This window comes from Paenibacillus sp. YAF4_2 (assembly GCF_052113225.1).
Taxonomy (GTDB): domain Bacteria; phylum Bacillota; class Bacilli; order Paenibacillales; family Paenibacillaceae; genus Pristimantibacillus.
Genome location: NZ_JBFRCT010000008.1, coordinates 230,687 through 288,357 on the forward strand (window position 1 = coordinate 230,687; position 57,671 = coordinate 288,357).

General features: G+C 46.6%; 35 protein-coding genes (2 of these 35 running past the window's edge). 33 read left to right on the forward strand and 2 right to left on the reverse strand.

The annotated features are described in order from the left end of the window. From AB4Y93_RS19595 to AB4Y93_RS19650, 12 genes are all read left to right on the forward strand, one after another. On the forward strand, positions 1–380 hold the final stretch of the coding sequence (locus AB4Y93_RS19595; protein ID WP_441894536.1) for an ABC transporter permease. The gene continues 589 nt to the left of window position 1, outside the view; only the last 380 of its 969 coding nucleotides appear in the window; the start codon falls outside the window, past its left edge; it ends in the stop codon at positions 378–380. A 15-nt stretch (positions 381–395) separates the two neighbouring features. Continuing rightward, on the forward strand, positions 396–1,271 hold the full coding sequence (locus AB4Y93_RS19600; RefSeq protein WP_441894537.1) for a carbohydrate ABC transporter permease: 876 nt from the start codon (positions 396–398) through the stop codon (positions 1,269–1,271). Positions 1,272–1,345: 74 nt separating this feature from the next. Beyond that, positions 1,346–2,929 (forward strand): extracellular solute-binding protein, encoded by a 1,584-nt coding sequence (locus AB4Y93_RS19605; protein ID WP_441894538.1) that lies wholly within the window; start codon positions 1,346–1,348, stop codon positions 2,927–2,929. A gap of 92 nt (positions 2,930–3,021) precedes the next feature. Further along, the gene (locus tag AB4Y93_RS19610) at positions 3,022–3,924 is read left to right on the forward strand and encodes a glycoside hydrolase family 43 protein (RefSeq protein ID WP_441894539.1); all 903 of its coding nucleotides are present in this window, start codon (positions 3,022–3,024) and stop codon (positions 3,922–3,924) included. A gap of 102 nt (positions 3,925–4,026) precedes the next feature. Next, positions 4,027–5,535 carry a response regulator gene (locus AB4Y93_RS19615; RefSeq protein ID WP_441894540.1) on the forward strand — a complete coding sequence of 503 codons (1,509 nt, stop codon included), beginning with the start codon at positions 4,027–4,029 and terminating at the stop codon, positions 5,533–5,535. A gap of 5 nt (positions 5,536–5,540) precedes the next feature. Beyond that, positions 5,541–7,277 (forward strand): histidine kinase, encoded by a 1,737-nt coding sequence (locus AB4Y93_RS19620; protein WP_441894541.1) that lies wholly within the window; start codon positions 5,541–5,543, stop codon positions 7,275–7,277. Between the two features lie 33 nt (positions 7,278–7,310). Beyond that, positions 7,311–8,855 carry a DUF3502 domain-containing protein gene (locus tag AB4Y93_RS19625; RefSeq protein ID WP_441894542.1) on the forward strand — a complete coding sequence of 515 codons (1,545 nt, stop codon included), beginning with the start codon at positions 7,311–7,313 and terminating at the stop codon, positions 8,853–8,855. A 267-nt stretch (positions 8,856–9,122) separates the two neighbouring features. Next, positions 9,123–14,693 (forward strand): OmpL47-type beta-barrel domain-containing protein, encoded by a 5,571-nt coding sequence (locus AB4Y93_RS19630; RefSeq protein ID WP_441894543.1) that lies wholly within the window; start codon positions 9,123–9,125, stop codon positions 14,691–14,693. A 269-nt stretch (positions 14,694–14,962) separates the two neighbouring features. After that, positions 14,963–16,345, forward strand: a complete 1,383-nt coding sequence (locus AB4Y93_RS19635) for a glycoside hydrolase family 30 protein (protein WP_441894544.1) — start codon at positions 14,963–14,965, stop codon at positions 16,343–16,345. A gap of 15 nt (positions 16,346–16,360) precedes the next feature. Continuing rightward, a complete protein-coding gene (locus AB4Y93_RS19640) occupies positions 16,361–19,126 on the forward strand; it encodes a beta-galactosidase (RefSeq protein ID WP_441894545.1) in 2,766 nt (921 codons plus the stop codon). Positions 19,127–19,295: 169 nt separating this feature from the next. Further along, positions 19,296–21,137 (forward strand): RICIN domain-containing protein, encoded by a 1,842-nt coding sequence (locus AB4Y93_RS19645; protein ID WP_441894546.1) that lies wholly within the window; start codon positions 19,296–19,298, stop codon positions 21,135–21,137. Between the two features lie 126 nt (positions 21,138–21,263). Further along, entirely contained in the window at positions 21,264–22,304 is a 1,041-nt protein-coding gene (locus tag AB4Y93_RS19650) for a LacI family DNA-binding transcriptional regulator (RefSeq protein WP_441894547.1), read from the forward strand. A 67-nt stretch (positions 22,305–22,371) separates the two neighbouring features. Here the strand turns inward: AB4Y93_RS19650 and AB4Y93_RS19655 are convergent, their stop codons facing one another. Further along, a complete protein-coding gene (locus AB4Y93_RS19655; RefSeq protein WP_441894549.1) occupies positions 22,372–22,965 on the reverse strand; it encodes a TetR/AcrR family transcriptional regulator in 594 nt (197 codons plus the stop codon). 232 nt (positions 22,966–23,197) lie between these two features. Between AB4Y93_RS19655 and AB4Y93_RS19660 the strand changes: the two genes are divergently transcribed. The 6 genes from AB4Y93_RS19660 (at position 23,198) to AB4Y93_RS19685 (ending at position 33,546) form a co-directional block, all read left to right on the forward strand. Beyond that, the gene (locus AB4Y93_RS19660) at positions 23,198–24,706 is read left to right on the forward strand and encodes a DHA2 family efflux MFS transporter permease subunit (protein WP_441894550.1); all 1,509 of its coding nucleotides are present in this window, start codon (positions 23,198–23,200) and stop codon (positions 24,704–24,706) included. Between the two features lie 194 nt (positions 24,707–24,900). Continuing rightward, positions 24,901–27,165, forward strand: coding sequence for a helix-turn-helix domain-containing protein (locus tag AB4Y93_RS19665; protein ID WP_441894551.1), 2,265 nt, complete (start codon positions 24,901–24,903; stop codon positions 27,163–27,165). A 266-nt stretch (positions 27,166–27,431) separates the two neighbouring features. Next, positions 27,432–29,063 (forward strand): ABC transporter substrate-binding protein, encoded by a 1,632-nt coding sequence (locus tag AB4Y93_RS19670; protein ID WP_441894552.1) that lies wholly within the window; start codon positions 27,432–27,434, stop codon positions 29,061–29,063. Between the two features lie 74 nt (positions 29,064–29,137). Then, positions 29,138–30,052 (forward strand): ABC transporter permease, encoded by a 915-nt coding sequence (locus AB4Y93_RS19675; RefSeq protein WP_441894553.1) that lies wholly within the window; start codon positions 29,138–29,140, stop codon positions 30,050–30,052. Between the two features lie 28 nt (positions 30,053–30,080). Beyond that, positions 30,081–30,980, forward strand: coding sequence for a carbohydrate ABC transporter permease (locus AB4Y93_RS19680; RefSeq protein WP_167277132.1), 900 nt, complete (start codon positions 30,081–30,083; stop codon positions 30,978–30,980). Positions 30,981–31,011: 31 nt separating this feature from the next. Then, a complete protein-coding gene (locus AB4Y93_RS19685; RefSeq protein WP_441894554.1) occupies positions 31,012–33,546 on the forward strand; it encodes a LamG-like jellyroll fold domain-containing protein in 2,535 nt (844 codons plus the stop codon). 217 nt (positions 33,547–33,763) lie between these two features. Here AB4Y93_RS19685 and AB4Y93_RS19690 read toward each other — a convergent pair whose 3' ends face one another. Continuing rightward, positions 33,764–35,758: a beta-galactosidase gene (locus AB4Y93_RS19690; protein WP_441894555.1), complete on the reverse strand. Its 1,995-nt coding sequence runs from the start codon at positions 35,756–35,758 to the stop codon at positions 33,764–33,766. A 245-nt stretch (positions 35,759–36,003) separates the two neighbouring features. Here AB4Y93_RS19690 and AB4Y93_RS19695 point away from each other — a divergent pair, with 245 nt between their 5' ends. The 15 genes from AB4Y93_RS19695 to AB4Y93_RS19765 all read left to right on the forward strand — a co-directional run. After that, entirely contained in the window at positions 36,004–36,975 is a 972-nt protein-coding gene (locus AB4Y93_RS19695) for an ABC transporter permease (protein WP_441894556.1), read from the forward strand. Between the two features lie 137 nt (positions 36,976–37,112). Then, on the forward strand, positions 37,113–37,997 hold the full coding sequence (locus AB4Y93_RS19700) for a carbohydrate ABC transporter permease (protein WP_441894557.1): 885 nt from the start codon (positions 37,113–37,115) through the stop codon (positions 37,995–37,997). A 69-nt stretch (positions 37,998–38,066) separates the two neighbouring features. Then, complete coding sequence (locus AB4Y93_RS19705) at positions 38,067–39,659, forward strand: extracellular solute-binding protein (protein ID WP_441894558.1); 1,593 nt, start codon at positions 38,067–38,069, stop codon at positions 39,657–39,659. Between the two features lie 166 nt (positions 39,660–39,825). Beyond that, positions 39,826–42,162: an AraC family transcriptional regulator gene (locus AB4Y93_RS19710; RefSeq protein WP_441894559.1), complete on the forward strand. Its 2,337-nt coding sequence runs from the start codon at positions 39,826–39,828 to the stop codon at positions 42,160–42,162. A 122-nt stretch (positions 42,163–42,284) separates the two neighbouring features. Then, on the forward strand, positions 42,285–44,885 hold the full coding sequence (locus AB4Y93_RS19715) for an exo-rhamnogalacturonan lyase family protein (protein WP_441894560.1): 2,601 nt from the start codon (positions 42,285–42,287) through the stop codon (positions 44,883–44,885). Next, the gene (locus AB4Y93_RS19720) at positions 44,885–45,571 is read left to right on the forward strand and encodes a DUF1961 family protein (RefSeq protein ID WP_441894642.1); all 687 of its coding nucleotides are present in this window, start codon (positions 44,885–44,887) and stop codon (positions 45,569–45,571) included. The genes AB4Y93_RS19715 and AB4Y93_RS19720 overlap by 1 nt, the downstream gene beginning before the upstream one ends. A gap of 30 nt (positions 45,572–45,601) precedes the next feature. Beyond that, positions 45,602–46,399: a polysaccharide deacetylase family protein gene (locus tag AB4Y93_RS19725; RefSeq protein ID WP_441894561.1), complete on the forward strand. Its 798-nt coding sequence runs from the start codon at positions 45,602–45,604 to the stop codon at positions 46,397–46,399. Positions 46,400–46,533: 134 nt separating this feature from the next. After that, the gene (locus tag AB4Y93_RS19730) at positions 46,534–47,799 is read left to right on the forward strand and encodes an FG-GAP-like repeat-containing protein (protein WP_441894562.1); all 1,266 of its coding nucleotides are present in this window, start codon (positions 46,534–46,536) and stop codon (positions 47,797–47,799) included. 19 nt (positions 47,800–47,818) lie between these two features. Then, the gene (locus AB4Y93_RS19735; protein WP_441894563.1) at positions 47,819–48,925 is read left to right on the forward strand and encodes a rhamnogalacturonan acetylesterase; all 1,107 of its coding nucleotides are present in this window, start codon (positions 47,819–47,821) and stop codon (positions 48,923–48,925) included. A gap of 128 nt (positions 48,926–49,053) precedes the next feature. After that, a complete protein-coding gene (locus AB4Y93_RS19740; RefSeq protein WP_441894564.1) occupies positions 49,054–49,203 on the forward strand; it encodes a hypothetical protein in 150 nt (49 codons plus the stop codon). Positions 49,204–49,247: 44 nt separating this feature from the next. Next, positions 49,248–54,353, forward strand: a complete 5,106-nt coding sequence (locus AB4Y93_RS19745) for an S-layer homology domain-containing protein (RefSeq protein ID WP_441894565.1) — start codon at positions 49,248–49,250, stop codon at positions 54,351–54,353. Positions 54,354–54,456: 103 nt separating this feature from the next. Further along, positions 54,457–55,269, forward strand: a complete 813-nt coding sequence (locus AB4Y93_RS19750; RefSeq protein ID WP_441894566.1) for an AraC family transcriptional regulator — start codon at positions 54,457–54,459, stop codon at positions 55,267–55,269. A 76-nt stretch (positions 55,270–55,345) separates the two neighbouring features. Further along, positions 55,346–56,305, forward strand: a complete 960-nt coding sequence (locus AB4Y93_RS19755) for a proline dehydrogenase family protein (RefSeq protein ID WP_441894567.1) — start codon at positions 55,346–55,348, stop codon at positions 56,303–56,305. An 18-nt stretch (positions 56,306–56,323) separates the two neighbouring features. Then, a complete protein-coding gene (locus tag AB4Y93_RS19760; RefSeq protein ID WP_441894568.1) occupies positions 56,324–57,241 on the forward strand; it encodes a sugar phosphate isomerase/epimerase family protein in 918 nt (305 codons plus the stop codon). A 193-nt stretch (positions 57,242–57,434) separates the two neighbouring features. Next, a protein-coding gene (locus AB4Y93_RS19765; RefSeq protein WP_441894569.1) for a DUF2238 domain-containing protein crosses the window boundary here: on the forward strand, positions 57,435–57,671 show its start. It continues 420 nt past the right edge of the window; only the first 237 of its 657 coding nucleotides appear in the window; it begins with the start codon at positions 57,435–57,437; its stop codon lies beyond the right edge, outside the window.

Here is a 57,671-nt window from a genome sequence, read left to right on the forward strand (position 1 = left end):
GGGGAACAATCGTATACCTCGCGGCGTTGTCGAGTATAGATCAGACCTTGTACGAAGCTGCTCGTATGGATGGGGCGAACCGCTGGAAGCAAACGTGGCATGTCACTCTTCCATCGATGCTGCCGATTATATCCATTATGTTTATTCTCTCGCTTGGCGGCATTCTGAACGCTGGCTTTGATCAAATTTACAACCTGTACAGTCCAGCTGTATTTGAGGTTGGGGACGTCATAGACACCTATGTTTACAGGCAAGGGATCGTGAACTTCCAAATGGGATTAACGACAGCAGTTGGCTTATTCAAAAATGTAGTTGGGATAACACTGGTCCTTGGCACGAACTATATTGTGAAAAAAATGGGTCAGGAAGGCGTTCTGTAAGGAGGGGAGTAAGGCATGATGAAAATGACAAGCGGTGAAAAGATTTTCCAAACAATTCTTCTCGTGTTTATATTGATGCTTTGTGCAATAGCGATCTATCCATTCATCCATATTGCATCCATATCCTTCAGTGCTCCTAAAGAAGCTGGCCGCTTTGGGTTCCATTGGTTCCCAAGAGACATTGACCTCTTCTCCTGGAAGCAGCTTCTAACGCAAAAGAAGATTTGGATTGGGATGCGTAACACAACACTTCGTACGGTCATTGGTACTGTGCTCAGCCTCATTGCAATGGCTCTGGCGGCTTATCCGCTGTCACGCAAGCATCTGCCGCATCGCAGCTTTTATACGATGATCATTGTATTTACGATGTTTTTCAGCGGCGGATTAATTCCAACTTACTTGCTGATCAGAGATCTGCACCTGCTTAACAACTTCTGGGTGTACATTCTGCCGGGATTAATTCCAACGTTCTCGATGCTCATTATGCGCAATTTCTTTATGACGATTCCGGTAGAAGTAGAGGAGTCGGCCAAAATCGACGGTGCTAACGATATGCGGATTTTATGGAGCATTATTCTTCCACTCTCGAAGCCGGTTCTAGCGACATTAGGATTATGGGCAGCCGTTGCGAACTGGAATGCTTGGTTTGATGCCATTATCTACGTCACTGACACAGATCTGAAGACCATTCAGTTCTTCCTTAGAGAAGTTGTCGTGACAAGCGCGGATGCCGAAATATTCGGCAGGGTTACGGGGGCGGCGAATCTTCAGTATGAGACATCAATCAAAGCGGCCACCGTCATCTTCGCTGTTGTGCCTATTCTAATCGTGTATCCGTTCCTGCAAAAGTATTTCGTAAAAGGGACGATGGTAGGTTCTCTGAAAGGTTAATAAGGTGTGGTTTATCCGGATCTCTTACTCCGTTTAAATAATAGACTATTACATGATAAAGGGGAGCAATAAAAATGAAGCATGGCAAAAAAGTGGTATTAGCGTCCGTATTGGCACTATCCCTTATGGCAGGCTGCAGCAGCAACTCGAACAATACACCAAGCAACACGGGCACTAATGCATCCCAGACGAATGATGCTAAAGCTACGGATACAGCGAATGAAAAACCTATTGAGATCTCCATCGGTTCGACATGGAATCTGCCATCGGCAGACGGCAATGCAACTCAGAAATATCTTGAAGAGAAATATAATGTGAAATTCATCAACATGAATCTTACGGATGAGAGCTTTAAGCTGAAGCTCGCTTCCAACGAGATTCCGGATATTTTCCCAGGTACGCTTCAAGAAGCAGATATGGCCAACTACGCAAGACAAGGGATTATCGCAACAATCTCTACGGATGAGATCAAGCAATATATGCCAAAATATTCGGCCGATATCGATGCAATTGACACCGCCGCATGGGGAATTGCACTTGTTGACGGTAAAAACTACGGCGTACCAAGAATTTGGCTGAATGGCCGATATGGATTTATACCTACTTTTAATGGAGCTTGGCTGAATAAAATTGGCTATACAGAAGCACCGAAGACATTAGAAGAGTACGAGGATGTGCTGACGAAATTCCGCAATGACGATCCGGACGGCAATGGCAAGAAGGATACGTATGGCATGACAGGCCGCGGTAAAGCGGCAAGAAATCAGCTGTTTAATGAAGTATTCGCTTCGTACGGGGTTAACCCTTATCAATTCATGCTGGCAGCGGACGGCACAGTCACTTGGGGAGGTATTACAGACCAAGCCAAGGAAGCAGCTAAGAAAATTAATCAATGGTATAACGCTGATCTGATCGATCCGGAATTCCTTACAGACGATAATGATCAAATTACTACGAAATGGAACAGCCAGAAAATTGGTATAAAAGATACCTTCATGTACCATCATCTATTTGGCATGCTGGAGCAGGACAAAGCGAACGGCTTCCCGGTAGTATATGGAAAAGGTCTGATGGGTCCGGCAGGCAAAACATATGTCATGTCGAACGGTCCTCTGCAAACCCCGCTTATGTTTGGCAAGCAGCTCGAGAAGGATGACAAGAAACGGATTAAAATTCTGCAAATGCTCGAAGATCTTGCTACAAACGATGAAGTGTATCTCAAAACGACTTATGGTGAAGAAGGCGTCTCGTACGATATGGTAGACGGCGTTCCTGTATGGAAGAAAGAATATTTGGATACTCCGCAGCTTCAGAATGACCTGGGTACAGGTGGTTTTTATAATCCATTCGTAGATCGTTCACTCTCCAATGCGAAGTTCCAAATGCCTGCCGACAAACAAGCATTCTCGGATAAGCTGAATACCGGCAATGAGATCATTTCCGATCTTCTTGGACCAACACCTTTGGAATCGAAAACGCAATATTTGGCTAATTTGAATACACTCGAGGATTCATTCTATTCCAAAGTGATGGTAACGAAAGGCGACGTGGACAAGGAGTTTGAATCCTTTAAAGCGGAATGGCTGAAAGCCGGCGGTCAGCAAATGCTGGATGAGGCAACCAAAGTTTATCAAGAGCGTCAAGCGGCGTTAAAATAATAGGCCAAAGGAAGGCTTCTGGACGATCAGAAGTCTTCCTTTTTGCAGCTTAACAGCCATTCAAATTTCACAAAAGATAGAGGGTAGATGATGTGGCGGATAACTATGCAGGCTATTTGTTTGCCTATTTCAAAGGCAATGAGACAGCAGATGAAGAGCAGGTATACTTTGCCCTGAGTAAAGGGAATGATCCACTGCATTGGCTGGAGCTAAATGGCGGACGTCCTGTTCTGACCTCCAGATTAGGAGAAGGCGGGGTAAGGGATCCGTATCTGGCAAGGTCACCGCAAGGGGATAGATTTTATCTTGTGGCAACAGATCTAAGTATTTATAGAAATCCGGGCTGGAACCGCGCGGTGACCTCAGGCAGCAAATCTATTATGGTGTGGAATTCCTATGATCTTATCCATTGGTCAGATCAGCGAATGGTCGAGGTTGCTCCGAGTGATGCAGGCTGTACTTGGGCACCGGAGATCTTCTATGATGCGAGGCATCAGCACTTTAAAGTATTCTGGGCTTCTATGGCAGACAGCTTCCCTGGCCGTTATCATCGGATGATGTATGTAACAACAAAAGATTTTGTGCAATTCAGTAAGCCGAAGGTATATATGGATTATGGCTACTCCGTTCTTGATGCGACGGTAATTGAACATCATGGGCACATTTATCGGTTTACCAAAGGGAAGAACATTATCCAGGAAGTAGGACAATACTTCGAGCATGAGTCTTATACGATGATTCATCATCAGGTAGAGCTGGATTTTATGGTTCGAGGGGAAGGGCCTATCATTTTCAAATCCAATGTGGAGGAGAAATGGTATCTGTTTATCGATGAATTTGGATTCAGAGGGTATATTCCGCTTGTTACTTCTGATCTGTCATCCGGTACCTGGCAGATGCCCGCTCATTATACCTTACCTGATCGACCGCGTCATGGCTCTGTTATCCCGGTTACGGCACTGGAATATGAGAGACTACTGCAGGTTTATGGATAGATGTGAGAATCTATCCTTTCTATTTAAATTTGCGACAAGATCATATAAACTTTAAGAAGTTGCAAGCGTTATCATCATGGTAGAAAAGGGGTGGGATGACTCATGCGGATGCTAATTGCAGATGACGATGATTACACCCGGGAAGGCTTAAGCGAGTCGATCGACTTCGAGAAATTTGGCATACAGGAAGTGTTCCTCGCATGCGACGGGGCTGAGGCATTAAAGCTGGCTGCACTCAAGAAGCCGGATATTGTCCTGACTGACGTCCGTATGCCGAAGCTAAATGGAATCGAATTTGCTGAGAAGCTTGCCGAGACATCTCCGGGATGCCAATTATTATTTATGAGCGGCTACATGGATGTGGAATATTTGAAGAGCGCCATTAAGCTGTCCGCTGTTGAATATATAGAGAAGCCGCTGAAGCTGGCGGAAGTAGAACAAGCTATTCTCAAATCCGTTCTTAGCATTCAGAGTAAACAGAAGCAAACGGCGGTTCTGAATCAGAAAAATGAGCTGGAGCGGCAGCGGTTGGTCGGCTTATTACGGGACACCGGGGCTCATCAGGACACCATTAAGGAGCTATGCCAGGAAACAGGTTTTCCTCTTGGCAAACATTACGTGGGGATGATTATGTTTAGCAGGAATGAGGATGAAAACAGCCGTGCTGATCTGGACCTCATTAACCGCTACTGGAGCAGTAACGGGGTAATGGCGATCGGAGAGCAGCTTGACCGATACCGCTGCTTTGTTATCGCCGCTTATGACAGACAGGATTATAAGCGGGTTAATTACTTAGCAGACTTGTTTGTCCGGAAAAATGAGACATACAGCATCGGGATGGGAGTGGCTGCTAACCGGCTGGAAGAGCTTCCGGAGAGCTATCGCTTGGCTTGTATTGCAGCGGAGCGATCCTTCTATTATCCGGAGATCCGTTTCTACTCGCAGCAAGAAGAGAGAGAACAGAGCAAAGCCTTCTTCACGAATCTGCTCCCCGAATTTTATAAGCGTAAAGAAGAACATCCCGATCAGCTTCTGTTATGGGTGGAAACCTCATGCAGCATGCTGAAAGATAATGAATATACAGACCGTGCACGAATTATTGCTTTGTTCGAGACCGCTGCATTAGCCTTGGTTGGCGGAAATCAGAAGCTGCTTATTCAACTGGAAAATGATTATGGCATTCGGAATGTGGAGCAAAGTCTGCGTGAATGCAGGACACTTGATAGTTTGGAAATGATGATGCGAATCATCTGTACGACCTATATGGAAGAGGTTCAGGAGACTTCTCCTTATTCCCGTCTCGTGCAGGATGTGATTGGGTATATTGCAGCTCATTACCGGAATCCAGATCTTGATTTGCGGACCATCGCCGACCAAATGCATCTGTCGACGGCTCATCTTGGGATGCTGTTCAAGCAAGAGACAGGTACATCCATCAAACAGTATATTAGCGATTACCGAATAGGTCTGGCAAAGAAGCTTGTCATGAGCGAGCATTATAAAATGAATACGATTGCCGAGCTGTGCGGCTACGCCAGTGCGAGTTATTTCGCCAAGGTGTTTAAGGCTTCTACCGATTTGTCGCCACTTGAATATAGAAAGAAGACCTGATCAGGATGAACCTTATCCATACCGTCAATGATATGCCTTTGCGCAAGAAGATCATTATTTTATTCGCTTTAATCGGTATTGTACCGCTCATTATTACCTTCTTTATTTCCTACGGAGAAATTCGCAAGCTTGTTGTGAACGGACAGAACTATGCGGAGAATCAGAGCTATGAGCAGACGCTGGCCACCTTAAACCGCAAGCTGGAGCATATTGAGGAATTATCCTCGATGCTGACCGTCAACAAAGATATGGAAACGATCCTGTCCAAAGGTGCTGCACGTATGAGTGTGGCCGATCAGATTGAGGTTTACGGCAATATCGTGGATTATACACAGATCATGGTGTCAAGCTCGGACATCGACAACATCGTTTATTTTGTGGATGACAACTATGCCTTTACAGGTGTAGATACCCTCTTCCGGCGTATGAACAGCATTCGGCAGCAGGACTGGGCGCAAAAGGTAATTGATAATAAAGGCAGCCCTACCTGGACGTTAAATAAAGATATTGATACTCGTACAGGCTTGTCCTATCTGTCGTTGAACAAGCTGCTGTGGAACCCGGAAGACTATACCTCTGCGATTGGCATCGTATCTCTAAATGTGGAATTAAAGCAGATTGAGCAAAGTTTGACCAAATCCAACCCGGAACAACTCGTTTATGTGGAGACCGCAGCTGGTGAGCTTGTCGCAGGCAGCGGGAAGAAGGAGCTTGAGACGATGCGGCTCGAGGGGCCTTTTGACAGCAAGGGCTCCTATGTCAACGTATCACTTGCAAGCGGGTCCTATATGGCAAGAGGTCAGGAGATTGGGAATACCAATCTGTATCTGATGTCTGTCATTTCCCACCGTGCTGCTGCAGAGAGCATCAATCAAATTAAATATCAAATGGTCATGGTTTATTTAATTATTTGTCTTGTTCTGCTCTTATTTATTTTTCCAGTTGCCAAGTCCATTACACGCCGGATTTATCTGCTGATGAACAAAATGAGCCAAGTGAGGCAGGGCCGTCTGAATGAACTGGACATTCGTCCAAGCAAGGATGAAGTTGGCCAGCTAATCTTAAGCTATAACTATATGATTAATAGCGTGCAGGAGCTTATGGTCGAGCAATATAAATTAGGTCAGGAGAAGACGCAGGCGGAGCTGAAGGCGCTCCAATCCCAGATCAATCCCCATTTTCTATACAATACGCTTGATATGCTGAACTGGATGGCGCAGAAGGAAGAACGGGACAATATTCAGCAGATTATTTATGCCTTATCTGATTATTACAAGCTTATTCTGAACAAAGGCCAAGATTTTGTAACCGTTAAGGATGAGCTCAAGCTGAGCACAATCTATATGGAAATCCAGAAGAAACGGTTCAAGAACCGGATTCAGCTTGAAGTGGAAGTGGATGAGCAGGTAATGGACTGTATGCTTCCTAAGATCACTCTTCAGCCGATTGTTGAGAATGCCATCCTTCACGGAATTTCTGAGAAACCGGGCGGAAGAGGGACGATTCGGATAACAGGCCGCATAGACAGTGAACGTCTCATTATACAAATATATGACGACGGTGTTGGCATGCCGGAAGAGGGAAGCAGTAACCAGCGCAGGCATCATGGAAGCGGCTATGGCATCAGTAATATTATGAAGCGGCTGGATTTATATTTTGGTCAGACTGCAGAGCTCACGCTGCAAAGCACGCCAGATGAGGGGACTTGTGTCACGATTGATGTTCCGGTCACTCACCGATAGAGAGATGTTTGGTTTCAAGGGGGTTAGTATAGTATGCGATTACTTCGATTAATGCCGGCTTTGCTGGCTATTCCTATATGGATGAGTGGTTGTTCGGGGCAGGAGAATGATACGCCTGATGTTACAGGTGTAAACGAGGTTATTAAGCCGGTTATTCAGCTCAATGCGATTACGATGGGCAGCCCGCCTGCGAGTGGTATGGATTCCTTTTATAAGCAGCTTGATGAGTTGACTATAAGGGATTTTGGGATGACGGTCCGGTTTGACTTTATCCCTTGGGATGAAGAGAAAAGCAACATTGGCATGGCGATCGCCTCAAAGAAATATGATTTCTACGTGGGTGGTTCCTGGTCGGACTTCAAATCCTTTGCCGCCAAAAATGCATTCGTTAACTTGACCCCATTAATGAATCAGGTGCCAAAGCTGGTCGGTCACTACCAAGGTATATTGGAAAGAATGAAGATTGATGGGAAGCTCTACGGCATCCCGCAATTAAATGTACCCGGGGCTGGCCGTGAAGGCATGTTTTATCGGGAAGATTTGAGGAAGAAGTGGGGATTACCTCCAATTAAGAATTTTGAAACCATGGAGCAGTATTTGTATAAAGCAAAAAGGGAATACCCGGACACGCCAATGATTATTGATAAACGATACAGTGATAATTTGTGGTTTTCCTTAACCGGAGATAAATATTATAAGGTGACCGAGTTCGCAGTAGCACCGATTGATGATCCTTATAACGTGATGAGTATGTTTGATACCCCAGAGTATAAGCAGATGGTATCAAAGGCAAAGCAATGGTATGACGACGGAATCGTCGACCATGATATTCTTGGCGCGCAAGAGAACGAAACAACAAAGACATTAGGTTTAATGAAGGAAAATAAAAAACCGCTGGAATTTAACAATCATTTTGGAGCGGTCAGCAATTCTTATGTTTCAACCCTGCAATCTGCTTATCCCGAGCAAGAATATGGCTGGTTTGACTATATGTTTGACATGTTCCCGGGCACTGTTTTTATGCCAAGTACGTCTGTTAACGCCACAACGCAGATTTCGATAGGATCCAATTCTAGGTATCCTGATCTAGCGCTTAAATTTCTTGAAAAAGCCCATACGGAGCAAGACTACTACGATCTGCTCATGTATGGTGTAGAAGGCGAGAACTATCATTTGAAGGACGGTAAGATCTCTTACGAAGGAATTAAGGATGAGAATAAAAAGCAGTCTTGGACAGGCGTATTAGATGGTTATATGAATGTTCCAATTCGCTATCCTGATGAGTGGCAGAAGATCGTAGAAAAGCTTACAGTAACGGAAGGGCCTAAGCTTGCGGAGAAAAATGGCACCGATCCGTACCAGGATTTCCTGTTTGATACGTCATCCCTTTTCGAACAACTGGCGAATCTGGAAACCGTCCAGGAGCAGTACATTCAGCCATTAAATCTTGGAATCAGCACGGACATCGATTATGACCTTGCCGTTCTTGAAGTGAAGCTGAAGGAAGCGGGAATTGATACGTATATGAAGGAGCTTCAAGCGCAGCTGGATAAGGTGAAGCTCAGCAAAGGCAAATAGGGAAGTGTAACGAATGAAGGCTATCCATGGAACAATGTCATTAAGGGCTAAACTTAATGACATTGTTCCATGGGGATAGTCTTTTTTATTTCCTATCATCTAACAGCGAAAAGTTAAAGGAATCTTGCAAAATTGTGATAGGAGCGGTGAGGGCATCGCTCTATAGTTAAGATAGATGGAACGAAGGAGGGAATCTACTGTTTCAAAATTACATGTTATAAGCCTAATTGAAAGCGGTGTCATTTATATTCGAGGAGGAGTTTATTGGTGCGAGATTTACTTTTAAGTAAAGTATGGATGCGTTTGATGTCCGTCATTTTAACCGTAAGTATGGTAACGGCGTTTTATCCGCAAGGTAAAGCCGCTGCGGCAGATGATGCTGATGAGCTGACCAGTTCGGGCTATACGGTAGACATCCAGGAAAGTGTTAGCAGTAATGGATTTGCCCATCCAGGAGTTGGATTAACGAAAGAGACACTTGAGAACATGAGGTCTCAGGTGCTGGCGCAAAAGGAGCCGTGGTATTCCTATTACAAAGGAATGATAGCATCTGCCCAGGCCTCCAAAACGGTCTCGATTAAAAATCAAAGCACAACGGATCCTACAAAGCCGGCTGCCAATTATTTTAACAGCCAGGGCATCCAATCCCGATTTATTAGTGATGCGCTGCTGGCGTATACGCAAAGTATTATGTATTTCATTACTGGTGATGTAACTTACCGAGCTAATGCGATGCAGACGATCCGGATTTGGTCTCAGATGGACCCTGCCCAATATGCGTATTATACAGATGCTCATATTCATACGGGAATACCGCTGAACCGAATGGTTACGGCAGCAGAAATTCTGAGATATACAAGCAGCCCGACAGCTGAACTAGAGTGGACGGAGCAAGATACGGCGAGCTTCACGAACAACTTGATTAATCCGGTTATTGAAACGTTCCAGCACAGCAATAACTATTTCATGAACCAGCATACGTATCCACTGATGGGAGCGATGGCCGGATATATCTTTACCAACAATAAAGAGAGGTACAACGAGGCAGTTGAATGGTTCACCGTGAATAAGACTGCGAATGATCAAGGCTTTAATGGATCAATCCGCCAGATGTTTCGGATGGTGGATACGAATAATTTGACAGGTGAACCAGTTACGCCGCATGTCCAGCATTTGGAGATGGGACGTGATCAGGCGCATGGCGGCGGAGACTTGACGAATGCCGTGACGATTTCCCGAATGCTGCTGGCTCAAGGAACAAAGGTGGATCCGGAAGATGGTACCGTATCTGATAGCGCCAATGCAGTAGGACCTTTTGAGTTTTTAGATGATCGTATTCTCGCAACCGCTGATTATTTCTGGCAGTATATGCTTGGCTATGATACCCCATGGACACCGGTGGCGTATGCGATATCACCGGACGGCACGATTAGAGATACCTATACCCATATTGCGAGCGGCTATAGAGGAAGGTTTAATACCGCAAACTTCTGGGATCTCTACTACTACTATACTTATGTGAAAGGGGAAAATGTGGCCGAGAAAGCACCGTATTATTATGAGGCATTTAAGAAGAGAACCCCTCTTACTTTCTATTACGGCGGCTCCCTTAATAACAACTGGGATAACGTAGATGGCGGCGGTGACTTTTGGCTTTATATCCCGAAGGAAGCCGAGTCCGAAGGAGCAGCGAATCTGCCTAAGCAGCAGACAAGCGCATCCTTGCTTGAAGTGGAAGAGCGCTATACCTCTTTAGATAATCGTACGGAAACGGTGCAGGAAGGAGATACTTCCTTCGTAAGAATGAACGCAGCAGAAGCGGGAACAAAGATTGCCTTCCTAAGCTCAGGTTACGCTGCATCACAATCCTTTGGATTAAAGATCCGGACGAATGGTACAGCGGCATTGGATATGCTTGGATCGTTATGGATATTGCCTGATACGAAAGGGCAGTGGACTTATTTCACCGTAACGGGAACGATGGGTGACATTGCTTATTTGACGTTAAAAGGGGCAGCTGGTTCAACCGTCGATATAGATCATATTAACGCACAGGCAGGGGCACAATTGACGCCGCCGGTATTTAAATCTGGCCGCACTGATTTGAACGTATTTACTTACGCGGGGACGGCACTGAACCTTGATCTATCCGCTGAGGATGCAGGCAGTACGGATGTTATAACTTATGAACTTCAAGCTTCTCCTGAAGGCTCGGTGATTAATGATGAGACAGGTGCGTTTACCTGGAAGCCGGAGCAAGCCGGGACTTCGTCCTTTGTTGTTGCCGCATCAGACGGTATAACCGTGACAACTAAGAAAGTAACCGTAGTGACAGCTGACGACAGGGCGTCTGCAGTAGAAGCAGCTATAACGCCATATGAATCAGATGAAGTGTACGTCTCCACCTCACTTGCTCATTATCAGTCTATTTATGATGAGACGATGAGCTTGATCGGAACAGCATCAGATGAAGACTTTAACCAGCAGCTGGGAGAGCTTAGAAATGCAGCTGAGAGCCTGGACTTAACGACTCCTCTAAGATCGGATGGCAGTATGCATTACTCCGATGTTGTTTACTGGTCCAGCTGGGGGAACGATGTAACCAAGCAAGATGATTTAAACTATGATACAGGCGGCTATTATGGACTTGCTCTTGGAACTCCGCCGCATCTGTACCATATTCTTGATTTTGGCCCGGATTATAAGGTTTCCGCGAACAAATTTGGATTCCAAAGTAATATTTTCGCTGATCGTCTAGCTAATTCAACCGTATATGGCTCAAATAATGGGGAGTACTGGACACGTCTGACACCTGGTGTTACGCGAATGACACAGGAATTCCAAACACTTGATGTAGATGCTGCCTATCAGAATGAAAAATACCGGTTTATCAAGCTGGAAATGATTCAGCCGCTGCCTGATGTTCTGTACGGCGTCGTCAGAAATTTCCTTGAGCTGCCCGAATTCAGAATTTATGGCACACGTTATGAGATTGACAATAAACTCGAATCGGTCTCTATGAGTTCGGATCAGAGCGTAAATGGCAAGATCTCAACAGGGGATACGGTCAAATTAAACATCCAAGCACGTGAAGTTGTTCAGAACGTGAAGGTTACTATCCAAGGTCAAGATGCTGTCGTCAGTAAGCTAGATGATAAGAATTGGACGGCGGAAGCTAAAATGGAACCAGGTGCACCAACTGGTCCTGTCAAATTTACAATCGATTATCAGAAGATTGATGGTACAAACGGAGACACAGCTTTTTCAACAACGGACAGCTCTTCTCTATTCCTTGTGGACGGGACGACTTATCTCGATGTGACCAAGCTCGCCAAAGTAACAGCTTCCGATCCACAGTGGCCAGGAACTGGTTTGGCAGCTGATCAAGTAGGTTATTTGTTGTTTGATGGAGATTCAACTACGTATGGGGACCTTACCAATAGTACAGGAACGTATACCGTTGATTTTGGAGAAGGCGTATCAGTAGAGCTGAATGAAATTGTCCTTATGCCAAGATCAACACATCCTGCCAGAATGAATGGACTTATTATTCAGGGCTCTAATGATAATGTGAATTGGACGAATCTTACGAAGCCGGTAGCCTCATCTCAGGCTAACAAATGGTTAGATATTAGTAAGGATCAGCTATTAGAGCATCAAGCTTACCGTTACTTCAGGCTTTATAATAGCACCGCATGGAGTGGTAACGTAGCAGAAGTTGAGCTTCATGGCACATATACGGCATCTGCTGAAGTTGTGGCATCCACAATCACAAGTCTTGCTGTACCGGCAAAAGGGGCTGCCAGCTTAACGCTGCCTAAAGTCCCTGGAGGTTATTCGATCTCTCTTACATCCACAGCACCTGAAGGAATTATTGCGTCAGATGGTACAATTACACAGCCTGATATGGACACGATCGTCTCGGTCGTTCTGACTGTAACGAGTGATTCGGATGGATCTACTGCCAATACAGTTGAGATTCCTGTCGTAGTGCCAGGTAAATCTGCTCCAATCAAAATCGATGTCACGAGACTGGCAACCGTTACGGCTTCAGATAATCAGTATGTGAAAACGGGTTCCGGTCTGACGAAGGAACAAGTTGGGTATTTATTGTTTGACGGCAATACAACCACCTATGGTGATCTGATCACTGGCCCGGGTTCTTATTACACGATAGATCTCGGTACGAACTCTTCGATTAATCTGACCCAAATCAAGCTTTTCCCAAGAGCGACGATGGGCAGCAGATTAAATGGGCTTGTCGTTCAAGGCTCTAACGATAATACCAGCTGGACCAATCTGACGAATCCTATTTCGGGTGCGTTGTCCAATACCTGGACCGATCTAAGACTAGATAAGATTGTGGACCACAAGGCTTATCGTTTCTTGAGGCTCTATAATGCAGAGAGCTGGTATGGAAACCTTGCAGAAGTGGATATTTTTGGTTATTACGACTATGACATCAATTCGAAGATTGTTGCTCCTGACAGCTATACCCAGGCTAGCTATTATAACTATTTGAAAGAAATCGACAACATCAAGGATGCATATAATCAGCCTGGAGCAGACAAAATGGTCATTCTTGACCAACTGCTGAAAGCAAGAAATCTTCTGGTATCTTTAGCAGACATTTATCCGAAAATCACGGTATCATCATCTATGTCGCTTGCTTCGTCCGTTTCCTGGGATGGAACAGCTGATGCGGTGACGAATGGCTGGCGTGCATTTGATGGCGATACGACCACTTCACCGGATACAAAAACCGCATCAGGCTGGGCTCGAGTGGATTTGGGTGCTGGCAATGAGAAGGTCATTGGCAGCATACGTTTTATACCGCGGAGCGGTAATATTGTTCGGATCAACGGGGCTCAGATTCAAGGGTCTAACGATGGGACGAATTACGAGACCCTGTTTACGATTAACGGAATAACAGATTTGAAATGGTATTCTCAGCTCATTAACAGGAGCAAAGCCTATCGTTATTTGAGATACAACACTTCAAGTGGTTATGCCAATATCGGAGATATTGAATTCCATGAGAAAGTGGCAGATCGTACATTGCTCAAGTTGTTTATTGAAGAAGCCAAAGCTGTAGATATTGACCCGTATACAGATGACAGTGTCGCAGCCTTCCAGACGGAACTAATGGCGGCGGAAGAGATGTTTAACAATCCTTTTGCAACGCAGGAGGAGATTGATACGGAGGCTGCAAAGCTTCGGCAAGCTCAATCGAATTTGGAAAAGCAACCCGTTCTCGCAAAAGGTGCTCCAGGAAAAGCTGTATTGTCCGATAACAACGGATATGATACAGGCATTAAGGACGGCGACTATTTCATCACTATGAATCTATGGTGGGGAGACAACGGTACCGAATTTAAGCTTTACGAGAATGGCGAATTGATCAAGACACAGAAGCTGACGGACAACTCGCCTGAGGCGCAAACCTTCAAGGTCGATGTTACGGGGAAAGCTAACGGAATGTATACGTATACCTGCGAATTAATCAATTCGTTTGGTACGACGGCATGCGATCCGCATATTGTAACGGTCACAGAAGCGAGCCCTGGTAAGCCGATTTTGTCCAATGACAATTGGGATGGTGATGGGGAATATAAGATCACCATGAATATGTGGTGGGGAACCAATGCAAGCGAATACCGTTTATATGAGAACGGTCAGTTGGTGGATACTCAATCTCTTACAACCGGTACGCCGAATGCTCAGTCTGCAATAACGAGTCTTACAGGCAGGGAACCAGGCGAATATGAGTATGAGGCTGTACTTGTTAATGCTGCAGGAGAATCGAAGAGTGAGAAAATGAAGATTATGGTGAAATAGTTTGGCTCAAATACGTTTGTTTACGAGACTGTCCTTAGGGCAGTCTCGTTGCCAAATGGAAGTAATAAACAAGTATTGACAGTTATGTGAACGCGGGAATATAATAAAAACCAGACGGATGAAAGCCCTTTCATAATTGGTGATTGGCTGTTTATTTGTTGTACCCGCATCAGGGTATTTATTTTTCTACTTAATGAAACCCGTTTCATGAAATAGGTTTCAGGTTTAACTCATCATATCTTGGCTGCCAATTCGGAATAGGAGGATATATGAATCATTCATTCGGGTCTAAGGCCATACGTATCGTGCCTGCAGATGGTTACGACGGTTTTGAAGGCTGGGGTACTTCGCTGGCATGGTGGGGACATATTGTTGGCCAGTGGAGCAATATAGACAAGCGGGAAGAAGTTCTGGACCTTGTATTTGACGCGGACAAGGGTCTTGGCCTCAATATTGTCCGGTACAATATTGGCGGTGGTGAGAATCCGGCGATTCAGCCGAATACGCTGCGACCTGGCGGCGATGTTCCGGGATTTCAGCCGGAGAAGGGTGTATGGGATTGGAATGCGGATGAAGGACAACGTTTGGTCCTGCTTGCTGCATTCGATAGAGGAGCAACCATTGCGGAGGCTTTTTCCAATTCACCTCCTTACTGGATGACGATCAGCGGCTCGGTTACTGGTGCAGTTGATGGCGGCAACAATTTGCAGGAAGAGTATTATGAGGAATTTGCAGACTATTTAACGGAAGTAGTCAAACATTATAAAGAAGCTTACGGCATCGAATTCCGGACGCTTAATCCTCTCAATGAACCAATCTCGAATTGGTGGAAGAAAGGCAATATTCAAGAAGGCGCTCATTTCACAATAGATAAACAGATGGAGATTATTAAACGAACGGCTAACTCTCTTCAATTAAAAGGGTTAAGCGGAACAACGGTTAGTGCACCGGATGAGAACAGTGTGGATGAAACACTTGAGATGCTGCATGGTTATGATGAAGAGACGTTTAACAGCCTTGCTCAAATCAATACTCATACGTATACCGGCGTTCAATTGTCGGAGCTTCGCGGGTATGCGGAGGAGAAAGGGAAACGTCTCTGGATGTCAGAGTACGGCACCGGCGGAACCGAGCCTCATAATCATGAAGATCTGAGCAGTGTGCTTGAGCTGGCGGAGCGGGTCATTACAGATTTGCGTCAGCTGCAGCCCGCGGCATGGGTGTACTGGCAGGCGGTTGAGGATGAAAGCGCACAGAACAACTGGGGCTTTATACATACGAATTTTAGGCATGGAGACGGCAGCTATGAGCTGACGAAGCAGTATTACGCGATGGCTCAGTTCAGTAAGTTTATTCGACCGGGCAGCCGGATTTTGTTTACTGGTGATGAGTGTTCGATTGCAGCCTATGATGCAGCAATTAAACAGCTTACAATCGTCACTTGTAATACCGGTGATTCGAAAGAAGTAAGTTACGACCTAAGCGCATTCCAGATAGATGACTGTGCAGCCAAAGTTTATCGCACGTCACAAGGTGATAACTTGGCTGAATCTGAACTGTCCATGTGCAGTAACGGATTTACGTTAGAACTTGACGGACAGTCTGTAACAACTGTTGTTTTGTCGAATATCACATTCACCAACCAGATCTAGGGGAGGAATAGAGAGATGCAGGAAACGTTATCCAGTACGGTTGGAAAAGTATATGCTCATACAAACTTAGCCGTTCAATATGATAAGTTCAGCTACAACATTAACGGAAAGCAGATTTTCCTTAATAGCGCAGCCATTCATTATTTCCGTATGCCAAAGGAAGAATGGCGCGAGGTGCTTGTAAAGGCAAAGCTTGCAGGAATGAACTGCGTAGATACATACTTCGCCTGGAATGTTCATGAACCGGAAGAAGGGCAATGGAACTTTGAAGGAGACAATGATTGCGGCGCTTTTCTTGACCTATGTCATGAATTGGGGCTTTGGGTAATTGCTCGTCCAGGTCCTTTTATTTGCGCAGAATGGGATTTCGGCGGATTCCCTTACTGGCTGAACAACAAGACGGGGATGAAATTCCGGTCCTATGATGAGCAGTATTTGACTTATGTGGACCGTTATATGGACCAGATTATTCCGATTATTCGCAAACGGGAGATTGGAGCAGGCGGTTCGGTTATTCTTGTGCAGGTGGAGAACGAATACGGTTATCTGGCAGACGATGAAACAGCACGAGATTATATGCACCATCTACGAGACGTGATGCTTGAGCGTGGAGTAACTGTACCACTGATTACATGCGTGGGCGGCGCTGAAGGAACGATTGAAGGTGCGAACTTCTGGTCAGGCGCTGATCATCATTACGGAAACCTCGTTAAGAAGCAGCCTCATACACCTAAGATTGTAACGGAGTTTTGGACGGGATGGTTTGAGCATTGGGGAGCTTCTTCCGCTACTCAGAAGACTCCAGCTTTATATGAGAAAAGAATGCTCGAAACGCTGCAAACGGGCTTTAGCGGTATAAGCCATTATATGTTCTACGGCGGTACCAACTTTGGCGGTTACGGCGGCCGTACAGTAGGAGCAAGCGATATCTTTATGGTGACGTCCTACGACTATGATGCACCGCTTAGTGAGTTTAATCGGGTAACGGATAAATATAATACAGCCAAGCGGATTTCCTATTTCGTAACTGCTGTAGAACGTATGCTGCTTAATACCATCGAAGGGGATTCTGCTCTCGCTGCACTGCCGCAGGGTTTTAAAGCACGGGTAAGAGAAAACGGAAATGAACGGATCTGGTTCGTCGAAAGCTCGAAGGATGAGCGCGAGACAACAAGCATGACTTTACAAGGTGGCCGTACGATCCCTGTTACAATTAATGCTGGCGCGATCCTTCCCGTTATCGACAGGCTGCAGCTGGAGCCTGGTGTGCAATTGACATGTAATACGTACTTGCTCGCCAATGAGCAGATCGACGGCATCCATACCTTGATCGTGTCGGCAGACAACGGCCAGCGTTCGTATATTGAGCTCGAGTCGGAGCAGCCCATTCAAGTAGAGTATGATGGGGTTAGAAGACAGCAGCTGTTACATGGAGATAAAAAGGTGATTTTTGATCTCTGCCATTTCCAGGAGGCACAGATAATTACACTCACCATTGGTAATAAGCCTTATCGGATTATTGCTATTAACAAAGAGACGGCCGACCGTTCATGGCGTATCATCGATAAGAGCGGCGTGAAGTGGGCAATTGGTTATGCTGACTTTGATTTGCTTGCGAACGGCACCTTCAAGGCAGCATTACAAGATGGCGTGGAGCAGCCACTTCTCCTTGGAGACTGGAAGATGGAACCAAACCATCAGATTGCTCCTTACGTTTATCTGGAGGCTCCTTCACTAGAGCAGTGGAGCTCGGAGACTTGTGAGTTATCTGCCGCACAAGGTCAGGAAGCTGCGCAGCCTATAGCATTCTCTGAGCTTGGTCAGCCTTATGGACATTTGTTATACGAAAGCGATTTTATGACAGGTGACCAGACGGAAGCCACTCTCATCATCTCGAGGCTTGAGGATACCGCTCGGGTATATGTGAATGGTAAGGAACAAGCGCTGGTAGAGAAAGTAGGTGCTGCAGCAGTTAAGCTTCAAGTGAAGCCAAATAGCAGCAATCGTGTGCAGATTCTTGTGCAAAATATGGGCAGGCTCAATTTCTCACCAAATTTAGGTGAGGTCAAAGGGGTAGCAGGTGCAGTCTTTGCAGACGGCCAATGCTATGACCTACTTCCGAATTGGAAGCATGAGGAGACAACTCTAGAGCTGAATGAAGTGAACGAACTTGCAAGCGGAACGATCATCCGCAGAACGTTTACGATGGATGGCGGTTACGACCGTGCTGTCCTGGTAGGAGCTGTTAGCGGGAAGTTTAGCATTAACGGCAGAGAGATTATAATGGAAGGTTATCAAGACTGGTTCCTGCACCATACGCTCGATATTTCTGACTATATTCAGGATGGTGTAAATGAGATCGCTATGGCCTATGTGAAGTCACCGCTTCAAAGGCTTGAACTGCTCGTCTCTTCCTCGGAGAAGGAAATAAACAACTGGCGAATCGCAGATGTCGAGAAGCTGAAACGCGAAGCGTATGTTGGCGAAACAGGCAGACCGGTATGGCATACGGTACAATTTGCTAAACCGTCGCTGCCAGAAGAAGTAAACGCCAAGTTAAAGCTTCGTTTAACGGGAATGAGTAAAGGTACGGTATGGCTTAATGGCTGCAATCTAGGCCGGTATTGGCAGGTAGGTCCTCAAGAGGATTACRAGATCCCGATGGCATGGCTTAAGGATCGCAATGAACTGGTTCTATTTGATGAAAGTGGAGCAAGTCCAACCAAGGTACGTCTGCTCTACGATAAACAATCCAATAAACGCTGGATCACTTTGAATTAACCAATAAACCGCTGCTTAGATGATGTTCATTATTTTGAATAAATCTGCTAGGCAGCGGTTTTTGTTTGACTAAATTGTAACCGTTTACATAGAAAGGGGTGATGCCAAAACGTCCATCTCAGCGAGAATCGTCATTAGACTGAGGAATCTCAAATAAGGAGAGGAAAACATGAGAAAGATGAAAAGATTATTGGCCGGAGTTGCGGCAGGCGGTATGCTTGTGGGCAGCTTTGGAATGACTGCATCTGCAGCAGGCTCTTACACAGCAGCTGCTGATCCATCTCAGCAGTATCAGACGGTGGAGGGCTGGGGAACATCTCTAGCCTGGTGGGGCAAAGTAGTAGGCGGTTATTCGAACAAGGATGAGTATGCGGACAAAATGTTCAGCACGACAAGCGGAATTGGCCTAAATGTCCTTCGATACAATATTGGAGGCGGCGAAAATCCAAGCTTGAATGACTTGGAATACCGTAAAGCAGTGCCTGGCTTCCAGATGACACAAGGTGTGTATGATTGGACAGCCGATGCCAACCAGAGATATATGCTGCAAGCAGCCAAAACCAGAGGCGCCAATGTATTCGAAGCCTTCTCTAATTCCGCTCCTTACTGGATGACTAACAGCGGTAGTGTTACCGGAGCTTCCGGCGGTGCTAACAATTTAAAAACGGATTATTATGATGATTTTGCCGATTATTTGACCGAGGTCGTCAAGCATTTCCGCGACAGCTGGGGCATTACTTTCAAAACCTTAGCCCCGCTCAACGAGCCGGTATCGACATGGTGGTCACTTGGCAACAATCAGGAAGGCATGCACTTTGATCGGGCGAATCAGAACACCATTCTAAGCCAGGTTAATTCTTCTCTGGTTGCGAAGGGACTTACAGGGACAAAGCTAAGTGCTCCGGAGGAATATAGCGTTGATGATTCTTCGGTTTCCTACAATAGTTATACGAGTGCTGTAAAATCTGCTATTTCGCAAATCAATACCCATACGTATGGTGGGACGAATAGAGCGGCTTTCCGTAATATCGCTGCCTCGGATGGGAAGACTCCTTGGGTTTCGGAATATGGGGACGGGGATGCCAGCGGCCTGACGATGTCCCGAACCATTATGAAGGACATGAAGAACATGGGAGTAACCGCTTGGGTTTATTGGCAAGCCGTTGACAGCGCAGATGGCTGGGGCTTTTTCAAAAATGTTCTCAACAATACTCAAACGACAAGCTATACCGTGAACAAGAAATATTATGTCATGGGTAATTACAGCAAATTTATTCGCCCGGGTTACAAAATTATTGGGATGAGCGATGCTAATACGCTTGCGGCGTATGATGCGGCATCCAGCAAGCTGGTGCTCGTAACGACTAACAGCGCAACAACGGACACGTCAGTTACCTATGATCTGAGCAAGTTTACGGCAACAGGCAGCTCAGCAGCAGTATACCGTACATCCTCCACCGAGGATCTTGCCCAATTGTCGAACGTAAGTGTAACGAACAAGACGTTCACGGCTAACGCTAAGGCAAGCTCGGTCACCACGTATGTCATCTCCAATGTGACGTACACCGGAACAACGGGCTATCCTTCGACTGCCATCTACAAGCTGGTAAACAAGAACAGCGGATTAGTCATGGATGTGAACAACGCATCCACGGCGAATAGTGCATCCATTCTTCAATACACGGATAATGGCGGCAACAATCAACGCTGGCAGCTTATTTCCGCAGGCAACGGCTACTATAAGATCAAAAATGTAAACAGCGGCCTGCTCCTTGATGTTAATCAAAGCTCCACGACAGGGGGGGCTGCACTTATTCAGTACCAGAATAATGGTGGTTACAACCAGCAATGGCTGCCGGTAGACGCTGGGGGTTCACTCATCTTGGTTAACCGGAACAGCGGATTGACGGCAGACGTCAATTCGGCCTCAACGGCAAGCGGAGCGGCGGTAATCCAATGGGCGGATAATGGCGGGAACAACCAGCAGTGGACGCTTGTTAAAGTGAATTAAAACATAGTACGATAGTTTCATAGAAAGCACGAATCAAGGCTGAATCGCTCATGAAATCAATTTCATTAGCATACAAACTTTGGTATAATTTTAGGTATATTAGTTGTACTAGAAGGGAACCAGACGATGAAGCAAGTTACCGTATACGATATAGCCAAAGAAGCCAAAGTATCTGTTGCTACGGTCTCCCGGGTGCTTAATGACACTGCTCCTGTACGCGCTTCCACGCGGGAGAAAGTCGAAGCGATTATGCAGAAATATCAGTTCCAGCCTAACGCGAATGCGAGGAGCTTACTGAAGAAAGAGACGGGGATTATTGGCGTTATATTGCCGGATATTACGAACCCCTTTTTCCCTGAGGTATTTTCCGGTGCAGAGCAGGAGGGGCGAGAGTCCGGACATACCTTTTTCCTTTGTAATACCATTGGCCTACATGCAAAGGAATCTGAATTTCTAACCATGATGCAGGAAAAACGGGTGGACGGCATTATCTTTATGGGCGGGCGTATCAACTTGAAGGATTGTAAGCCAGCTTTAATTCAAGAGGTCGTCGAACATGCGCAGAAAATTCCTTTGGTGCTCGTGAACGGGAATCTTAAGGATTCCGGTTTAACACGAGTACTAACGGATGAATATGCCGGTACCGTTCTTGCTGTCAAACATTTGATCGACATTGGCCACACGAAGATCGGATTTATCGGCGGCGAGAGTCATATGTCTACCACAGCGGTGAAAATTCGGGCATACAAGAAGACGATCAAGGATGCCGGATTGCAGCTGCATGAGGATTGGATCTTGCCAGGCAGCTTTTCGGTCGATTCAGGACGTGAGCTGATGGAGGCTATATTGAAGCTGAAAGATAGGCCAACAGCCGTCTGCTGTGTTAATGATTTTACCGCAATTGGTGCTATTAAGGCAGCCGTTGAACAAGGTCTGCGTGTGCCGGATGATATTTCGATCGTTGGGTTTGATGATATTCCGTTAGCTCATCATGTTATACCAGAATTAACTACGGTCTCGCAGCAAGCGAATAGTCTTGGACGTACAGCGGTTCGAGTGCTGCGGGAGCTCATGAATAAAGAAAAGGTCAAGAAGGTTTACTCGCTGGAGCCGGAGCTTGTCATTAGACAAAGTACGGCACCAGTAATAGATGGCTATAAGATTTAAAAAAGCGGCAGTGAAAAATCGCCTTCACCCGATTAGTATTCTCAGGGTGGAGGCGATTTACTTGTCGTTATTCTGTATTGTCTTCAAGCTTGCGCAGCATAAGAAACTGCTTGGCAAGAAACATTGGGGTATAGGGCATGTCTACCCGAAGCCAAGACACGATTGTCCCAATTAAGGCTGCTGAACTGTACCAGACGGCAATATCTTTCTGAATATTGTTCTTGGTAACAAAAGAGCTTTTTCCCCGTATTTCGATTCCATCCGAGATGAGTTTAGTCAACAGTCTCAATAATCGATCTGTAAAGATTGTCGTGCGATGGGAGGCAAGAATAACCTTGTAAAACTTCGAATGCTCCGCGATATGTTCGAGCAAATTAACAAGTAAAGTAGAATTAATTAATTCAGGTGAATCTGATTTTACAGTTGATTGGTCCAATACGCGATGAATATCGTCAATCATGTCATCTGCCATCTTGTCTAGCATATCGGGGATGTCCTTATAATGAAGGTAAAAAGTGACGCGGTTAATAGTAGCGCGTTCTGCAAGGCGATTGACAGAGATCTTCTCAATCTCCATCTCCTCCAGCAGCTCAATAAAAGCATCTCTAAGCAGCTGACGTGTCCGCAGAATGCGAGGATCTGTCCGAGTTGTTTTGTCCATTGATTAAATTCCTTTCTTTTAGTAGTAATTCCTTTAGTTGTAAACTACAATTTCATTTTTAATGTATTATTTTCGAGGGATAAACTACAGTTATTTGCGTAACTGTCTACTAATTTACACTTTTGAATGGAATCGTCGCTTGTAAAGAAGGCGCCACGAGCTATAATTTAATTTATACAATGTTCACTATACGACACGTTGTAAATTTAGTCTAGAGAGACAAGAGAGAAGGATGGAGCGGTTGAGTAAAAGTTTAAATTCAAACGGCAGTTCTATCAAGAAGGGGCCAATTTTATTCGTCTTGATTATAGGCGCCTTTATTTCGACGCTGAACCAAACGATTATGAGTGTTGCAGGCCCGGAATTGATGAACGATTTCAGCATTTCAGCGGCAACGGTACAATGGCTGACAACGGGTTATATGTTGGTCAACGGTATTTTAATCCCGATTACAGCTTTTCTAATGCAGCGATTTACGACGCGTGAGTTATTCCAGACGTCGATGATTTTATTCCTTATCGGTACCATTGTATCGGCCATCGCAACTGATTTTAATGTACTGCTTATCGGTCGGTTAATTCAGGCGGCTGGTGCTGGTATTATTATGCCTCTTATGATGACGGTTATCTTGACCTTGTTCCCTCCTGAGAAGCGGGGCGGCGCAATGGGCTTGGTTGGTACCGCAATTATTTTCGCCCCGGCGATTGGACCAACTCTTGCTGGCTGGGTTCTGGAGAACTATAAATGGGAAATGATGTTTTACGGTATGATCCCGCTTGCAGTTATTGTTATAGTGTGCGGTTATATCTTCCTTACCAATGTATCTGAACGTTCTTATCCTAAGGTTGATGTCTTTAGTATTATCTTGTCCACTATTGGTTTTGGTGCAGTATTATTTGGTTTCAGTCGGGCAAGCAGTGCCGGATGGGATAGCGTAGAAGTACTATTGTCGATTATCGTGGGCCTTTTATCTCTGGGGCTGTTTACTTGGCGGCAGTTGACCTCAAGCAATCCGCTTCTTGAGCTTCGTGTCTTCAAGTACAATATGTATTCCTTAACAACATTCATCAACATTGCCATCACTATGGTTATGTATGCAGATATGATATTGCTTCCGTTGTATCTGCAAAATGCACGTGGTTATACAGCTATGGAATCGGGTCTGCTCTTGCTTCCTGGCGCGCTTGTCATGGGCTTACTGATGCCTATAACAGGTAGACTGTTTGATAAATTCGGAGCAAAATGGCTGTCGATAGCGGGTATGGTTGTTGTCATCGCTACAACACTTGGTTTCATTAACCTGACAGATTCAACCTCCTATACGTATCTGGTGCTTATGTCTACAGGCCGCCGGATCGGCATGGCGCTTCTGATGATGCCAGTTCAAACGGCAGGACTCAACCAATTGCCTAACCGTCTGAATGCGCATGGTACAGCAATTTCCAATACAATCAGACAGGTAGCTGGTGCGATTGGTACATCGTTGCTCGTTACCATCCTGACGACCCAAACGAAATCGCATTTAACGGATGCGATGGCATCTGGTGCAACAGAAGGTGTGTCGCAGCAGCAAATGATTACGAACGCAACGATCAGCGGGATGAATGATGCTTATCTGGTCATCGTAGGTATTGGTGTTGTAGGTCTCTTGCTTACCTTCTTCCTTAAACGTGTTCCACAAGCAACAGATGAGAAAAGCACAGACACAATAGTAAATAAAGCTGCTGTTCAAAAAGGTTAATAGAAGATTTAGAAGAGCTGTCCTCGTGGGCAGCTCTTTTTTTATACCGTTTTGTCCTCCACTTTTACGACGTTTCCTGCTTTAGGCCGTAGTCCACAATCTTTTCGGGTGGTATAATAAAGCAGTTAAAGAGGCTTTTTTTTCCATCCTTTCCGTATGGTAGCTTGTTATTGGAACGAAAGGTGGCATCCCCCGTGAAAAAAAACCGCATGAACCTGCTGATTCAGCATCTTGTCTCCTATCTGCTGGTTCTCTTGTTTCCTGTACTGATCATATTAGCTTACTACTACCCACATTCTACAGCTGTCGTCAAACAGAAGGAGATGGACTGGAATACTCATCTGACAGAGCAGGTCATGACTTCTATGGATACATTTACGCGTTACGTATACAATTTGCCGTTCGAACTCGTGAAGAACCGGGAGATCAAATTGTACGATACTGATGACAGAGATTATCAGCGGGTGCTGATCGCCAATGAAATGCGCAAATATAATGCCACAGACGGCTTTATTGACAGTACACTGCTATATCTGAAAAACATGGGTTATTTGTTCGCCAAAACAGGAAGCGCTTACAAAGAAGAGGACTTCTCGAAGCCGGGCATTGGGTATTACTACGAGAACTGGCCGCAAAAGCAAATGTTTGCACAGCTCAGTCATTTGAAAGCACCTATCGTGAGACCTGTAGAAGAGGTGATCATACCGGGCAGCAATCATGTCCGTATGCTGACCTTTGCGCTTCCGCTGCCGATTGGCGGCTATGACACTCCAGGAGCAGTACTGATCATGGTTCGTGAAGATACGATAATCCGTATGCTTAATTCCATGTCTGAGATGTACAGCGGCAACTTTTTTATTATAGACACCGAAGGACGTTCCTTGTTGTCTTCTAACCAGTCAGCGTACATTCCGGCAGATGAGCTGCAAGGATTTCTGTCAGGTCTAGCAGAGAATGGGGAAGGAGCCGGCTTGTATAAGAAAGACGGTCATTCCTATATCGTCTCTCACACCGTATCGGATAAAAATGGATGGCAATACGTTAGCGTGCTGCCCGTCACCGAAATGCTGCAGGGCATTCAGTCTGTGCAGCGTAATACAATTCTGCTTATTGGGTTGATGCTGCTGCTTGAGTTTTTGATCATCTACATATCCATCCGCCGAAATTATCAACCGATCAAACGGCTGGTCGATTTCGCTGCTAACTTATTCGAGACGGTTGAGCGAAAGCCTATGAATGAGTTTGAGACCATCCGTTATGCACTTGGCGAGCTTGTATCTGCAAACAGCTCATTGGATGCCCGGGTGAAGCAGACGATGCGGGATAATTTATTGTTTGAGCTGGTCAGCGGGAAGACAGCATACGGACAGGATTATCTCGAGCAAGCCCGTACATACGGCATTGAATTTCCACATCACTCGATTGCAGTGGCTGTTATCGCAATGGATTCATCCGTAAGTGATGATTGTACAGCTGAATATTTACGTTCAATTGAAGGAAGACATTCAGACGAGATGGCAGGCTATTTGCTTAAGAGTATTTACAGTCATGAAATGATCTTCGTATGTTCTCATGAACCCTCTTATTCCATCAAGCCATTCTTAACGGAGCTTTGCAGAGAGCTGGAAGAGAAGACAGAAGCAAAAGTTCATATTGGCATTGGAGTAACCGCCAAGCCAGACATGACAGATGCCGTTCATGTCGCTTATTTGCAGGCGATGCGGGCTATCGAGCATTTGAGGCTTCGCGGCGGCAATCCTGTACTAATATTTGATGAACTTGATTCACCAAAAGGCGGGTCGATCTCCTATTTCGCGGAGCTGCTGCAGTCGCTTGAGCTGGCGATTCTTAAGAATGATGCGGGGTCAGTCCAGAACATTACAGAGCGAATTAATTGCCAGCTTAGAAGTGATGGAATGCCGCCTCATATGGTAAGAAGTGTCTATATTAACACGGTGAGTGCCCTTCTAAACGGTCTTCAGCGGTTTGGCCCTAATGATGATGGATTACTTAGACTTACCGATACAGCTTATCAGTACCGTTATACGGTTGAGCAGATGACCGGTATTATCAGCGACAGTTGTATACGACTCTGTGGAATCATTCAGAGCATGCTCCCGACTGTGCGCCATGCATCGCAGGATGAGATTACAGACTTTATTGAGCAAAAGGGATTACATGCCGATTTTTCCCTCCAGCTCATTGCCGATCACTTCACGATGTCTGCTTCGAATTTCAGTCATCATTTCAAAAAAACAATGGGTCAGAATTTTAAAGAATACATTGATGTATTCCGTATTCAGACCTCCATTCAACTTCTGAGGAGTACGAATCAGACACTGGATGCTGTTGCGCAGCAGACAGGTTTCTCCAATACCTCAAGCTTTATTCGCTGCTTCAAAAAAATCGTTGGAACAACTCCAGGGCAGTACCGGGAAACGCATAAGCTTATTTCCTGACCTGAAGTTGCTGCTTTACACCCCGGCCTGCCGAATTGATCGGCAGGCTTTCTGTTTGTTAAGTGGCAAGGGGCATTTTTTGAAGATATACAATAATTGAATTTAGCAAACGCTTTCAAAAATTGTTGATCGTTCGAATACTGTCCGTATACGGCCTCGTGCTGATGAGATTAGAGTGATTGTACCGGGAGCCAAAGTCCTGGGGCAGCGCTTCAGACTGATGCTGCTGCAAGTTATTAAACTTACTTATATGAGGGGGCAATGACATGCGGAAAAAAGTAGTCAGTTTCATCTCCGTCCTGCTGGCGGCAACGACAATGATGTCAGCATGCAGCAACTCGGGCGGCAACAATGGCAATGGCAATACGAATACGGGAAGCAGTCCAACTGCCAACAGTTCCACAGGTACGGACAGTGGGAAGAAAGTTAAGCTGACCGCCATTATGACGAAGCATCCTTTGACGAAACCTCTCAAGGATATGGAATGGCTGCAGCAAGTGGAAGACAAAGCAGGGGTCGAGATTGAATGGCAGGAAATTACGGCTGATTGGGATCAGAAAAAAGGGACGATGCTCGCGAGCGGCGATGTACCCGATCTCTTTATTGGTCCTAACGTAATTACCGATGCGGACTTCGCACAGTTCCAAGGCTTGTTCCAAGATCTATCCGGTATGCTGGATCAAGCGCCAAACGTTACAGCGATGTTCGAAGCGAAGCCGGAGACGAAGAAGATTGCCGAGCAGTCGGACGGAAAAATCTTTGGTCTTCCGAAATATCAGCGGTATTGGCCTTCTACGGCTACACGTATGTACATTAACCAACAGTGGCTTGATAATCTGGGTCTGAGCATGCCTGCAACTTGGGATGAATTATATGATGTGCTTCTTGCATTCAAAGAAAAGGATGCAAACGGCAATGGTGATCCTAACGATGAAATTCCGATGGACTGGCCGGGCGGAATCGGCGGTTATTTCAACGCTGCTTATTTACTGAGCGGTACAGGGATGACCCTCACAGATGGCAGTCCGCAAGGTTACTTTGTTGAAGATGGTAAAGTGAAAAACTATCTCGTCGACGAGCGTTATAAGACGATGGTTACTTTCCTGAACAAGCTGAATAAAGCAGGTCTCATTAATCCGGAAGTATTCACGCATGATTATACGAAATACCAGTCCGTTGCCCGCGGCGAAGGGGATATGGCGAAGGTTGGTTTTACGTTCGGATGGGTAGCTTCTGACCGGTTCGGCGAGCAGCTTGCTCCGCAATACACCTCGATGTCGCCAATAAAAGCTACTCCGGACAGCGCGGTATCTTGGAGCTATGACTATAACTCCTTGAACTATGGTATTAACCAAATTGTGATGTCAGCCAAATCGAAAAACAAGGAAGCGGTTATGCGCTTCATTAATGAGCTGTACGCTCCTGATATGGGGATGCAGGTTCTCTTCGGATCCCTTGGGCCAAACATTAAGGATAACGGAGATGGCAGCTATAGTGTACTGCCGCCGGCTGATGCGAAAATGGATCCAGGCACATGGAAATGGACATCTACGATGGCCGATAACGGTGCTTTCTATATCCCGGATACGCTTCAATTGACGCTGGGCAAAGATATGCAGGAGGTTCTCGAGCAATCGAAGCCAATTGACGCCATTCAGATTGACGTAGATAATGACGTCTTCCCTGGCTTCCTCAAATATTCTAGTGCAGATAACAGCACGATGGGACTCAATAATACGAACGTCATGAATCTGGCGAATACCAACTTTGCCAAATGGGTTACAAAAGGCGGCATCGAATCAGATTGGGACAGCTATGTGAAGGAAAGCGAGAAAGCAGGTCTCAAGCAAAACCTTGAAATTATGCAGAAATACTACGACGAATACAAAAAGCAATAACGAGCAGGGGATCTGCTATGCCGCTTTCCAGAGCGGCGTAGCAGATCCGGCATGTAAAGGAGGGATATTAGCCTATGCGAACACGTGGAGGAGGACTTCGGACATTACGGCGGGATTATCAGCTTTGGATCATGATCGCGCCTGCCATTGCCGCTGTTCTAATCTTTAACTATATTCCGATGTACGGGATTCAGCTTTCGTTCCGGGACTTTGATTTTATGAAAGGTCTGACCGGGGGCGAATGGCGAGGCTTGGACTATTTCAAGCAGTTTATTGATAGTTATCTATTCTCGGATCTGATGCGCAACACGTTTCTGATCAGCTTGGCGACGATTATCGTTGGGTTTCCAGCGCCTATTATCCTCGCTTTGATCTTGAATCAGATCCGCCGCAAGCGGATGAAAACGTTGATGCAGACGACCGTTTATTTGCCGCATTTTATATCTATTATCGTGCTCGTTGGGATGATGAACGTTCTGATGTCACCGGAGACGGGTGTCATCGGTTATATGATGAAGGGTCTTGGCTTGGGACATATCAACCTCATCGCCTCCACCAATACGTTTATTCCGGTCTATGTGCTCTCAGATATTTGGCAGCATTGCGGCTGGAACAGCATTATTTATTTGGCAGCGCTGTCAACAGTTGATCCGCAGCTGTATGATTCGGCCAAGATCGATGGCGCGAGCAGATGGCAGCTTATCCGGAATGTAGATATTCCTGCTCTAATCCCAACAATTCTAATCCTGTTCATCCTTAGTATGGGGAATATTCTTAGCACCGGCTTTGAGAAAATTTTCTTGATGCAAAACTCGCTTAATTTGCCCGTCTCAGAGGTTATCGCGACCTATGTGTATAAGATCGGGATCATATCCAATCAATTTAGCTACGCTTCTGCCATCGGGCTCTTTAACACGGTCATTAACTTCGTATTCTTGTTTGCGATGAACGCCATATCGAAAAAGATGTCTAATACAAGCTTGTATTAAGACAGTTTTCAGAAAGGAGGGGTCTACCTTGGCACTTAAAGGTTTAACCGGAAAGGAATTAGCTTTTCACATTGTGCTGTATGCCTTATGTGCAGTTATTTTTCTCATCATCGTTTATCCGCTGTACTTTATCATCATCGCTTCCTTTAGCGATTCAACGCTGGTCTCGACGGGCAAGGTGCTGCTGTTTCCGAAGGGGTCAAGTCTATTCGGGTATAAGGAAATATTCCAGGATAGCCGTGTGTGGATCGGATATCGGAACACCTTGTTTTATACCGTATTTGGCACATTCGTAAACATGCTGTTTACGATGCCCGCTGCCTATGTGCTGTCCCGGAAGGAATTTAAGGCGAGACGTCCAATCATGTTTCTGTTTGTCATCACGATGTTCTTTAACGGCGGCCTTATTCCAACCTACCTGTTAATGAAAGACCTTCATCTGACGAACACGTTTTGGGTATTTATTTTACCTTTTTGCGTCAATATTTTCTTTTTGATTATTGCTCGTACCTTCTTTGAAACGGCGCTGCCTGCGGAGCTGCATGAGGCCGCTGTAATGGATGGCTGCTCGCATTTCATGTATTTCGCCAAGGTTGCACTGCCATTGTCCAAGGCCCTAATCTCTGTTATTGGCCTCTATTACTTGGTAGGGCATTGGAATGATTTCTTTACGGGTCTGATCTACATTCGGGATAACAACCTGCAGCCCCTTCAAATCGTGCTTCGCGACATCCTTTTGTCTAATCAGGTGTTCCAAAACGGTGCGGGTACAGGTGGTGGAGCTGCGTCGGGCGGCTATGCCCAGCGGTATGCGGACCAGATCAAATACGGCGTCATTATCGTGTCGTCTCTGCCGATTCTTATGTTATATCCGTTCCTTCAGAAGTATTTCGAGAAAGGGGTTATGATCGGCTCAGTTAAAGGATGATCTCAAATGAAGAGAGGAGAATGTTCGAAGAATGCGAAAATCATATAAGCTGATTTTGTCCACGTTAATTCTTACGTTAGTGATTCCAGTAACTGTGATGGGGAGCGGGGCAACCACTGCATCTGACAAGGAGCCTGGCACAAGTGGAGAGCCGGCTGCACCAACCTACAGCAATGTATCGGTTCATGACCCTTCGATCGTCAGAGACGGCGACAACTTCTATGTATTTGGCTCGCATATAGAGGCTGCCAAATCAACCGATCTGATGAATTGGGAAACGTTTACGAACGGATATACCACTCCAAACAATGTGATTTACGGGAATCTATCACAGAATCTCGCGACATCTTTTAAGTGGGCCGGGGAAAATGATTCCGACAGCAAAGGCGGCTTCTCTGTCTGGGCGCCGGATGTTTTCTGGAATGACAGCTATGTCAATGCGGATGGAACGAAGGGCGCTTACATGATTTATTATTGCACTTCGTCCACATACATCCGCTCGGCAATTGGTTTTGGTGTGTCCCAGAACATCGAGGGTCCGTACACGTATGTGGATACTCTCGTTTATTCCGGATTTACAGCAGGTGAGGCATATGATGCTAATAGCGTCATTAATAAGAAATGGACAAACACGAATATCCCGCAGTTGATTGAGGGCGGGAAACTAAGTGGCTCCAGCGACAAATGGTTTAATAGCGATGGTACTTTCTCCAACATTACGTATCCGAATGCGATTGACCCGCAGCTCATGTTTGATGAGAACGGTAAGCTGTGGATGTCTTACGGTTCTTGGTCAGGCGGCATATTCACGCTGCAGATTGATCCGGCAACAGGCAAAGCAATCTATCCGGGGAAAGACTCCGTAACGAAGGATGGAAGACTAGTAGATCGTTATTTTGGAACGAAGATCGCTGGCGGCTTCTACAAATCCGGTGAAGGTCCTTACATGGTCTACAACAAGCAAACGGACTATTATTATTTGTTTGATACAATCGGTTGGCTGGGTGCAGACGGCGGCTACAATATGAGATTGTACCGCTCCAAGAATCCGCTTGGTCCTTTCGTAGATGCCGCAGGGAAGAGCGCTGTACTTCCGGGTGACACCGATGTGTCCGCATTCGGTAATAAGCTGATGGGGAACTTCCTCTTCAAGCGTGAAGTTGGCGACCCTGGAACAGGCATCGGCTACGGCTATGTTTCGCCAGGACATAACTCGTTCTATCAGGACCCGGATACCGGCAAAATGTTTCTAGTCTTCCATTCCAGGTTCCCGCAGAAAGGCGAGTTCCACGAAGTTCGTGTGCACCAGATGTTTATGAATAAAGACGGCTGGCTTGTCACAGCGCCATACCGTTATTCGGGCGAATCCCTTGAGAAGGTAAAGCGCGAGGATCTAATCGGCGAATATAAATTTATTAATCATGGCAAGGGAACAACGGCTGACCTTGTAGAGTCCAGCTACATTACGCTGAATAAGAGCAATAAGGTGACGGGCGATGCAGCGGGGACTTGGAAGTCGACAGGTCATAATGAAGCGGAACTCACTTTGGATGGCAAAACGTACAAAGGTGTGTTCGTGAAAGGATGGGACCCTAGCTCCGAACAATTCGTTATGACATTTACAGCTATGTCTAATGAAGGGGTTACCATTTGGGGCAGTAAGCAGGAGGATCTGAAAGACTCGCAGATCGTTGCGGATATTAAGGCAGATTTGAATATTGGAGATACCAGTCGAGTCATTGCGAACCTGGATCTTCCTTCTGAAGGCATGCGTCATGCCTCGATTACATGGACATCAAGCAATCCGGATGTTGTGTCGGCAGCAGGTGTGGTCGTTCGTCCGGACTCTGGCTCAAGTAATGCAGCCGTAACGTTGACCGCTGTCATTACGAAGGGAACCGTGACAAGCTCGAAGGTCTTTAACTTAACGGTGCTTCCGTATGAAGATGCTACGCTTGTCGCGAAGTATTCGTTTGAAAATGATTTGACAGACTCCACGGGCAGCTTTGGGGCAGGTTCGGTCACAGGTAATCGGATCGACAATACGGGAGGTACGATATCGTATACAGATGGCGTTGATGGCAATGCTGCGGTATTGGATGGGGCGTCTGGTGTACGTTTGCCAAACAAGCTGATCGACAGCAATCAATATTCCGTATCGCTGTGGGTGAAGCCCGAGCAGTTGACGACTTATACAACAACTTTCTTTGGAGCAAAAGACGGCTACAACTGGGTCAGCCTGCTCCCTAAAGGGCCGGTTGGCGATAATACCATGGTATGGTCGGGCAGCAATGTCTGGTATGACGGGATCGCAGGACTAACTATTCCAACAAGCTCGTGGACACATCTAGCTTATTCCGTTGATAACGGAACTTTGTCCGTATATGTTAACGGGGAACTGAAGTTTAGCGGTTCGAACTTCCCGGATATTTTCACCGGAACCGATTCGGTCTTCAGCCTTGGTGTGAACTGGTGGGATACTCCGTTCAAAGGACAGCTTGATGAGCTGCAGGTATATGAAGGAGCACTGAGTCCACCTCAAATAGCAGAATTGGTGAACCCATAAGTAAAAAAAGAAAGATCGCCGGCTTAGCCTGTTTTATCAGGTAGTCGGCGATCTTTTTGTTGTACACTAGATTGCATCCAACATACTCGGTGTGTTAATCGTTAATATCGCGCCTAAGTTGAGGCTGATTCCATTGGAGCAAATCCAACATGTGAACAAATAGAGTTACTTGGCGATACACTCGGAAGAAAAATTCGACTGTGCACGCAATCTACCGTTAATTTCCTGTGAATTTGACTACCCGATATTCATAGCTCCCAAGCGCAAGCCGGGTACCGGGAGCAAGCAACTCCTCGCTTAACACATCGACGCTTGGGCGCGGGATGGTCACACTGCCGCCGATGCCGTCCATGTTGACGATGATCCATAGCTCATAGCCGTCACCGCGTCTTGGCGCGACAATAGTGCCAGGTGTTACATCCGAGCGGAGCGTCACACCAGATTTATCTGCATAATGCTGGATGAGAGCTTCCAGCAAACACTGCCCCTCGTCGCTAGTCGGCATGGAGCCGAGCATAACGATTTTACCTTTGCCATGCTGCTTCTCGGTGATAAATGCGAGGCCTGGTGTTAATCCGCCTTCAAGGGTGCCGATTACAGTGGCTCCTTCGGGCTTAAACACGCTGCTCCAAAGGGAAAGAGGCGCCGAATACCCAAATGCATGTCCAATAGCACCGCTGCCATCCATCGGGTAGGTGTAGACAGCTTCTACTCCAGCAAGCCGCTCCAGCTTGCCTAGGGCGGAAGTGGTATGAATCGTATGCTCCTCCGTTCGGCCGCCGGTGAGAGGGCCGATGACCCAAAATCCACCAGCCTCTACAAACTCCGTTGCCCGATCCATAAATTCCTCTGACATGTAAGGGAGAAATGGAGTGAACAGCAGCTTATATCCGACTAGCTCCGAGCCCTCCGGTACAACATCCCGGTGAATACCTGTGTTCAGGATTCGTGTGTAAAAGTCGGTGATGAGTCCGCGATGATTCAGTTTGCGGTGCGGCTCTGTTTTCAGGAATACCTTAGCTCGGTCCGAGTAGGTTAAGGCTACTTCCGCCTGCGCTGGTCGTGTGGACAAAATCACCGCTTCAATGTCCCGCCTTGCCTGCTCCACTTCAAGCACATTCGAATATCCGACTGTTGGCTTGCCCCAAGCGCTTAGAACAGAGCCATGCGGCTGCTCACAGCCGGCACGCTGCTGCCGCCAAAGCCAATAGCAGAAAGCTTCGGCGCCAAGTGCATAAGCCGCAACAGCCTCTGCTCGCAAGTAGCCGTTTGGATGAGGTTTTGCATAGCTCTCAAGCGACCCTGCGAAGGATGGGCTTGTCTCCATAATCCAGTAATCCCGTCCCCGCTTGAAGCTGCGAAATAGGTCATTGTTGATCAAAAAGGCTGGCACATGATCCGTTGTGGCGTAAGTATCAAAGGAGGCAAAATCCAATCCGCGGAATAGTCGCTCATTATCTACACTAAAAGCCATACTGCTGTTATGGGTAATTGGTGCATCGGAATACATCCGAATAATCGCTGCTTGCTCATCAGCAAACTCCGCAATCTTCTCCATCGAGAACTGCTGGTACATCGTCTTAAGGGAGGAATTATGCAGGAAAGGCGCTGGCCCGGGCTGTGGAACCTGATCGAAACGATGATAATATTCGCTCCAGATTTGAGTTCCCCAAGCATCGTTTAGCCGTTCGATCGTTCCGTAACGTTTCTCCAGCCATTGATACCATAACGAGAGACAAGTCCCGCACATACACTCGGACACATGGGCTTTGAATTCATTATCGAGCTGCCAGCCGATTAGACCAGGCAAGCGGCCAACGGCCCTTGCGATATGCTCTGTAATGACAGCAGCCTTCTCCCGGAAGGAAGAATGGTTGGTACAAGCATGCTGCCGGGAGCCATGTCCCATTGTCTGCAGCTGCTCATTCACATACATTCGATCGGGATGACCGTGGCTATACCAGATTGGTGGTGTTGCAGTTGGCGTACACATAATCGTCTCGATCCCATTTTCATACAACCGTTTAATCATACGGACAAAAAAGTCCAAATCGATTTCGCCTTCATGAGGCTCCATGGTCGACCAGGCGAATTCACCAATCCGAATGACATTTATTCCGGTTTCCTTCATTAGTCGAATATCAACCTCAAGAGCCTCTTCGTCCCAAAGCTCCGGATACCATGCAGCACCGTGGTAAAGCTTCTTTCCCATGTTCATCACCTATCCTTCATGATTCTTGCAGTTTCACTATAGGCGCTAGGCAACACCTGAACAATCGTACAATTTTGCTTGGTTTGACTGGGCTTTCTACTATTTTGACGGGTTTGGATTATCTTGATTTGCACCTGCAACCAGGGTTTGGAAGGGCTTACACAAAAATGTACGATTGGCGGAAAGGCATTATCGGTTCAATAATAAGGGCATGAGAGGCAACCAATACTTGGAGGTGAACGTGAATGAAGCAGGCGGCTGCTCCCAGCCCGATCGAGATGATGCAGAAGACGAATACGAACAAATTGAGAAGACCTAGTGTACTGGGAAGGCTCAAGAGAGATAAGTGGCTGTACTTGCTGCTAACTCCGGGCCTGTTATATTTCATTATTTTCAAATACGTGCCGATGTGGGGTGTAATGCTGGCATTCAAAAACTATCAGCCCTTTTTGGGCTTTTGGAAAAGTGATTGGGTAGGACTTGATCATTTCCATGTCTTCTTCACTAATCCTGAATTTTTCATGCTGCTGCGAAACACTTTAATACTCTCCTTATACAATCTGGTATTCTATTTCCCGGCACCAATTATATTAGCTCTTCTATTAAATGAAATTAGACTAGCTTTCTTCAAAAGAATTGTTCAGACGCTCATCTATATCCCGCATTTTATCTCGCTCGTTATTGTAGCAAGCTTGACCTATGTGTTTCTGACGACCGAAGGTGGTCTAGTTAACGAAATGCTGCAGAAGTATTTTGGCAGCAAAGTCGACTTCCTTTCTAGTCCCGAATGGTTCCGGCCGATGATTATTATGCAGACCATTTGGAAGGAAACCGGCTTTGGTACGATCATCTTCCTAGCTGCCCTGGCCGGTGTTGATGTAGAGCAATATGAGGCAGCGATTACGGATGGAGCGAACCGCTGGAGACAGTTGTGGCATATTACACTCCCATCGATTCGAAGCACGATTATTATTTTGCTGATCTTGCGGATGGGGGACGTGCTGGACAATGGATTTGAGCAGATCTTCCTCATGCTGAACCCCCTTAATAGGGACGTAGCGGAAGTGTTCGATACGTATGTGTACATGATGGGGATCACACAAGGAGCATTCAGCTATAGTACAGCTGTAGGTTTGTTCAAAGCGGTTATCGGTGTCGTCCTGGTGCTTGGGGCGAACTGGCTTGCCAAGCGTTTCGGACAGTCCGGCATCTACTAGGTTGCTTACGAAGGAAGAATCACCACCTATGGCATAGGTATGGCAATTCTTTAAGATTTCGCTTACGAAGTAAGAATTTCCACCCATGGCTACAACTGAGCCATTAGTGTGGTAATTCTTTTGAGGAGGAGAAGCAAATGGCAAAACAATATAGAAGTGTCTCTGGAACGGCGTTTGACATCACCAATCTGATCGTGCTAAGCGTAATCAGCTTGCTTGCCGTGCTGCCTTTTATATACATCATAGCGGGGTCGTTCGCATCTGACGCGGAGTTAACGAAAAGAGCTGTGTTCCTTATACCTGAGACGTTCACGATAGCGGCTTACCAGTTTATTTTCTCAACGGATACGATATTGCAAAGTGTTAAAGTGTCCATGTACGTTACCATACTTGGGACATTAGTCAACTTGTTCTTCACCGTAACGATGGCGTATGCGTTATCGAAACGGAATCTAATGGGGCGTAATACGGTGCTTAACCTGATCGTCTTCTCAATGCTGTTTGGCGGCGGTCTTATTCCAACTTATCTCGTTGTACGTGACCTGCATTTGCTGGATTCGTACTGGGCTCTAATCCTTCCCGGTGCAATCAGCGCCTTTAACCTGATCATTGTGAAAAACTTCTTTCAGGAGCTTCCTGCCGAGCTGGAGGAGGCAGCGAAGATTGATGGATGTACCGAGCTTGGGCTACTCTGGAAAATAGTGCTCCCGCTCTCGATGCCAGTGCTGGCAACCTTTACGTTGTTTTATGCAGTTGGGCATTGGAATAACTTCTATTCCGCGCTCTTGTACATCAATGATCCACAGAAGTGGCCGCTTCAGGTCATGCTGAGACAAATCGTACTCCTGTCGCAGACGGCTGCTGGCGACATTAATTCGATGGACCCGAATTTTGTTGCACCGCCAGACCAATCCATTAAGATGGCGGTTATCGTCATTGGAACCATCCCAATTCTGCTCGTCTATCCGTTCCTTCAGAAGCATTTTGCTAAAGGCGTCTTGATCGGTTCGGTCAAGGGGTAATACGGATTACGATATAAGCAACGCTTAATGTATTGTTAACGCAATTATTAAAAGGAGGCGCTAGTAAAGATGAACAAAAAGACGCAGAAATGGGTAGCAACAGCAGCTCTTGGAACATTGGCAGTATCAGCACTTGCAGGCTGCAGCGGCAATAAGGAAGAGAGCGCAGATCCCGAAGCATCCTCCGCAGCGACAACAGAAGCTTCGGCAGCAGCAACGGCCGAGACAAACGAGAAGCCGCTAAATATCAGCATCATGCTCCCGATCTTCAAGACAAACTTCCCTAAAGACGACGGTCCTGTGGTTACGGAGATTGAGAAAAAAACCAATACAAACATTCACTTTGAATGGGTGCCGAATGCTTCTTATGGAGATAAATTCAATATCACGCTGGCTTCGACCAAGCTACCTGAAATCATATATGTACCTGGTTCCAAAGATCCCAGCTTTGTGAATGCCGTCAGATCCGGCGCATTTTGGGAGCTGGGCCCTTATTTGAAGGATTATCCGAATTTGAGCCAGGCGAACGAGGTCATTATGAACAACTCCTCGATCGACGGCAAAAACTACGGTATCTACCGTGGACGTGCCCTTGGGCGAAACGGAATTGTATATCGCAAGGATTGGCTGGAAGCAGTAGGCCTCTCGCAGCCTAAGACCATTGATGATTTCTACAACATGCTGAAAGCATTCAAGGAGAAAGATCCGGATAAGAACGGTAAGGATGATACTTACGGTATGGTGCTGGTCAAATGGACCGGTGCCTGGGCAAGCGCTTTTGATACAATCAAGCTGTGGTTCGGCGCACCAAATAAATGGGGTATTATAGACGGCAAGCTTGTACCGGAGCATCAGACACCAGAATATTTGGAAGCGCTCAAATTTATGAAGAAGCTGTATGATGAGAAGCTGATCAATCAGGATTTTGCCGTATTTGATTCAGCGAAATGGGTTGATCCAATTGTTAATGGCCAAGCCGGTGTCATTGTAGATGTTACCGATACTGCTGGCCGGATTGAAGATAAAATTCATGCGGCACTAGCGAAGGAGAACAAAGATAATCCGGAATCGCAGTACATGGACAATATGATTGGGGTAACAGGTACGGATGGTGCTTTAAAAGCACTGCCGACTTCCGGCTTCGCAGGCTTACTTGCGATTCCTAAGACAACGGTTAAGACAGAGGAAGAGCTCAAGCGTGTATTGAAATTCCTTGATCAAATGAATGATGATGACCTGACTACACTAGCCGGTTATGGCATAGAGGGTAAGCATTACACGAAGGACGGCGAAGCTCTTGTTCCAAGCAAAGATGCAGCGCTGCTGGAATCCGAAGTAGAAGGACTAAACCAAATGCTTCCATACATCCCGGCAGGACGAGGGCTTACTGTACAGCAAACGCCGCTTCGTCTTCACACAACGGAAATTCAGAAGGAAGCTGAGCAATACATCGTTCCAAATCCGGCTGAGCCATTTATCTCTAATGTCTATTCGCAAAAAGGCCAGCAGCTCGACAACATCATCAACGACGCACGTATCAAATTTATTGTTGGCCAAACCGATGAAGCTGGCCTTCAAGCTGCATTCGAAACTTGGAAAAAATCCGGCGGTGACGATCTTGTGAAAGAAATGAATGACCTTTACGCCGATTCTGCGAAATAAACCAAATAAGCGTTGTCAGAGCACCCATCAAAACTCCAAAGGGAGGATGGGTGCTTTGGCATGAGAATCTCTGATTTTCGAACAAAATAGTCTGAATTTCCTGCTTCCATTTATTCCAAATTTATTATAAGGTCAAGTTTATAATTAAAAGAAACGGGGGAATTGGATGCTCCAAGGAAGAAAAATATGGCGGAACCGGACTGAAAGCGGTAAAGGACGGTTTTTCAGAAAAAGCTTAATTATGATCTTCATCGTTTCCGGTATTCCCGGACTTATTATTGGAGCTCTTGTCTATTGGATGGCCGGCGGCCGTATAGAAAGTGAATTGCTGCAGCTTCATTACCAGCAGATTGAACAGCGCTCTGAGCAATTAGACGATCAATTAAGCAATTTGGAGCTTCTGCTTTCCCACTGGGCTTTTGATAATAAATTTGACTATAGCTTGAATGGACTTGATTTTGTTCATGAGTTTAAAAGAACGGATGACATTACAAAGACGCTGATTGCTATGCAGGGCTCAAATGCCTTAGTCAAGAAGGCAGAGCTGTTTGTTGGCGGAGACAGCAAGGTTCTGTTTAACCCTGAATATACACCGCTGCAAACAGAGCAGGATTTAAGCATCTATAATAAGCTGATTCACGGTAAAACGGTGACCTACTGGACGCAATGGGCTTTTGATCCTACTCGTCCGGAGGAGAAGGATTTAACGCTTGTTCACCATATTCCCGGCGGTAGTCCAAATCCGTTTGGCGTTCTGGTCTTCCGATTCGACAGTGCCAAAATCGCCAGCTTGCTTCAGACGATGACACCTTATTACGAAGGTGAAGCATTCATACTGCAGAAATCAGGGGATCTTTATGTTTCTGCTAACGGAAGCGCTTCCAATTCTCCGTTTGTGCAGGCGCTTCGTGACAAGATCGACAACATGAAGGAGGAGAGAGGTTCATTCTTCTTCGAATGGAAGGGCTCGACTTACACCGTCTCCTACGGAAGCTTGTCCAGAATTTCGGATGAATGGCTGTATGTGTCGGCTTCGCCAATTACAAGCATTATGTCTCCGGTGATGTTCATATCCAAATTGATTATTACGGTTAGTCTCATCGCGCTGCTCCTAGCAGCATTGCTGTCGTGGCTGGCTTCTCATCGGATCTACTCCCCTGTAAAACGGCTGGTTACGATGCTTGGCGGTCATTCTGGGGAAGCAGCATGGGGCAGGCTGGATGATGAATTTACACTGATTGAGCAACAGTATCAGCATCTTCATAAGGAGCGGCTTGAACTGAACTCGAAGCTTGAGGAGCAGCTTCCGCATGTGAAGGAAAGCTTCCTGCATCAGCTTCTGCAAGGCTATATGTACGCCTATTCCGAAGAAGATTTGCTGCGCCGAATGGAGCATTTCAAATGGGAGGTACAAGGACGTCAGTTTGTCGTATTGTTCATCCAATTAAATGGAATAGCGAATATGGACGAAACGTTCCGCAGCGGAGATGAAGGGCTGGTAACGTTCGCCGCCGTTAATATGATGAAGGAGCTCGCCTCTAAGCATTTTGAACAGAGTGATACGCTCAACTTTCATGATTTGACAGCAGGAATTGTGCTGCTTATACCGGAAGGTTGTTCCCATAAGGCAGAAATCGAAGCGTTTAGTGAGGAGTTAACGACCTCAGTTAACCGAATCTTGAGAATGCGGGTGACGATGGCGATCAGCCGTCAAACGGCACAAATTTCCGATCTTCCGAATGAATTCGAGCGGGTGAAGCAGGCGGTCAGCTACCGCAACTTTGATAATGCCAATCAGATTATTGATATGGAGCAGGGTGTGCTGGATGGAGAAGCATGGGCGGAGCCGCAGTATCCGTTTGCACTGGAGCGTGAGCTTATTCAGGCGCTTCGGACAGGCAAAGAGGAAGAAGCGTCTGAGCTGCTGCAAGCTTTTATCGGTACATTATCCTGCCAAGGCGCCAAGGAAATTGATGTTCAGCAAGGAATGCTTCATCTGCTTGGCAATGTACAGCATGCGATTATGGTGTCCGGCGTCAATCCGAACCGGCTGTTCAAAGGTGTGAATATGTATGAGCAGCTATCGCAAATTCGCGAGCCGAAGCGGATGCAGTCGTGGTTCAAGGACAAAGTACTTGCTCCATTCCAGAAGGAGCTGAGCTGCCGCTCGAATTCTGAAGTCAAACGCCTGATTGAAGGCGCGATGATTTATTTGCAGCAAAATTATAGACATGATATTTCGCTAGATAACTGTGCGGAGCATGTCGGTACGAATCCGTTTTATCTTAGCAAATCGTTTAAAGTCGTGACGGGGAAAAATTTCATCGACTACCTGACAGAGCTTCGTATTGAGAAGGCGAAGGAGCTCCTTCGTGATTCGGAAATGAAAATCAACGACGTGGCTGAACAGGTTGGCTATCAGCACAGCTACTTCAACCGGATCTTCAAAAAGCTTGAAGGCATGACGCCAACAAGCTATCGGGAGCAGAGCCAGCACTTGTAAAACAAGATCGTACAAACCGGGCAATAATGTGCAAATCGCATTTGGGTACTCCTGCAATAATGTCTCATTGAGCGTTAATAAGCGTTTCCCTACAATGAGGCCAAATGGAAGGAGATGAGTGCATGGCTTTGAACAAAACAATTCAGTTGAACCGTTTATCGCAAAAGGTGTCCATGCCTGTTGGTATGACTTGGGGTGTTCCTTGGAGGGAAGGTGAGCTCCGCCGGGATGAAGCTTTATGTCTTACAAGAACGGAAGACGGTACGGCCGTTCCCATGCAGCATTGGGCAACCGCCTACTGGCCGGATGAAAGCGTGAAATGGACCGCTCATGCTGCGGCAGAACCAGAAGGCGGAGCAGATGCTTATTCGCTGACCAAAGGCGAAACTACATCTCCAAGGCAGCAGATTATAGTCACTCAGACAGATGAAACAATTCAGCTTGATACAGGTGTCATGGTGTTAACGCTTGGCAGAAGCGGCAGTCAGTGGCTGCACAGTATTACCCGTGGCGGTGCCGAGGTGTGCAGCGGAGGCGAATTGGTAGGCTTGAAGGAAACTAGCAGCGAAGCATCTGGCATCAAGACGACTCGGTCAGAACCATTCGAGAGCCAGGTACACCGGATGGCCATTGAGCAGGAAGGACCGGTTCGAGCTGTTGTGAAAATCGACGGCAGACATCGTGCAGCGGGCAGTTCAAGAGAATGGCTGCCCTTCTCTATGAGGCTGTATGTCTATGCAGGACTAGAAACGATTCGGATCGTTCATACGTTCTATTACGACGGCAATCCGAATGAGGATTTTATTAAAGGGATAGGAATTCGTTTTGCTGTACCAATGAGAGGTGAGCATTACAATCGTCATGTCCGGTTTGCCGGCGATAGCGGGTTGTTCGCTGAATCACCCAAAACCCTCCATACACGAAGAACAAAAGGGAAGTACCGGGATCTGTTCGAGGAGCAGACCCTAGGACGTTCAGTCAGCTTTGATCCGGAGGAGGACGCCTATTTCCTCAGTCTATTAGATGACTCCGCAACATGGGACAGCTTCAAAGTGATGCAGCAATCATCTGAGCATTATCGAATTTGGAAGAGGACAAGTGAAGGCTGCAGCTGGGTGAAAGTGACGGACGGACGGCGTGCAGGTGGTATGGCTTATGTTGGTGGTTCTGGCGGTGGTCTCGCTTGTGGTCTAAGAAACTTCTGGCAAAAGCATCCCTCCGGATTCGAAGTCCATGGAACCGCACAGGATCAAGCTTCGCTTACGGTATGGCTGTGGTCCCCTGATGGGGAAGCGATGGATTTACGGCATTACGATACGAAGACTCATGTGGAATCCTCGTACGAGGGGGCGGAAGAGCTTCGCGCGACGCCATATGGCATTGCCAACACAAATGAACTGACCTTGTGGTGTACAGAGGAGACTCCGGCTCCAGAGCTGCTGGAACAAATGAGGCAGGAAACAGATCATCCATCACTGCTAGTGTGCGAGCCAGCCTATTATCATGAGGCTGGAGCGTTTGGGATTTGGAGCTTACCGGATCGTTCAACCGAAGCGAAGCGTGAGCTGGAGGAGCGGCTTGATGGTATTATTTCCTTTTACCAAGATGAGGTCGAGCAGCGGAAGTGGTATGGGCTATGGGATTACGGCGATTTTATGCACAGCTATGATCCTGTCCGGCATGTCTGGAATTATGATCTAGGCGGATGTGCATGGCAGAACACCGAGCTTGCACCAAATATGTGGCTGTGGATTATGTTTCTGCGTTCGGGCAGGGAAGATATTTTCCGAATGGCAGAGGCGATGACCAGGCATACAAGCGAAGTGGATGTTTATCATTTTGGCGAATATGCGGGCTTAGGCTCGCGTCATAACGTTGTCCATTGGGGCTGCGGCTGTAAAGAAGCAAGAATCGGAATGGCCGGCCTGCACCGTTATTTTTATTATTTGACAGCGGATGAGCGGATTGGCGATATGATGGATGAAGTGAGAGACTCGGATTACACAACGGTTAATCTGGATCCGATGCGGTATTATTTCCCGAAAGACGAGCATCCAACGCATGTTCGGGTTGGTCCTGACTGGGCGGCTTTCAGCTCTAATTGGATGACCCGTTGGGAGCGTTACGAGGACACGGCTTACCGGGATAAAATACTGGTCGGAATCAACTCCATCAAAGGAGCTAATTATGGACTGATCTCAGGTCCAACTTACGGTTACGATCCGAAGACAGGTGTCTTAACACCGATGGGTGATGACAACTGGGGTCGGCATTTAGCCATTTGTATGGGCGGTCCGCAGGTCTGGTTCGAGCTTGCTGGTATGCTGAAGGACCCACAGTGGGAAGAAATGATGGCCGAATTAGGCGTGTATTATAACAAGTCCCAGGAAGAAAAGGATAAGCTGACCCATGGACAGATCAGCACGAAGCGTTTCGAGCATCCGGTGCTTAGCGCGGCGATCGTCGCCTATGGCGCTTACTATAAGAAGGATGAAGAAACGGCTAGGAAGTGCTGGGGGATTCTGTTAGGTAATCCGTTTGCAAACGTTCATCTGCAAGAGGAAGCTTCGATAGTGACCCATGTCGATACACTCAGGGAAATTGACTGGATGAATACAAACGAAGCAGCGCAGTGGTCGCTCAATACGATTATTGCTTTGGAGCTGATTGCAGACTATCTTCCTGAGCAGCAAGAGCTGAAGCTGCAGGAGCAATCCAAATGATGGAATTAAGCAGGCTCATTCCTGCTGAGTGGAGAATGATTTATAACAATCCGCTGCAAACAGTTGATGATGTACGGGAGTACCGAATGGAGGGAGACGCAGCGGTCTCCTTTCCCATGGGTCGGATGCGGCTGGAAAGTACAAGAGACGCTGCTGAAGGACAGGCTGCTAATCTCGTATTCTGGTGCCCGGAGCAGTTCCCGGCGGACCTCGCGGTAACCTGGGATTTTTGGCCTGTGCGGGAGCCGGGGCTGGCTATTGTTTTCTTTTGTGCGATAGGAAAGGACGGGCGAGATCTTTTTGATCCGAGGCTTGCGGAGCGAAGCGGGATATACGATCAATATCATCATGGGGATATTCACGCTTTTCATATTTCTTACTTTCGCAGGCGATACCCGGAGGAGCGGCAGTTCCATACTTGCAATTTGCGGAAAAGCTTCGGCTTTCATCTTGTCGCACAAGGAGCAGACCCGATACCGGATATCACGGATGCTGCTGGACCGTACCGGATGCTGCTGATGAAGCAGGGGACAGAAGTGTTGTTTGCGATTAACGATCTGGTGTTGTTCAGCTGGCAGGATGACGGCACAACATGGGGACCGCTGCTTGGAGAAGGCAAGCTTGGCTTTCGTCAAATGGCACCACTTATTGCTGAGTATGGTAATTTACAGGTGTATGCCCCATAAAGGTCATTTACCATCTTAGGAGGATACGGAATGTCGAGAATATTGATGTGCTTTCCCGAAGGGCGGCACAAAGCGTTAACTCTTAGCTATGATGACGGCAGGTTGGCAGATCGGCGGCTGGTGGATATTTTTAACCGCAATGGGCTGAAAGGAACCTTTCATCTCAATTCAGGACTGTTTGGTTCTACGGATAGGGTAGAGGCCGATGAGGTGAAGTCGCTGTACGAGGGACATGAGGTGTCAGCCCATACGTTGACTCATCCAACGATCGCTCGCTGTCCAAATGAGCAAATCGTTTACGAGATTATGGAGGACAGGCGTAATCTGGAAAGTCTTGTCGGCTATACGGTGCGTGGTATGTCCTATCCGAACGGCTCTTATAACCGCAGAATTAAGGAACTATTGCCCGGCCTCGGGATCGAATATGCGCGTGTTGTTCCGAGCACAGGACATTATGGTATGCCAGATGACTGGCATGAATGGCAGCCGACTTGTCATCATAACCGCGATCTGATGAAGCATGCGGAGGAATTTGTCAGCCTTCACAAGACGCAATATTTGTATTTGATGTACGTGTGGGGACACAGTTACGAATTCGATAACGACAATAACTGGGAGCTAATGGAGCAGTTCGGCCAGTATATCGGCGGCAAACCGGAGATTTGGTACTGTACCAATATTGAGCTTGTTGATTATACGAAGGCATTCGAAGGGCTGAGGTTCTCAGCGGGACTTGGCTTCGTCTACAATCCTTCGGGCTTAAGTGTATGGCTGAATGTAGACGGGAAGGCGGTGGAAGTGAAAGGCGGAGAGCAGATCAGCTTCTAAACGCTTACGAAGTAAGAATCGTCACAAAAAGCATGTGCCAATTCTTTAAGCCTACGCTTACGAAGTAAGAATCGTCACAAAAAGCATGTGCCAATTCTTTAAGCATGTGCCAATTCTTTTTAGGAGGGAATAGGATGACTCTAGTAACGACGAAAGAACCTTTTCTTATCGGGAAAATAGATATCGCGGCGGCGGGGCCGCATTGCAAAATGCTGCTAGGTGACTTGAACGGTGACGGCAGGATGGAGGTGCTGCTTGTTCAGCCGGACAACCGACAGGACGTGCGTTATATTCCTCATCAGGTACAATGCCTGACCGCCTTCGATCTGGAGGGGAATCTGCTCTGGCAGACAGGAAAGCCTGACCCTGGCGCAGGCCGACAAGGCTCGGATTACCCCGCCCAAATCGCCGATATTGATGGAGATGGCAAGCTTGAAGTTCTCTGCGTTATGGATAGCCGCCTTCTCATTATTAACGGTCATGATGGAAGTGTACGATCGTCACATGAATTACCTGATCCACATGCGCATGACTGCATTATCGTCGCCAATTTGACTGGTGGCACACATGCTGGAGAGATTATTTTGAAGGATCGTTATCACCGTTTATGGGCGCTTGACCGACATATGAATCTGATTTGGGCTTATGAGGGTAATCCTGGTCATTTCCCGTGGGTATATGATCTGGACGGTGATGGATGCGACGAAGTGATGGCTGGTTATGATCTGCTGGATCATGACGGCAAGCTCTTATGGAGCTGCCGCGATCTGGATGAACATGCCGATTGTATATGGGTAGGCGATGTGAATGGTGACGGAGAACCGGAGCTTGTTATTGGGGGCAGCGTCACTGTTATGTATGACCGTAATGGCAAGGAATTATGGCGCTATGAGGGTTCGGTTGAGTCGCAGCATATTGCACTTGGGCGATTCCGAACGGACCTTCCTGGCCTGCAGATTGCAGGACTGGACCGGCTCGTACGAGAAGATGACGGTAAAGGACTAGTTGGCAAGGATGCCTTGTTCCTGCTGGACAGCTCTGGTCAGGAGCTATGGAAGGAAGACCGTAAGACGCCGGGCTGGTTGACGATTATCGAGACTTTACGCGGTTGGACGGAGGATGCTCCTGACTATATTCTGGCTTTCCGGCGAGGCGGCGGATTGTTCCCAACGCTTTATGACGGAAATATGAATGCTGTAGTAGCGTTTCCTACAGAGGGTTATGTTGTTCATGCCGACTTATGGGGAAGCGGTACAGAGCAGGTTATCATCTACAACGAGGGAACTGCTGATATCTATGCAAGCAAGTCTGTTAATCTAAGTGAGAGCGTAGCGGGTTCTCCGCTTCCACAGCCGAAGCGGCTGTCCAGCTCAACGTTATACCCKGGCGGAGAAATATAATAAAGGAGACATCAGCGATATGACACAATCCTATCGATTTGATTTTGGAACTGGAGCCCCGGCGGAGGGATATACGAAGATAACACCGCAATCGGTATATGATTCTTTTACGGGATATGGGTTTACCCGGACAGATAAAGTGAATGCCAAAGACCGTGTAGAACCCGGTGCTTTGCGCAGAGATTTTTGTATCCCGGTAGAAACAGCTTTTCTGCTCGACGTAGAGGATGGCACTTATCGCGTCACAGTCCTGCTGGGAGATGAAATTGCTGCAACGGAAACTACGATTAAAGCAGGTGCTGGCAGGCTTATGGTACATAAGCAGCGAACAACACCAGGAAGCTTCTCGCGCTTAAGCTTCTCCGTTTGGGTGACGGATGGTCAGCTTAAACTGTCCTTCTCAGGGCTTGCCCCACGTATTAATGCGATGGAGATCGAGCCTGCGCCTCAAGCCTGCACGCTGTTTCTGGCAGGAGATTCCACGGTAACGGATCAGCCAGATGACGGATATCCGTATGCAGGATGGGGGCAGATGCTGCCAATGTTCGTGAAGCAGGATGCGACGGTAGCGAATTACGCTTTGTCTGGCAGAAGCTCCAAAAGCTTTATAAGTGAAGGCGTGCTGGACAAGATTTGGAGCAGGATCAAGCCTTATGATTATCTGCTTATTCAGTTTGGTCATAACGATCAGAAGCATGATGAGGAGCGGTATACGGAGCCTTTTACCACCTACAAACAAACACTCAAGGTGTATATTGACGGGGCAAGGGAGAGGAAGGTAATTCCGATTCTAGTCACATCCGTGCAGCGCCGTTTCTTCGAAGAGGATGGAACGCTCCGTGATACACATGGCGACTATCTAACGGCTGTAAGAGAGCTTGCATCAGAAGAGAATGTACCGCTCATTGATTTGGCCAACTCTAGCAAAGCGTTATATGAGTCGTTAGGTCCGGAAGCAACAAAGAACCTGTTTATGTGGCTGGCACCTGGGGAGTTTATGAATTTCCCAGACGGAGTCGAGGACAATACGCATTTTCAGCAGCTCGGAGGTATTGAAATCGCGAAGCTGGTGTATGAAGAGCTGAAGGCGATGCGCCTGCAGCCATTGATGCTCTATTTGAGATAAAGATTAATAGACCTATTAATAATCAATCTATTATTCCAGCATTAACCGACAATAGAGTCGAAATATATTTATCTTTTTTAAGAAGATAGGCGGTTGCCATTTGATGGAGGAAGGAGTACAATGTCTCCATGAAACCGCTTTCTTCTAGTTTTTTGCTTGTTGAAGGTAAATTAGGTTTTATTTATTTTGACTTTCATGTAACCGGTTTCATGAAACGGGTTTCTGAAAATGGAGGTGAACAGCAGCAGATTTGCCGTAATGCAGGAGATTTAACGTGATAGTCGTGTTGGCTTATACTCTACTTTAATCAAAAGGGGAGAACATGAAAGTGCGGAAAAAACCGATTGCTTGGCTTCTTGTCTTATCCATTTGTGTATCCTTCTTTAATTTCTCATCCATGCCGAAGGTCTCGGCAGCTAGTGCTATTGATTTCCAAGACGATTTCTCTGATGGAGATTTTACAGCTTCTCCGACATGGACTGTTGCCATCGATCCTGCTACCAGCAAACCTATTGGCACTTGGTCCATCGCAGCGGATCCAACTGATACAAACAACAAGGTATTGAATCAATCGGATACAGGCGAGGGCATCATTACTACAGGTGAGAACTGGGATAATTCAACCGTAACGATGCGAATCTACACGGGGAATGGCGGAGCTTATCCGGGCATTCTGGCTCGTGTTCAAGACTATAAGAACTTCTACTATTTCCAAATGCAGACAACAACCGGCGTCGTATTATCCAAACGGATTAACGGGACAGATACGACAATCAAAACAGTCTCGTACACGCTAAGCAAAAATAAATGGTACACGCTGAAGCTGGTGCTGAATGGCAGCTCGATCAGAGGCTATGTCGTTGAAAATGGCGTTGATAAGCTTTTGTTTGATGCCGTTGATTCGACTTATTCCAGCGGCAAGATCGGCATCCGAAATAAGTGGCAGGCGGTTCAAGTAGATGATGTCAAAGTGATCGATATCCCTGCTGCAAACGCATCTGCTATCAAATCCGATGAAGCCGCGAAAACCACCTCATCCGTATCCTTGAGCTGGGATACAATAGATGGTGCGTCCAGCTATAACGTGTACCGCTCAACAACTTCGGGCAGCGGTTATACGTTTGTGGGGAACACCACAGATGCCAGTTATGTGAATACCGGATTAAACTCAGATACGGTTTATTATTATAAAATCGCTTATTTATACGGCGGTCTGACTGAGTCACAATGGTCATCGGAACTAAGTGTGCGTACCGTTGGCGTCCCTCCGGTTGCTCCTACTGGACAGACAGCTGTTGCAGCAGATTCGACAACAATTAATCTGAACTGGACAGCGACTGCCACGGCTACCGGCTACAGAGTCCTCAAATCTTCAGATGGGGGCGAGTCATTTGATCAAATTTATGAGGGCACAGCGTTGAGCTTTAAGGATACCGGCTTAACACCAAACAAGGAATATCGCTATCAGTTTAAAGCCTTCAATGCGTTTGGTGAGTCACCTGCTGCATCTGCACAGGCGTCTACTTTTTCCTTTGACGCTCCTACAGGGTTCACAGCCAGCTCGACGACATCTTCGGTAACCCTGAATTGGGATGCGCTTGAAGGAACAAAAGTCACTTATACGCTGAAGAAATCACCAAGCGCTTCCGGCACCTATACTACGATTTATACAGGTACGGATACGACTTATACCGATACAGGGCTGACGCAAGGGACAGGGTATTTCTACAAGCTCAGCGCTGTCGCTGATGGTGTAGCTGCACCTGAGTCCACTCCACTTGGCATCAGCGCTACTCGAACGGCAATTGTACCGAGTGCAATTTGGACCGATACAACGGGACTTGCTATTGATGCTCATGGTGCAGGCTTTATGTACGATGAGAAGACGCAGAAATACTACTGGTATGGGGAATATCACAAAGGTGCTTGGCCATCAGGCGGAGTTCGAGTGTATTCGTCCACGGATCTTCTGAACTGGAAAGATGAAGGCATGGCGCTGTCACTCATCCAGTCCAAGGATGATTTTACGAATGTAAACTCTCCAGTCTATGACCTGTATAAAGACAGAACGGATACGGACAACATTTGGGCGGATATCCGTAAAGGAAGAATTGTTGAAAGACCAAAAGTTGTCTATAACGATGAAACAAAGAAATACGTCATGTGGGCTCATATCGATGGCGACAAGAATGCTGACAATGATGCCCAGAACTATGGCAAAGCTCAAGCCGGCGTCGCGATCAGCGATTCGCCAACAGGACCATTCGTCTATCAACGAAGCTATCGAATGGACATGACACCTGCAGGGCAAACGGATTATCATCCGAGCGACAAAGGTATGGCGCGGGATATGAACCTTTTCAAGGATGATGATGGTACTGCATACCTCATCTATTCGTCTGAAGAGAACTTGACGATCTACATCTCGAAGCTTACGCCTGATTACTTGGATGTTACCGGCTGGCATAAGGATGGCCTGACGGATGAGGATGGAAATCCTGTTCGTGATACATCATACAAATCCGTATATGGCGTCGATTATGTTCGAGTATTCCCAGGTGCTCAGCGCGAAGCACCAGCTATGTTCAAATATAAAGGCAAATATTATATGATCACGTCTGGTGCGACAGGATGGGCAGCGAACCAGAACAAATACACGGTTGCAGATAACATCTTCGGAACGTGGTCACCAATGACAGATCCTTTTGTTCGTACATCGGCAAGTGATCCAGATCCAACGAAAGCTTTTAATACACAATCTACCTTTGTTATTCCGGTTGATGCAGAAGCAGGGAAATTCATCTATGTCGGAGACATCTGGAATGGCGGTAACTTTGCCAATGATGGAGCGAAATATGTGTTCCTGCCAATCGAATTTGGTATGGGTACAGATATTGCAATCAAATGGTACTCCAGCTGGACAACAGATCTGCTTGATGCGATGGGTCAAGTGAATGTGACAACTAAATTCCCTGAAGCCGTTTCTCTTGGTGATGTGCCTAATCTGCCAGCTAATGTTGATGTGCTGGAGAATGGTGAAACGGTCTCCACTCCGGTAACCTGGTCACTCGATTCCCATGCGCTATCCGCAGCGGATTTCTCGAAGCCGGGACCGATTACGGTACAAATGACGCTTCCGAATTATCACAATAAGGTACAAAGCGTTAAGCTGGTTGTCATTCCGGACAATACCTTGTATTTCGTTAATGCGGGTGGGTATGCAACTCCCGATTACAACCTGATTGCATCTTATATGCAAGATACACTAGCGAACAAAGGAATCGTAGAACAGGCCTATAATCAAGATGACACAACGCCATGGGGTTACTTAGGGACTAACTCTGCGCCTTCCGGATCGACGAGCGGTGACATTTTCTCAACCGTCCGTTATTTGAACGGAGGCAATGTAGCTAATTCTGCAGCAGGCACGGATTTGTCTTATAAGTTCACGTTAGAGAATGGCTCATACGATGTTTATCTGGGCTTTAACGATCCGTGGACAAACACATCAAGAAAAGCGAATCTGCTGTTTAACGATACGGTAAAGGGTGCCGTCACGTTTACGCCAAGCAATGTTATGGCTTATACCGGAGTTAATATTACAGACGGGTCATTAAATGTGACCGTAAGAAACACCGCTGCACAGGATCCAATGATCAGCTGGATTATGATTGTTAAACCTGATTTGGAACCAGCTGTGGACACTTCTATGGGCCTCAAAGCTGAGGCAGCATCTTCAACAAGCGTCAAGCTGACTTGGAATAAAACAACAGGCTCGCTTGGTTATAACCTGTACCGTGCGGAGAGCGAAGATGGCACGTACTCGAAGGTATACAGCGGTTCGGCTGGCTCTTACACGGATACCGGCTTACCATCGGAGCATACCTATTTCTACAAAGTAAGTGTTATTGACGGTACGGGCACGGAGTCGGTATTGTCCAACGTACAAAGTGTTGCTATTGCCCGTACAGCACAAGAGGTTGCGGACGGCATCACTGCCATTGCAGCTCCAGCGAGAAATGCGACAGTGTTAACGCTGCCTGAAGTTCCAGCCGAGTTCACGACGACTATTCTCTCATCGGACAGCGAAGTCATCAGCACGGAAGGTGTCATTACGCCTCCAGCAACAGACACAACAGTTAATCTGATCCTTCGTGTGACCCGAACTTCGGACAGCTCGATGGCAGATACGGTGTCTATCGCGGTTGTTGTACCTGCAAAATCCAGCCAAGGTAATTCAGGCAGCGGTTCAAGCCCAACAAGCGGCTTGACTCCTGTTGTAACTACGGATTTAGCGAGACTGACTGTAAATGGCGTACTTGATGTGACCACCAAGGTTGTGAAGGGTGCAGTAACAGCGGAAGAATTAAATAAAGCAATCTTGCTTGCTCCAGTTTTACGCAGCGGAGAGAAGGTTGTGGAGATTGAACTGCCGCAGGTGGCAGGAGCAGTAGCATATGAGCAGCAAATTCCGGCTGCTAATCTTGTTACGCTTGGTCAGGAGCAAGTCATCCGGATTAAGACGAAGTTCGGTACGGTTACTTTGCCAGCGGGCATGTTCTCCGCAACTGAGCTTGGTTCGGCTCAAAATGTGACTTTACACATTGGGACTGCTGAAACTTCGACCGTAGATAAACCTGTTATTGAAGTCAGCATGCTGGCAGATAACAAACCGCTTGCTTTTCATAATGAAAATGTCGGGGTTGTCGTAACGATTCCGTACACACCGGCAGCAGGCGAAGATTTGGATCATCTCGTGATCCTGTATGTAAAGGATGACGGTACAACAGAGCCAATGCCAAGCGGCCGCTATGATCAAGCTGTAGGTGCTATGGTGTTTACAACTACACATTTCAGTAAATATGCTGTGGCTGTAGTCCACAAGACATTTAACGATCTGGCGAACGTTCATTGGGCGAAAGCACAAATTGAAGCACTCGCTTCAAGAGGAATCATTAACGGTACGTCGGCTCAAGCCTATTCGCCAAATACGGCTGTTACGAGAGCAGACTTTATGAAGCTTCTCGTCTCCACGCTTGGTCTGACAGCCCAATTTAATTCAAACTTCGCTGATGTTCAATCTACTGATTATTACTATGAGGCGATTGGTATCGCGAAGAAGCTTGGTATTACAAACGGAATTGGCGATAACCAGTTTGACCCTCGTGCGAGCATCAGCCGTCAGGACATGATGACATTAACGGCCAAAGCGTTGGTAGCAGTGCAAAAGCTTGCTGCGATGAACGGTACAGCTGATGACATCAGTGGTTACGCGGACGCCGATCAAGTAAGCGCATATGCTTCTGACAGCATTGCAACATTGGTGAAGAACGGTATTGTTCAAGGTTCTGGCAAGAGCCTGTCTCCTCTTGCGACGACTACAAGAGCAGAGGTTGCGGTCATGCTTTATAACATTTACAAGAAATAGGAGTTAAGTATGAGGGCAATCCAGAAGCAGGCAATCTGCTGGATTGCCCTTTTTTAGTAAGCTGTTATAATAGGCCCTATATCAAGGGGGTGTACCATAGATCATGTCGGATGTAATGTTTTACCGGGATCATTCCCTTCCGTTCTTGGAAGCTAAGCATTGTTTGAAGAGTGATCTTGCTTATCAAAAGCATTTCCATGAAGAGTATTCGATAGGGTTGATTGATACAGGGGAGACATATGCTTGGTGCGACGGGTCAATGCACCAGGTGGATGCAGGGAGAATGATTAGTTTTCCTCCAACTATGCTCCATGCCTGTCATCCGGAAGAAGGCGCAGACTGGAGTTACAAGATGCTGTTTATTAAGCAGGAATGGCTTCAAGGTCTGAAGCAGCAGGAGCTTGACCAGCTACATATCCCTTTTTTACTTGGAGAGGGGAAAAACAAAGCTTGCCGACTCTATTTAAATCAAACGATGGATGCATTAGCAGGCTTAGGTACACCACTTGCGATAGAAGCCTCGCTGATCGAATTGATCCAGACGATTGTCTGCCGCAATAGTTCCGATTTTGAGCATAGAGGCCGCAGCATCAAACAAGACCGGAAATACGTTAATCTAGTAAGTGAGTATTTGCATGAACATTATACGGAAAAGATTACGCTGGACGACCTCGAGCGTATAACGGGTATCAGCAGATTTTATCTGATTCGTCTATTTAAACAATCGAACCATTTGCCGCCGCATGCCTATCAGAACTTGCTGCGAATTAATCATGCTAAGACAGAACTCATGAAGATGCAACGTCCGATTGCAGAAATTGCGGCGGAAGCGGGATTCTATGACCAGAGCCATTTTACGAGAATGTTTAGCAGGATCGTAGGAGCTACGCCGCAAAAATACGCATTGTCTATGTAGTTGTAAAAGCAATTTTATACAATACCGCCGCTCCGTTCTCCCGTACAATGAGAGCAATTGGGAAGGGAGTGGCATCATGGTTCAACATTTGGAACTGGAACAGCAATTTACAGCTGCATTTAAAAAAATGGCAAGGCGCGCGGATCTAAAAGCCTATGTAGAGAAATCCCCGGAATTAAACCGGATTTTGCGCCAGGCTGCTTTGCGGTATATTGCGGGAGACAGTCTTCAGGACGGTATTGCTGCAGGAACAAAACTTGTAGGAAGGGGTTATTCTCTTTCCATCGAATATATTGGGGAGAATACGCTAAGTGCGGCAGAATGTGAACAGGCTGCAGCAGAAATGAAAGCGCTTATCCATGAATTGAAGAAGGCTGGAATTCCGGCCAGGGTATCGTTTGATTTGTCACATATCGGGCTGTCCATAAGCAAGTCGCTCGCATATTCCTGTTTGATAGATTTGGCCGAACAGGCAGCAGGAACGGATATTGAGCTGTTTATCAGCATGGAAGAGTCGGGGAAAACAGATGACATATTATCCGTCTATAAGCAGGCAGCAGCTGTCTTTTCCGGTATTGGCATTACATTGCAGGCACATCTGCTGCGAACACCGGATGATTTGGCAACCCTCACATCGCCTTGTAGGATTCGTATTGTGAAAGGGGCTTATCAAGAACCGGACAGCCTTTCGATTGATCGGTCACCTGAATTGAACCAATGTTATTTGCAACTGGTTGAAAAGGCTGTCCAACAAGGGCATCTGGTTTCTATCGCAACCCATGACGAAGTTATGATTAATTCTGTACAGGAACGCGAATGGCTGGAAAATAATCAAGCTGAAATCGAAATGCTGTACGGTATTCGCCCGGATCTGGCTAACAGACTTCAAAAAGCAGGAAAACCGGTACGGATTTATGTTCCTTACGGACAGGAATGGTATTTGTATTTATGTCATCGAATTGCCGAATATCCGCCTAATCTGTATCAAGCTGTTATCGATATGGTAAGCAAACAGGAAATGAACAACAACTACTAGAATGGAGTGCGTTCAATTATGGCAACGAATAATTATCACTTAAATGACGGTTCTTCACTTGCACCAAGGCTAGAGCTTCAGCAGTCCTGGTGGGCCATGATCGGCCTTGGAGAGAATGGCCGGGAGTGGACGATGGAAGAGAAGTTCGAGCAGATTGCGGCTGCCGGGTTCACCGGTATAAGTGCAACTATGCCGCCTGAACAGGATTATGCGGAATGGCATCGTCTGCTGGATAAGTACCAGTTCACCTTCAGTACGGTTGCTTTCCCGTCAAGTAAAAGCGACATGAGGGATATCCTGGACATAGTGAAGCAATTTGGCAGGGTGCAATATATTAACTCTCAGGTCATGGACTCATTTGTCGTTGGTGATGAGGCTGTCCAATTGCTGCAAGATCTTCTTGAAGCGTCAAATGAAGCGGGTATTCCGCATTTTATCGAAACACATCGGGGAAGGATCACACAGGATTTGCTCCGGACGACAGACTATGTACGGGCATTGCCGCAGTTACAGCTGATCATTGATTTATCGCATTACATCGTTGCCGGTGAATTAGACGGTGGTGTCGGCAGCCGCGCAGAGGCAGAGTTTGATGTTCTCTTGGAACGGACGGCAGGTATTCATGCCCGCATCTCGAACGGGGAGCAGGTTCAGATTGATATCGGTAAGAGCGGCAAACATCAGATGGTAGAGAATTTCAAACGTTGGTGGCGTAAAGGGATGCGGAACTGGTATGCGAATGCTGTCCCTGGTGATATTCTCTCTTTTGTTCCTGAGCTTGGTCCTCCAGGATATGCGATTACGCGCCTGGATGAGAACGGCAGGGAAATCGAAACGACTGACCGCTGGCAGCAGGCGCTGCTTCTAAAGCAAATTGCCGAGGAACTGTGGCAAGAGGTTGTAGCCGAGGCTGCGAATAAGAATGCTATACGTTAATCGAGTTCACCAAATGCAGCCGAAAGCTTTGTTTTCCCGAAGCCGGTCAAGGCCAAATACATCAAATATGTAGCTAAGAAATAAGCTTAATCGTCAGCAGGAGAGGGATATCCCTCTCTTTTTTCGCATGACAGGATGCTTCCTTGCCAATTCGGGAAAGCTAATCCTAAATATGGATAAAGGAGGCAACAGTATGATAGGCTGGTCCAAATGGCTGCGAAGCCATCTGATTCCTTTCAAGCAAAATAGACTTCTGCAGATGATCATCGCGGTGTTCATCGTGTTTTGGATCATCATGGCGATCCGGCCCTCAGATTGGAAAATCTGGGCGGTCGAAAACTCACTATTGCTTGCATTCATCATTGTTCTGGCCATCGTATACCGTAAATTCCCGCAGAGTAATTTATCGTATCTTCTTATCGCTATTTTC

Coding starts and splice junctions, on each gene's coding strand:
- AB4Y93_RS19615 (WP_441894540.1), top strand. CDS start 4,027: ATGCGGATGCTAATTGCAGATGACGATGATTACACCCGGGAAGGCTTA.
- AB4Y93_RS19620 (WP_441894541.1), top strand. CDS start 5,541: ATGAACCTTATCCATACCGTCAATGATATGCCTTTGCGCAAGAAGATC.
- AB4Y93_RS19685 (WP_441894554.1), top strand. CDS start 31,012: ATGCGAAAATCATATAAGCTGATTTTGTCCACGTTAATTCTTACGTTA.
- AB4Y93_RS19675 (WP_441894553.1), top strand. CDS start 29,138: ATGCGAACACGTGGAGGAGGACTTCGGACATTACGGCGGGATTATCAG.
- AB4Y93_RS19740 (WP_441894564.1), top strand. CDS start 49,054: ATGAAACCGCTTTCTTCTAGTTTTTTGCTTGTTGAAGGTAAATTAGGT.
- AB4Y93_RS19670 (WP_441894552.1), top strand. CDS start 27,432: ATGCGGAAAAAAGTAGTCAGTTTCATCTCCGTCCTGCTGGCGGCAACG.
- AB4Y93_RS19735 (WP_441894563.1), top strand. CDS start 47,819: ATGACACAATCCTATCGATTTGATTTTGGAACTGGAGCCCCGGCGGAG.
- AB4Y93_RS19760 (WP_441894568.1), top strand. CDS start 56,324: ATGGCAACGAATAATTATCACTTAAATGACGGTTCTTCACTTGCACCA.
- AB4Y93_RS19650 (WP_441894547.1), top strand. CDS start 21,264: ATGAAGCAAGTTACCGTATACGATATAGCCAAAGAAGCCAAAGTATCT.
- AB4Y93_RS19625 (WP_441894542.1), top strand. CDS start 7,311: ATGCGATTACTTCGATTAATGCCGGCTTTGCTGGCTATTCCTATATGG.
- AB4Y93_RS19745 (WP_441894565.1), top strand. CDS start 49,248: ATGAAAGTGCGGAAAAAACCGATTGCTTGGCTTCTTGTCTTATCCATT.
- AB4Y93_RS19750 (WP_441894566.1), top strand. CDS start 54,457: ATGTCGGATGTAATGTTTTACCGGGATCATTCCCTTCCGTTCTTGGAA.
- AB4Y93_RS19635 (WP_441894544.1), top strand. CDS start 14,963: ATGAATCATTCATTCGGGTCTAAGGCCATACGTATCGTGCCTGCAGAT.
- AB4Y93_RS19725 (WP_441894561.1), top strand. CDS start 45,602: ATGTCGAGAATATTGATGTGCTTTCCCGAAGGGCGGCACAAAGCGTTA.
- AB4Y93_RS19700 (WP_441894557.1), top strand. CDS start 37,113: ATGGCAAAACAATATAGAAGTGTCTCTGGAACGGCGTTTGACATCACC.
- AB4Y93_RS19660 (WP_441894550.1), top strand. CDS start 23,198: ATGGAGCGGTTGAGTAAAAGTTTAAATTCAAACGGCAGTTCTATCAAG.
- AB4Y93_RS19695 (WP_441894556.1), top strand. CDS start 36,004: ATGAAGCAGGCGGCTGCTCCCAGCCCGATCGAGATGATGCAGAAGACG.
- AB4Y93_RS19655 (WP_441894549.1), bottom strand. CDS start 22,965: ATGGACAAAACAACTCGGACAGATCCTCGCATTCTGCGGACACGTCAG.
- AB4Y93_RS19690 (WP_441894555.1), bottom strand. CDS start 35,758: ATGGGAAAGAAGCTTTACCACGGTGCTGCATGGTATCCGGAGCTTTGG.
- AB4Y93_RS19600 (WP_441894537.1), top strand. CDS start 396: ATGATGAAAATGACAAGCGGTGAAAAGATTTTCCAAACAATTCTTCTC.
- AB4Y93_RS19705 (WP_441894558.1), top strand. CDS start 38,067: ATGAACAAAAAGACGCAGAAATGGGTAGCAACAGCAGCTCTTGGAACA.
- AB4Y93_RS19710 (WP_441894559.1), top strand. CDS start 39,826: ATGCTCCAAGGAAGAAAAATATGGCGGAACCGGACTGAAAGCGGTAAA.
- AB4Y93_RS19715 (WP_441894560.1), top strand. CDS start 42,285: ATGGCTTTGAACAAAACAATTCAGTTGAACCGTTTATCGCAAAAGGTG.
- AB4Y93_RS19645 (WP_441894546.1), top strand. CDS start 19,296: ATGAGAAAGATGAAAAGATTATTGGCCGGAGTTGCGGCAGGCGGTATG.
- AB4Y93_RS19720 (WP_441894642.1), top strand. CDS start 44,885: ATGGAATTAAGCAGGCTCATTCCTGCTGAGTGGAGAATGATTTATAAC.
- AB4Y93_RS19605 (WP_441894538.1), top strand. CDS start 1,346: ATGAAGCATGGCAAAAAAGTGGTATTAGCGTCCGTATTGGCACTATCC.
- AB4Y93_RS19755 (WP_441894567.1), top strand. CDS start 55,346: ATGGTTCAACATTTGGAACTGGAACAGCAATTTACAGCTGCATTTAAA.